This window comes from Type-D symbiont of Plautia stali (genome assembly GCF_001485335.1).
In the GTDB taxonomy this organism is placed as follows: domain Bacteria; phylum Pseudomonadota; class Gammaproteobacteria; order Enterobacterales; family Enterobacteriaceae; genus Pantoea; species Pantoea vagans_C.
This window is the reverse complement of sequence record NZ_BBOC01000002.1, coordinates 115,151-156,233: the sequence shown is the minus strand read 5'-3', so window position 1 is coordinate 156,233 and position 41,083 is coordinate 115,151. Positions and strand designations below refer to the sequence as shown.

Sequence of the window (41,083 nt, the reverse complement as noted above, 5' to 3'; positions counted from 1 at the left end):
AACACCTTCCGCGAAGTTGCTGTGGAACAGGAACGCGGTCAACAAGGTGAAGCCAGCGGTGAACAGCGCAGTGAAACGGGTCAGGAAACCGAAAAGAATCGCCAGACCGCCGCCGAACTCCAGCAGGATAACTAGTGGCAGCAGGAAGCCAGGGACGCCCATTGACTGCATATATTGTGCGGTACCCGCATAACCGGTGATTTTGCCCCAGCCTGCAGTGATGAACAGAATGGTCATTAATACACGTGCCAGCAACAGGCCTGAGTCTTCGAATTTTTTCATCATTTACTCCAACAAGAATTATGAAGCAGGTTGTTGGCCTGCAAGGTTTTAATCCCGCTGAACCGGATGTAAAAGTTCGTTGGGCTGATGGAGGGAGATGATAGTCGCAGGATGGAACAGTTGTAAGCGAGATAAACTGTCAATGTTGTTCAGGAATTCTGATGAAGAAAAACCGAATCAATTAGATCCGGTTTGAAATGAAGAGATTAGCGAGGTTCGAGCGTGGATTTGATCATGCGCCAGGTGCTCCACAAGCCAAAACCGCGTTTTGCCCAGCGCAAAATACGGTTTGGGCTGCGGATAGACCAGATTGCTAACGCGCTGCTGCCAATCGCCAGATAGCGGCGCATGCTGATCAGCGTTAACCAACCGCGATCGTACTGCGCAGTGCTATCCAGCCAGTCACGGCGGCCCGCACTGAGATCGAGGCGCTGCTGCTGCACCTGGTTGAGCAGTTCATGGATGCGCGCTTCACGTTCGCGGCGGCTCATGAGCGATGCTCCTCCAGCAACTTGCGATCGGTTTCCAGCTCTTTACGCGTGTGGCGCAGCAGCGTGGACTGACGAGACTTTTGCAGCGTCCACAAACCAAATATCAACGCCAAGGCAAACAGCACTGCGGTGGTAATGCCTATCGCCATCAGCCGATATTGCGCATCCACCGCCCAGATGATCAGCACCATCAGGCTCATTAAACCGAAAGCGGTAAACAGCATGGTCAAACCAATCATCAGCAGCATCTGAATCAGATTGGCTTTTTCCTCTTCCAGCTCCGCAATCGCAAGCCGGACACGCGTTTCCACCATGCCTACCAGCGTGGTGACAATGCGCTGACCAATGTTGAAGACCCCTTTGCCTGGGCCGTGGCTCTGACTATCGCTCATATCAACGACGTGAGATCAGGATGCCGATCAGCACACCGACAGCAGCACCGATGCCCACGCCGTGCCACGGGTTATCGCGCACATACTCATCGGCTTTCTCCGCAGCTTCACGGGTGGTCTGCGCGATACGCTCGCCAGAATCCCCCAGACGCTCACGAGAACTCTCAATCGCACCACGCGCTTTGCTACGCAGCTTATCCAGCTCAGTTTTGGATTTATCTGCTGAACTGCTCAGGACTTCTTCCAGGGTGTCAGCAAGGTTTTTCAATTCCGCACGCAGATGTTCAGATGTAGTGTCTTTAGACATGAAGTTCTCCATTGTACCCTTCATACTTCAAGCTGCAGGTGCGTTGGCTACGTGCATTCACCTCAGTCACTTACATCAGTAAGCTCCTGAGGATTCAGGCACTTGCCGCCTTCCTGAAGCTCGAATTATTTTGGGTATACATCATTTATTTAAGTCCGATTAGTAGGGCTCAGCTTCTAGCTTTTTCAACTCGTGCTGTGCCTCTTCTAGCTTACGTTCGCGCTTTTCAATCTTGTCTTTGTCGCCATCCTGACGTTCTTCCTTCAACTCTCGCTCACGTTCAGCAATTTTATGCTTCTGCGCTTCGATGCGTTCGCTGTGGGCAGATTTCAGTTTCTCATCGGTGCAGCTGGCACGGACTTCAGTCAGCGCGCGCTCCAGCCCGGTGACCCGGCGCTGATTATCATGCTGTTTAGCCATGTCGATCTCGCGCTGAATGTCATGCTCTTTTTGCAGACACAGTGATTCAGCCGCCAGCAGCGAACCGGAGAGAGAGAACAGAATAGCACCCAGCAGTAATTGTTGTTTCATCAGGCTTTTACCTTCCATTGTTGATGACCTGCCGCAAACCGGGCAGGAATGGCATCCCAGCTTGTCATAACACACGCTTCCTTAAGGATAGACATCGGACGAAAAAATTCAAAGAAGACGCGGGGATAGCGAGGATTGATTCACCGTCTGGCTTATCGCCAGACGGTGGAATATTAGCTGTAAGTAGGACGATTGGCGTCGGGAACCTGCTGTGAAGCTTGTGGCCCACTGGCCACCACGAACCCTTGTGGTAGCAGGCGTCGCAGCACTTTCTGCGCCGCTAAACTCTGCTCTTCATTCTCAAAATGAATCACCAGCGCATCGCCAGAAGGCGTAATACTTTTGATACGCACGCCTTGCGCGGTGAGTTGCTGATAAAGATAAAAACCATCGGGCAAATTGGTGCCGCTATGAGCAACACGGATTTGCACCACGGCTTCATGTTGCAGTAACGAAGGCGCAAAAATCACGGCCAGCACGGCCAACGCACCGGCAAATACCCAAGGCAGTATGCGCTTGGGGAATCCACGCAACTTGATCATGACTGTGAATTCCCATTACGTGATGCCTGGCGTTTACGCCACAGAACAACCAGAGAACCCACCAACCCAATCACCAGCAACACCAGCGGCAAGAGCATCAGGCAGAACATCAGTTCATCTTCGTAGCGGCGGAAAATCGGGGTTTTACCCAGCGCAAAGCCGAGCACGGTCAGGATTAGCACCCACAAGAAGCCGCTCACCCAGTTGAAGAACTGGAAACGCGCATTGCTCAAGCCAGAGAGCCCAGCAATGGTAGGTAACAGCGTACGCACAAAGGCAATAAATCGGCCGATCAACAGCGCTGACAAGCCGTGACGGTGGAATAACTTATGTGCACGCTGATGATATTGCGCGGGTAAATGTGAGAGCCATTTTTGTACGGTGGGGGTGTTGCCGAGCCATCGGCCCTGTATATAACTCACCCAACAACCGAGGCTGGCGCCGGTGGTGAGCACCAGCAACGTCAACGGGAAACCCATGGTGCCTTTGGCGATCAACACGCCAACAAGAATTAACAGGCTATCACCGGGAAGAAATGCGGCAGGGAGTAGGCCGTTCTCCAGAAACAGGATCATGAACAGCAAACCGTATATGGCCCACACCAGCGTGGGGTCGGAGAGCATTTCGTAATCCTGCTGCCACAGGGCATGCAGCAATGCTTTCAAAATATCCATCAATCGTTCCTGAACATCATTGTTAAACGTGCCCGTGAGGGGCTGAGGCGCAGGCTGGTTTGGTTATACATTTTAGGTATGCAGCCCATGCGGAGTTTCCGGATCCATCCAGAATAGATTGTTAAATCAGCGACTTTTTAAAGCCCTGTCGCAAAGGGTAAGAAAAGGGCGATAACTGTAACAAAAATCACGCTAGTCAGACAGTGTAAAGTGGCTGCCGTACAGGAGTTTTACCTTTTGACGCAGATGGTCAAAAGGAGCTTTACATGAGCTGACATTATTGCAGATTAACTGACTAATTCGCCTGGAAATGCAGCAGAATCAATGTGAATTGTCACTACCTTCCGGCAGGATGACGGGATTTTCCGCAAACATGTAACGGTCAACATTGAATTCAAAATCATCGGCTGTGGCGTTAAACAGCATCTGTTTAGTATTTTCCAGGTGCTGCCACATTGCCAGCTTGCTGGCGGCGGGATCTTTGCGCATCAGTGCTTTCAAAATCTGGTCATGATCGTCGCACCAGCTGGTGATATTGCGCGCATCGATATGTTCGTGCAGTTTTAGCCAATAGGGGTTGTGCAGGCGGTGCAGCCACATCTTTTCAACAATCGCAGCTAATGCGCTGTTTTGCGTGGATTGCGCAATACGCACATGGAAATGCATATCCCATTCGGAATCACGTGAGTGATCTTCCTGACGCGCTTTTTCCTGAATCGCCATCAACGCCATAATATCCTGACGCGTGACTTGCGTGGCGGCGAATTCGGCCACGTTGCTCTCAATCAGCTGGCGGGCTTGCAGCAGCTCGAAGGGTCCAAAGCTGGCAAATTCCAACTGGCTCGGGGTGGTTTCACGATTCTGCTGCTGATTGCTGATGACGTGAATACCTGAGCCTTTGCGCACTTCAACGTAACCTTCCACTTCCAGCATAATGATCGCTTCACGCACCACCGTACGGCTGACTTCCATCTCTTCAGCGATCAAACGTTCAGCAGGTAGTTTATCGCCCACGCGATAATCGTCTGCTTCAATCCGGCGTTTGAGTTCACTGGCGAGTTGTTGGTAAAGACGACGGGATTCGTTCAGATCCATTGCGCGGTTCGTTGTAGTGGTGGAGGTTGAGTTGTTATACCACTTTGGCGGAACGGAGGAAATGGGCTGGCAGACACCAGCCCGAGGAGATTAACTGCGCGCGGTGGCCGGTTGCGCCATGTGCGCATCATCCAGTTCAGACACCGGTTGATTTTTCAGTACTGTCCAGATAACGCAGGCACCCAGCAAATCAAAGACGGCCAGTGCGGCGAACAACGGGCTAAAGCCTAAGGTATCGGCCAGTGCGCCGACCACCAGAGCAAACATTGTGCTGGCGGTCCAGGCTGCCATGCCGGTCAAACCGTTGGCAGTTGCCACTTCATTACGCCCAAACACATCGGAAGAGAGGGTGATCAGCGCGCCAGACAGGGCCTGATGAGCAAAACCACCGACGCACAATAATCCAATCGCGACATAAGGGCTGGTAAACAAGCCGATGGTGCCCGGCGCGATCATCAGCACTGCGCCCATGGTGACCACCAGTTTACGTGACACGATGAGGTTGACGCCAAACCAGCGCTGGAACAGCGGTGGCAAATATCCGCCGACAATACAGCCCAGGTCCGCGAACAGCATCGGCATCCAGGCAAACATGGCGATCTCTTTCAAATTGAAGCCATAAACTTTGAACATAAACAGCGGGATCCACGCGTTAAATGTTCCCCAGGCTGGTTCTGCAAGGAAGCGCGGCAGAGCGATACCCCAAAACTGGCGGTTGCGCAGAATCTGGCGGGCGGACATTTTGCTGTTGTTGCCAGTCTGATGCTGCACTTCCTGACCTGAAATAATGTAGTGCCGCTCTTCTTCGCTGAGTTTGGTTTGCTGTTTAGGGTGCTTATAGAACACCAACCAACACAGCGCCCAAGCCATACTCAATGCGCCTGTGATGATAAACGCCAGCTGCCAGCTGTGTGCCAGAATCGCCCACACCACCAGCGGCGGTGCAAGCATGGCTCCTATCGACGAACCCACGTTAAAGTAGCCCACCGCGACGGAACGCTCTTTCGCCGGGAACCATTCGCTGCTGGCTTTCAGGCCCGCAGGAATCATTGCGGCTTCCGCTGCACCGACCGCACCGCGCGCCAGCGCAAAACCGCCCCAGCTGCCCGCCATCGCCGTGGCCGCGCAGAAGATGGCCCAGAGCACGGCGAATACCGCATAGCCGATTTTGGTACCCAGTAAATCCAGCACATAACCGGCCACGGGCTGCATCACTGTGTAGCACGCCGAATAGGCGGCAACGATATACGAGTATTGCTGTGTGGTAATGCCAAGCTGGGTTTCCAGCGTGGGTGCGGCAACCGCGATGGTATTGCGCGTCAGGTAGCCGAGTATGGTGCCCAGCGTCACCAGCCCAATCATGTACCAGCGTAGCCCTTTGATCTTACGCATCCTTAACCTCTTCCAGTCTGTCGTAATGCTTGCCATTAAAGAGTCAGGCGCACTGCTGTGCGCACTCGGGCGGCCTTGACGAGCAGACCCGCCGCCTTGTTGTTATGCGCTGTGCCATGACGATCGGCATCAACGAGGCGAGAGGTTAACTTGTTATACAACTTTAAAAGTTGAATGCCATCACAAAAACCCTGCATGCCGTGTGAGTTCATTTAAAAAGCCGCTACAACAGCAGGTTAGTGCATTAATGCTGGCTATTTCGTCCATATACCCACAGTGAAACTGTCATTATTGTGAGATGCATCGCAAACAATTTTGCCGATCTGTAAAATTGGTATGATAACTTTGAGTCAAAAGCCAACAGGCACCAAACATGAGGAAGCAGGTATGTCGCGTTTTATGAGTGAAGATTTTCTCCTCGATAGCGAGTTCGCCCGTCGTCTGTACCATGACTACGCCAAAGACCAGCCGATTTTCGACTATCACTGTCATTTACCCCCGCAGCAGATTGCCGAAAATTATCGCTTCACCAACCTCTATGACATCTGGCTGAAGGGCGATCACTACAAGTGGCGGGCGATGCGTGCCAACGGCGTGCCAGAAGCGCTGTGCACGGGCGCAGCCAGCGACCAGGATAAGTTCAACGCCTGGGCCCGCACGGTGCCGCATACTATTGGGAATCCGCTGTATCACTGGACGCACCTCGAACTTCGCCGTCCGTTTGGTATTACTGATGTGCTGTTGAATGAGCAAAGCGCCGATCGCATCTGGCAGCAGTGCAACGAATTGCTGGCTCAGGATGCCTTTAGCGCACGCGGCATCATGCAGCAGATGAAGGTGAAAATGGTCGGTACCACCGACGATCCACTGGACGATCTCCAGCATCACCGCACGCTGGCGAACGATGCCAGTTTTAGCGTGAAAGTGCTGCCGAGCTGGCGTCCAGATAAAGCCTTCAATATCGAACTCGATACCTTCCTGCCGTGGATCCAGCGTCTGGAGCAGGTCACGGATATCAACGTGCTGCGCTTTGACGATCTGCTGCGCGGCCTCAGCCAGCGTCTCGATCATTTTGCCGCACATGGCTGCAAAATCTCCGACCACGCGTTGGATGTGGTGCTGTTTGCCGAAGCGGATGAAAGCACGCTGGATGGCATTCTGGCGCGCCGACTGCAAGGGACCGCACCTACACCACAGGAAGTCGCGCAATTCAAAACCGCGGTGCTGGTATGGCTGGGCAGCGAATATGCCCGCCGCGGCTGGGCGCAGCAATATCACATCGGTGCGCTGCGTAATGCCAACCAACGCCAGTTCGATATCCTTGGCCCGGACGTCGGTTTCGATTCCATTAACGATGCGCCGCTGGCGATCCCGCTGGCTCGCTTGCTGGATGCGCAGAACCGCAATAACGCGCTGCCAAAAACCATTCTGTATTGCGTCAACCCCCGTGATAACGAGGTGCTGGCGACTATGGCGGGCAATTTCCAGGGCGAAGGTGAGCCGGGCAAGATGCAGTTTGGCTCAGCGTGGTGGTTCAACGATCAACTGGATGGTATGCAGCGACAAATGACGCAGCTGGCGCAAATCGGTTTACTGAGCCGCTTCGTCGGCATGCTCACCGACAGCCGCAGCTTCCTCTCCTACACGCGCCATGAGTATTTCCGTCGTCTGCTGTGCCAGATGATTGGCAATTGGGTGGCACGAGGTGAAGCCCCTGCCGACGAAGCGCTGCTGGGTCAGATGGTGCAGAACATCAGCTTTAACAATGCCCGTGATTACTTCGGCATTGAGTTAGGAGCCTGATGATGCAGCGGCTAAACCGTCACGACTTCCCCGGCGCGCATTACAGCGAACGCGTTATTCAGTTCGGTGAAGGCAATTTCCTGCGTGCCTTCATTGACTGGCAACTTGACTGGCTCAATCAACATCAGGATACCGATGCGGGCGTGGTGGTGGTGCGGCCGCGCAATCGCGTGGTTGAGGATTCACTAAATCAGCAGGATGGGTTGTACACCACGCTGATCCGTGGCCTGAATGCGGCGGGTGAGCAGGTCAGTGAAACCCGCTTGATCCGCAGCGTGAATCGCGAGATCCAGCCTTATCAGCATTATGACGATTTCCTCGCACTGGCCCGCGCACCGCAGATGCGCTATGTGTTTTCCAATACCACCGAAGCGGGTATTGCCTTTGCTGAGCAGGATCGTCTGGAGGATGCGCCCGCCTCCTCCTTTCCCGGCAAGCTGACGCAATTGCTGTGGGAACGCTTTAACCACTTTGCTGGTGCCGCAGACAAGGGCTGGCTGATCGTGCCCTGCGAGTTAATCGATTATAACGGCGATGCGCTGCGCGATTTGGTGTTGCGCTACATCAAGCACTGGCAGCTTCCCTCCGGGTTTGCACGCTGGGTGCTGGATCACTGCACGTTTTATAACACGCTGGTGGATCGCATCGTCACCGGTTATCCCGCCGACAGCGCGTCGATATCTGCGCAGTTGGGCTATGAAGATCGCTATCTGGTGGCGGGTGAAGTCTATTACCAGTTTGTGATTCAGGGGCCAGATGCGCTGGCGCAGGAGTTGAAGTTGGATCATCTGGCGCCAGAGGTGAAGTTTGTCGATGATATCACGCCCTACAAAGCGCAGAAGGTGGCGATCCTCAATGGCGCGCATACCGCCATGGTACCGGTGGCGTTTCAGGCGGGGCTGGAGAGTGTCGGCGAAGCGATGGATGACGCTGCCATTGCTGGCTATGTCGACGCGCTGTTGCGCGATGAGGTGATCCCGACTCTGCATCTGCCACGCGATGAACTTCACACCTTTGCCGATGCCGTGCAGCGCCGTTTCCGCAATCCGTTTATCCGCCATGCGCTGCTCTCGATTGCGCTCAATGGCATGACCAAGTTCCGCACCCGTTTACTGCCGCCGCTGTTGCTGTCACAGCAGCAAACCGGCCAATGGCCAACTCACCTGACCTTCGCGTTTGCCGCGCTGCTGGCGTTTTATCGTGGCGAACAGGGTGAGCAGCACTGGCCTTTACAGGATGACGATCACTGGTTGCAGCAGTTCGCTGAGCTGTGGCCCGCCGTAAAGCAAAACAAAATGACCCCAGAGCAGCTGGTGCAGACCGTGCTAAGCAACAGCCAACACTGGGGCGAAGATCTGACTCAGCGGCCCGGATTCGTGGCCGCCATCAGCCAACACCTGCAAAACATCATCGTCCACGGGATGCGGACGGCGTTGAACCCACTGAGATAACGCTATGCAAGATGCGATAAAAATACATTCACGCGATAACGTGGCGGTGGCGCTGCGGGATTTAGCAGCTGACACCCAGGTTGAAATCGATCATCAGGTCATCACGCTGCAGCAGGAAGTGGGGCGCGGCCATAAGTTCGCGCTGACACCGCTGGCAACCGATGCGCTGGTGATCAAATACGGTTTGCCGATTGCCCATGCCACGCGCCCAATTGCTGCGGGGGAAATCATTCACTCCAGCAACGCACGCACCAATTTGAGCGATCTGGATGAATACGCGTATCAGCCAGAATTCCTCACGATTCCGCCCCAGGCGGCTGACCGTGAGGTGCAGATTTACCGACGCGCCAGTGGCGAGGTGGGGATCCGCAATGAGCTATGGATTCTGCCCACCGTTGGCTGCGTGAATGGTATCGCCCGGCAAATCCTGTCGCGCTTTATGAAAGAAACCAATGAAGCGCAAGGGATTGATGGCGTACATCTGTTCAGCCACCCGTTTGGCTGTTCACAGCTCGGACAGGACCATGAGAACACGCGCACCATGCTGCAAAACATGGTGCGTCATCCAAATGCTGGCGCAGTGCTGGTGATTGGCCTGGGCTGCGAGAACAATCAGGTGGATGTGTTCCGCGATACCCTCGGTGGCTTTGACAGCGACCGCGTGCAGTTTATGGAATGTCAGAAGCAGGACGATGAGGTGGAAGCCGGACTTGAGCGGCTGCATGCGCTGTATAACGTGATGCGCGAAGATCAGCGCCAGCCGGGCAAACTCAGCGAACTGAAGTTTGGTCTGGAGTGTGGTGGTTCCGACGGTTTCTCCGGCATCACCGCTAACCCGATGTTGGGCTGTTTCTCCGATCAAATGATTGCTAACGGCGGCACCACGGTGTTGACCGAAGTACCGGAGATGTTTGGCGCAGAGCGCATTCTGATGAGCCGTTGCCGGGATGAAGCCACCTTCGATAAAACTGTGGCGATGATTAACGACTTCAAGCGCTACTTTATCGATCACCAGCAGCCGATTTATGAGAACCCGTCGCCAGGGAACAAAGCGGGCGGCATCACCACGCTGGAAGAGAAATCTCTTGGCTGTACGCAGAAAGCGGGGCAGAGCCAGGTGGTGGACGTGCTGAAATATGGCGAACGTCTCAACACGCCGGGCCTGAATCTGTTGAGTGCGCCGGGAAATGATGCGGTAGCCACCAGTGCCTTGGCCGGTGCGGGCTGTCATATGGTGCTGTTTACCACCGGTCGCGGCACGCCTTACGGTGGCTTTGTGCCCACGGTGAAGATCGCGACCAACACCCAGTTGGCTGAGAAGAAGCCGCACTGGATTGATTTTAACGCTGGACGGTTGATTGATGGCATGAGCATGCCGGAGATGCTGGCCGAGTTCGTCGATATGATCGTAGCGATAGCTAATGGGAAACCAGCGCGTAACGAAGCCAATGATTTCCGTGAGTTAGCGATATTTAAGAGTGGGGTGACGCTGTAAATTCCCCGGCGCATGAATGCGCAAACCGGGCACACAGGTAACACTTTTTGCTGGTCTGGCTAACGTTGCTGTGGGTATCGTGCACGGCCCCATAAAAGCCAGCCCGATCGCAAAGGAATCACGCATCCATGCAGATCGGCCGCCGCTCCCGGCGGCGGACGCTTTGCTCTTCGGGCTGGCCTTCACGGGGCTTTTAGCATGGTCATTGCTGTGGCCAGTGATGGCATCAATATTCTCACCAACCTATAACTGTTTACCCATGTGCCAGTTTGTACCTGAATGCGCACCCCACGAAATCGTATCTGTCCATTGTAGGGTCGCCATTCATGGCGACCAAAATACGTTCAGGAGGCAGGAAGCGATTTTACAAATTATGCAGTGCTCGGTTCCCGCTCTGCCTCAGCCTGACACACCGCCGCAGTAAACAGAATATCGGTCGATGAGTTCAGCGCGGTCTCAGCCGAATCCTGCAACACGCTGATAATAAAGCCGATGGCCACAACCTGCATCGCCAGATCATTAGGGATGCCAAACATGTTGCAGGCCACCGGGATCAGCAGCAGAGAACCGCCCGCCACACCGGACGCGCCGCAGGCGCAAATTGATGCCACAAAACTCAGCAGAATCGCGGTGGGAACATCCACAGCAATCCCTAAGGTGTGCACCGCCGCCAGGGTCAACACTGTAATGGTGGTAGACGCGCCCGCCATACTGATGGTCGCGCCGAGAGGAATCGAGACGGAATAGGTGTCTTCGTCGAGGTTCAGACGTTTGGCGATGGCCATGTTAACCGGAATGTTAGCGGCAGAGCTGCGGGTGAAGAAGGCGGTCACGCCACTTTCACGGATGCAGGTAAACACCAGCGGATACGGGTTACGGCGCAGCTTTTGAAACACCAGCATCGGGTTGACGATCAGCGCCATGATGGCCATGCATCCCAGCAACAGCGCCAGCAGTGTGGCGTACTCCTGCAGGGCCTCGAAGCCGGTTGAGGCCAGAATCGAGGCCACCAAACCGAAAATCCCCAATGGCGCACAGCGAATTACACAGCGCACCACCCATGTCGCCGCATGAGAGGCATCATTGAGAAACGCCTTGCTGCTGGGGCTGGCATGACGAAATGCCAAACCGAGCCCGATGGCCCACACCAGAATACCGATGTAGTTAGCGTTCATTAACGCTTCAATCGGGTTGGCCACCATGCTCATCAACAAACCATGCAGCACTTCAGTAATACCAGACGGTGGGGAAATCTCGGTCGCTCCCACTTTCATGGAGAGGTTTTGCGGGAACAGGTGGCTCATGCTCACGGCGACTACCGCTGCAAAGAAGGTGCTGAGCAGATAGAGCATCATGATCGGTCGGATATTGGTTTTCTGCCCCTGTTGGTGATTGGCAATCGAAGAGATGACCAGCACCAGTACCAGCAGCGGTGCTACAGCTTTCAACGCGCGAACAAAGAGTTCACCCAGCAGGCCCACCGCCAATGCGGCATCATGCGAGAACCACGCCAGCGCCACACCGGCAACCAGGCCAATCATGATTTGTTTTACCAGGCTTCCTGCGAACAGCGCGCCCAGACGTCCAATAAAGTTGTTTTGCATAGTTCGGTCTTTTTATAGCGGTATGAATGTTGTGCGCGGTTGCTCCGCACCTAACGGTTTGCCCGGCGGAGTATAAGGAAAAGTCTTGGTGATAAAAGAGATAATTCTGTTTGTATGGGCTGGATCGGTTATTTGATCTGCTAATGATGGGAAGTGTGACAGAGCGATAAAAGGTGAAGGTTTAATCTGGCAAAATAATGCAGGGGCGACTATCGCCCCTGCAGCAGATTATTGTGAGATGCCCTTCTGGTCGTTTCTGTGGTTAACCCAGGCGTTAATCAGCAGTGTGCCGCCCAGAATCACCCCCACCACCGTCAGTGAGACACCAACCGGGATATGATAGAACTCGACGATTAGCATCTTGATACCGATAAACACCAGCACTATCGCCAGGCCATATTTCAGCATTGAGAAACGTTCCGCCACGTTCGCTAACAGGAAATACATCGCACGCAGGCCGAGGATCGCGAACAGGTTTGAGGTCAGCACGATAAAGGGATCGGTGGTGACCGCGAAGATAGCCGGGATGCTATCAACCGCGAAAATCACATCGCTCAATTCCACCATGATCAGCACCAGCAGCAACGGGGTGGCAAACAGCACGCCGTTTTTGCGGGTAAAGAACTTCTCTCCTTCGAGGTTATCGGTCATGCGCAGATGTTTACGCAGCCAGCGCACCACCGGTTTATCGCCTACCGCCTCATCATCGCCTTCTTTTGCAAAGGCCATTTTGAGGCCGGTGAACAGCAGGAAAGCGCCGAAGATGTACAGTATCCAGCTAAACTGCGTGACCAGATAACTGCCCGCGAAGATCATGATGGTACGCAGCACAATTGCGCCCAGTACGCCGTAGATCAAGACACGACGCTGTAGCTGCGCCGGGATCGCAAAGTAGCTAAACAGCATCAGCCACACAAAGACGTTATCCACCGCCAGCGCTTTTTCCAGCACGTAACCGGTCAGGAAAGCCAGGGTTTGTGCGGTTGCCACTTCACGCCCCGCGGTGCCTTCGAGGTACCACCAGAACGCCGCACTGAAGAGTAGGGAGATGGAGATCCAAACCAGAGACCAGATAGCCGCCTGTTTGAATGACATGGTTTGAGCGCCGCGACGTCCCTGTAAGAAGAGATCAATCGCCAGCATGATGAGCACAACAACAGCGAAGCTGCCCCAGAGTAGTGGTGTGCCTACAGAGTGCATAGTCGTATCCTGTCGGAAAATAAAAAACGGCTAAGTCAGAAGACGTTAGCCGCTTTTATTAAGCTGCAAGCAAACCTCGCCTTCCGGCAAGGTCTCACTTACAACTCAGAATTCGATTCCGGGTTGCCTGACGACCGGATGCGTTACGCATCGTAATGACGATCAATCAGCTAATACCTTTCATAATTCAAATTGCAGGTGCGTTGGCTACGTGCATTCACCTCAGTCACTTACTTCAGTAAGCTCCTGCGGATTCATGTACTTGCCGCCTTCCTGAAAATCGAATTATTTCGGGTATACAAGTTACTCCCCTTTGCAGCGCTCAACATACGTCCAACCGCAAGCAGATACAATGGGGGAGTGGAAATATTTTGCAATATTTACTGATTAACCTGATCCGCCGGGAACACCACGCCGGTCTGACGACGAATTTCCGTCAGCAGTTTAGCCGTGATACGTGAGGTTTCCAGGGCCGGATGTTCAACCTGATGCTGTTCAACCAGACGGGCAAAGGTCTCGGCTTCATACAGCATAGTATTAGTATGCTGGGGCTGCGTCAGCGTCTGGCTCTCACCGCCGCGCGGGATAAAGCGCAGTTGCTGGCACTCAGAGATTTTCTCAATCACCAGCGAACCGGCCTCACCCTGAATTTCGCTGGGGATCAGGGAGTCGCTGACTTTAGAGTGCAGCAAAGTGATGTCAAAATCCCCATAGCCCAGCACCACTACGCCGTGTGCATCCACGCCGCTTTCCAGCAGTGAAGCCTGCGCCTGTACCTTTTGTGGCTCGCCAAATAGGGTCACTGCTGCGGCCAGACAGTAGAATCCGATATCCATGATCGAACCATTCGACCAGCGTGGATTAAAGGTGTTGGGGTTTTCACCGTCGAGGTAACGCTGATAACGTGATGAATATTGGCAATAATTGATCAATGCTTTGCGTAGCTTGCCGAGTTGCGGCAGGGTTTGCTGCAGTTGCAGGAAAGTAGGCAGGCTGGCGGTTTTGAACGCTTCAAACAGCACCACCTGATGCTGACGCGCGCAGGCGATCATCGCTTCGGCTTCACGCAGGTTTGAGGCCATCGGCTTTTCACAAATCACGTGTTTGCCGTGCGACATAAACAGCATCGCCTGTTCAGCATGCAGCGCATTCGGGCTGGCGATGTAGACCGCGTCAATCTCCGGGCTGGCTGCCAGCGCATCAAGCGATGTGAAAGTGAGTTTGCAGGAATACTCGGCGATAAAGGCATCAGCCTGGGATTGCTGACGCGAATAGACGCCACTTAACTTCATTTTGCCGGTCTCGTGCGCGGCGTCGATAAACTGGCGGGTTATCCAGTTGGTTCCCACAATGGCAAAACGAATCACGGTTAGCTCTCCTGCAACAGTAAAGCGGCAGAGTAGCATGTTCAGCGGGAAGGTCGTCAGACGAAATTTGATCATGCGATCCGCATTCCAATATGATGATGCGGCACATTTTTCTTAACCAGCAAACGGGGACGCGTGGGTGAGTGGAAGTAAACATGCATTGAACTGGACCACGCTGTTAATCGCTATCCCCGTGGGATTTGTCGCCTCGCTGGTGACGCTCGCCTTTCGCGGCGTGATTGATCTCATCAACCGTTTGCTGTTTAACAGCGACAGCGAAATCACCGTGGCGATGCACGTCTGGCCGTGGATCTTTTGGCCACTGCTGGTGGGTGCAGGCGGGGTGCTGGCGGGCTATTTCCTGCGTTTTGCCGTGGCGATCGAGAAACAGGAAACGGTCAAAACCGATTACCTCGAAGTGATCAACGCCCGTCTGGATGCGGTGCCGACCAAAACCTCACTGTTCCGTGCGCTGTCATCGATTGCCAGTATCGGCAGCGGCGCCTCGATCGGTAAAGAGGGGCCGATGGTGCAGCTGTCGGCGCTGAGCGGCAGTCTTATCGGACGCTGGTTTCCGCAGATGCGTAACAGCGATATCGTAGCAATGGCCGCGGCGGCTGGGCTCTCTTCGGTGTATCACGCTCCCTTAGCGTCCGCGATCTTCGTGGCTGAAATTGCCTTCGGTATTTCGGCCTTACAACGCTTGATCCCGTTGATTGTCGCGTCGGCGGTGGCGGTAATGACCATGTGGTCATTGGGTTTCCGCAGCGCGCTTTATCCGCTCTCCGAAGCGCTATTCCAGATGGATATCAGCAGCTTGCTGATGACCATTCTGATTGGTTTGGTGGCGGGCGGTGCGGGCTGGCTGCTGATTAAGTTGATTGCACGCAGTAAAGCGCAGTTTGCTCGTATCTCATCTCTGCCCGCCCGCCTGGGGTTAGGCGGTTTAGCGGTGGGTTTTTTGGCGCTGATCTCCACGGATATTCTGGGCAATGGCTACGAAGTGATCGTGAAAATCATCGATGGTCACTATGTGCTGGCGGGATTGGTGGGCCTCTTGGTGCTGAAAACCCTGGCGACCACACTGTCGGTGGGATCGAACGCGGTGGGCGGGCTGTTTACCCCTTCTTTACTGATAGGCGCGTTGCTGGGCGTGGCACTGGCGCAGATTGGCGTAGTGCTGCATATACCGGTGGGTAACACCTTGCTGTATGCGGCGATTGGCATGGCGGCGGTGCTGGCAGCAGTCAGTCAGGCGCCGTTAATGGCGATGTTGATGGTACTGGAGATGACGCTCAACAGCAGCCTGCTGTTCCCAATCATGATTGCCTCGGTGTTGGCCTCGATGGTGGTGTACCGGCTGCAATCCGCCAGCACCTATCCGGTGGTGAGCAATCACTTTAGCCGTTCAGAAGCCAAATTCGACTTCGATAATATGCGCGTGGATCAGCTGATCATCCCCGGTGCGGCGCTGCAACCGGAAGAGTCAGTGGGACAGGCGCTGGCGGTGAGTTCGCTCAAACGTGAACGCTATGTCTACGTGATCAACAGCGTTGGGCAGTTCCTTGGCGTGGTGTCGATTCACGATATCTCACGCAAAGTGCTGACGCAGGAGATCACCCTGGATTCGCCAGTTAGCAGTGTGATGGACGATAACTTCCCGTGTATTTATCAGAATCAGAGTATGCGAGAAGGCTGGGAGGCGTTTGCGCGGGTGACACTGGAGCGCTTGCCGGTGCTGAACAACCCGCAGGAGCGCCGTTTTATGGGCGCCCTGACCAAAACCAGCTTGATACAGAAGGCGCAGGAGTTTCTTTAAGCCGCGTTGCCGCGCATCGCCTGGTCTGTCATCCACAGGCGCGCATCAAACTCCAGCTGGTGATAATCCGGTTCCATGTGGCAGCAGAGTTGGTAAAACGCTTTATCGTGCTCTTTCTCTTTCAGGTGCGCGAGTTCGTGCACCACGATCATGCGCAGAAAAGGCTCCGGCGCCAGGCGGAAGAAGGTCGAGATGCGAATCTCGGCTTTGGCTTTCAGATTGCCACCCTGTACGCGTGAAATGGCCGTGTGCTGGGCAAGCGCATGTTTCATCACCTTGATTTTGTTATCCCAAATCACTTTGCTCACTGGCGGCGCGCTGCGCATATAGCGGCTTTTCATCGCTTGGGTGTAATCGTAAAGTGCCCGATCGCTGACTACATCGTGGGTATCGGGATAACGTTCCTGCAAAAAGCTGCCTAATCGCTGATTATCAATCAGCAACTGCACCTGTTCGAGGATGTTTTCAGGGTAACCCTGCAGATAGATTAATGACATTGGGATTCCCGACGAAAGACAGTATACTGCGCCCCCTTTTTAGGGCGAAAATCGCGCAAAGTGTACCACGCCGGAGATTCCATGAGCCAATTTGAACTGACCGATCGCACGCTGACGTTGCAGCGCTTCCCGCCAATGCGTGAAGAAAGCCCGTTACAGGCGTGGGATTCCGCCGATGAATACCTGTTGCAGCAAGCCCTGCCAGATGGACCGGTGTTGGTGTTCAACGACAATTTTGGCGCCTTGACCTGTGGATTGGGCAACCGTGAAGTCTGGCACGTGAGCGATTCCTGGCTCAGCCAGATGGCGGCAAAACAGAACCTGCGTCTGAATGAAATGGATGAAGATCAGGTGCACTTTATCGATAGCCTGGCGCCACTGCCGGCCGCGCCTGCCGCCGTACTGATCAAAATCCCGAAAGCGCTGGCGCTGTTAGAGCATCAACTGCGTGCGCTGCGCAAAGTGGTCACGCCTGATACGCTGATCATCGGCGCGGCAAAAGCCAAAGACATTCATAATTCCACGCAACAGCTGTTTGACCGTATCCTCGGTGAGAGCAAAACGTCACTGGCGTGGAAGAAAGCCCGTCTGATTTATTGCACCTTCACGGAACCGAAATTGCCGGAGGTATCAGACACAACGGTTTGGCCACTGGATGATTCGTCTTACCAGATCCATAACCACGCCAACGTCTTCTCACGCGGTTCGCTGGATGTCGGCGCACGCTTCTTTATGCAGCATCTGCCATCAGATATTGAAGGTGAAATTCTCGATCTGGGCTGCGGTAACGGCGTGATTGGTTTACTGGCGCTGGAGCAGAACCCGAACGCTGAGGTGCTGTTCTATGACGAATCCTACATGGCGGTGGCGTCCAGCCAGCTCAATGTGGAAGTGAACCGTCCGCAGGATCTGGCGCGCTGCCAGTTCCGCGTTAACAACGTGCTGAGTGGCTTCCCGTCGGATCGTCTGCACGCCGTGCTGTGTAATCCACCGTTCCACCAGCAGCACGCGGTGACCGATCATCTGGCCTGGCAAATGCTGCGCGATGCCAAACGTTGCCTGCAATATGGCGGCGAATTGCGCATTGTTGGCAACCGTCACCTCGGTTATCACGTCAAAATGAAAAAGCTGTTTGGCAACTGTGAGCTGGTGGCGTCCAATGCCAAATTTGTGGTGCTGCGCTCGGTTAAACTGCGTTAATCACACACTGAGCGCCAGTTCAGTCGCCTGAGCGATGGCGCGGCGAGCATCCAGCTCCTGCGCCACATCCGCGCCACCAATCAGCCGCACTGCTTTACCGCGTGCGGCCAGTTCATCCGCCAACTGGCGCATCGGTTCCTGACCGGCACAAATCACCACGTTATCCACCGCCAGCGTGATCGCCTCGCCCTGATGGCGCAGATGCAGTCCTTCATCATCAATCTTCAGATATTCAACATCGCCCCACAGCTGCACACCGTGTGCCTGCAAACTGGCGCGGTGGATCCAGCCGGTGGTTTTTGCCAGTCCGGCACCGGGTTTACCCGACTTACGCTGTAACAGCCAGATTTGCCGATCGGCTGCCAGCGGCTGCGGGCGAACTAATCCGCCGCGCGCCTGCATGCTGCGATCGATGCCCCAGCTTTGGTAGAAGTCCTCATGTTCATTTCGATGCAGCAAAAACTCGGCGGTATCGAAACCAATACCGCCGGCACCAATAATCGCCACGCGTTGTCCCACCGTTTTTTTATCGCGGATCACCTCGAGATAGCTGAGCACGCTGGGGTGATCGATGCCCGGAATGCTCAACTGGCGCGGCGTAATACCGGTGGCAATCACCACCTCATCTGCGCTTTCCAGTTCATCTGCACAGACACGATGCTGCGTATGGATCGCCACGCCTGCGGCTTCCAACTGATGGCGGAAATAGCGCAGCGTTTCGCTGAACTCCTGTTTGCCGGGGATCTGCCGGGCGATATTAAACTGCCCACCAATCTGCGCATCGGCTTCATACAGCGTAACCTGATGCCCGCGCTGCGCCGCCTGCAGTGCAAACGCCATGCCTGCGGGGCCAGCACCCACCACCGCGATCTGTTTGCGGTGCTGTGTAGGCTCAATCGGCATCAGCGTTTCATGGCAGGCGCGAGGGTTGACCAGGCAAGAGGTGACCTTGCCGACAAAAATCTGGTCGAGACAGGCCTGATTACAGGCAATGCAGGTATTAATGGCATCGGGCTGCCCGGCTTGTGCTTTGCGCACAAAAGCCGCATCGGCGAGGAAGGGGCGGGCCATCGACACCATATCGGCGACGCCATCGCGCAGTAGCGTTTCCGCCACCTGCGGATGGTTAATACGGTTGGTGGCGATAACCGGTACCGACACAGCTTCGCGTAAGTGTTGTGTCACCCAGGCGAATCCAGCGCGCGGCACGCAGGTGGCGATGGTAGGAATGCGCGCTTCATGCCAGCCAATGCCGCTGTTGAACAGCGTCACGCCGCACTGTTCCAGCATTTTTGCCAGCGTCAGCGTCTCTTCCAGCGAGCTGCCGTTATTCACCAGGTCGAGCATCGACAGGCGGAAGATAATAATAAACTCGTTACCCACTGCTTCACGTACCGCCTGGGTCACCGCCAGCGCAAAGTGACGACGGCGCACGACATCGCCACCCCAGTGATCATCGCGATGGTTGGTGTGCGCGACCAAAAACTGATTAATCAGATAGCCTTCCGAGCCCATGATCTCCACGCCGTCATAACCGGCCTGCTGAGCTAAGCGGGCGCAGTGCGCGAAGTCCGCAATGGTTTGCCGAATCTCCGCATCGCTGAGTTCACGCGGGGTAAAGGGGTTAATCGGGGCTTGTAACGCCGAAGGCGCCACGAGATCGCGTTGATAGCTGTAGCGTCCGGTATGAAGAATTTGCAGGGCAATTTTACCGCCTTCCGCATGCACCGCATCGGTGAGCGTGCGGTGCCAGTCGCACTGGCTTTCCAGGTTAAGGACGGCACCCCCTTGCGCACCCACCCCTTGCGGATTCGGCGCGATACCGCCCGTCACGATCAGTGCCACCCCTTCACGCGCCCGTTCGGCATAAAACGCCGCCAGGCGCTCAGCACCATCGGCATGCTCTTCCAGCCCGGTGTGCATTGAGCCCATCAAAAAACGGTTTTTCAGTTGGGTAAATCCCAGATCAAGCGGGGTAAACAAGTGGGCGTAATGCTCAGTCATGATCACAGTCTCAGAAAGTGGTCGGATGAGTGAACTGTAGCGGGAAAAGGGCGGGATGGAAATTCGCGGCGTTCAGGCTGTGAGAAACCTCAAAAAAAGCAGGGCGGCAAGTCGCAAGCGAAAGGTTCGGACTCCTTCGCCAGGCACGGGAAGAAACCTGCGCGCCCTGTAATAACATGAAGATGCGGGCTAATGAATTAGCTCTTTGGTTATGACTCCTGTCAGATTCAATCTAAACAACATTCCCAGGTGAGGGTGGAGCGATAATGGCACAACCGCTCCCGCTTAATCCCCCAGACCGTTCTTGGTTTTCGCCAGAAAAAAGTGATCCAGCTTCCATCTTCAGCACGAGTAGTTCACGTTCCAGGTAACACCTTTTTCGTAACATGATTTTGAGTGATCTGGTTCACAGTTTTGTCGTGCGGATCCCGTTGTTATGGCGCCATTGCTACAGCACCAAATGGGGAAATCATGAATATCGAAACGCAATCCTGCGTGATCACCGGTAAAAAACAGGTCAGCGTCGCGCAGCAGCAGGTGAAGTGGGAGGGTAAAGGCACGCTGGTGCGGATTACGCGCGGCGGGATCTGCGGTTCAGATCTGCACTACTACCAGGAAGGTAAAGTCGGCAATTTTGAAGTCAAAATGCCGATGATCCTCGGTCATGAAGTTATCGGTCAGGTGGTCGAGAGTGATGATCCTAACCTCAAGCCGGATCAGAAAGTGGCGGTCAACCCGTCCAAACCCTGTGGCGAGTGCAAATACTGCCGGCGCGATCAGGAAAATCAGTGCACCTCCATGCGCTTCTTCGGCAGCGCCATGTATGTACCTCACGTGGATGGCGGTTTCACCCAATACAAAGTGGTGGACAGCAAGCAGTGCGTTCCCTTCCCACAGGACGCAGATGAAACGGTGATGGTGTTTGCCGAGCCGCTGGCGGTGTGCATCCATGCCACGCATCAGGCGGGCGATCTCACCGGCAAACACGTGTTTATCTCTGGCGTGGGGCCGATCGGCTGCTTGATTGCCGCCGCCGCCAAAGCGCGCGGTGCCGCTTCAGTGGTGTGCAGCGATATCAGTGAGCGTTCACTGAACATGGCGTTGCAGATGGGCGCGAGCGAGGTGATCCACGCCGCCGACGGCGATTTCACGCCGTATCTGGCGGACAAAGGCTATTTCGATGTGGCGTTTGAAGCGTCTGGCCACCCGTCTTCACTGCAGCGCTGTCTGGATGTGGTGTGCGCCAAAGGCACGCTGGTGCAGGTCGGCATGGGCGGCACCATCCCGAACTTCCCGATTATGGCGCTGATTGCTAAAGAGATTCAGCTGGTCGGCTCTTTCCGCTTCACGCACGAGTTCAACACCGCCGTGGAGTGGCTGGCGACCGGCGTAGTGCAACCGCTGCCGTTGTTCAGCGGTGAATACGATTTGCAGGACATCGATGCAGCATTGCAGTTTGCTGGGGACAAAACCCGTGCAGCGAAAGTTCAGTTAACCTTTTAAGGAGCAGTGATGAGTCAGTTATTTTCCCTCGAAGGCAAACGTGTATTGCTCACCGGTTCTGCGCGCGGCATCGGCTTTCTGCTGGCACGGGGTTTAGGTGAAGCCGGCGCGGAAGTGATTATTAACGCCACCACCGCTGAGGGCGCAGAGAAGGGCGCAGAGAAATTACGCGAGTTGGGCCTGCGCGCGCACGCCAAAGCCTTTGATGTGACGCAGTCTGCCCAGGTGCAACAAGCGGTGGATGAGATTGAAGCGGAGTGGGGGCCGATCGATATTCTGGTCAACAATGCCGGTATTCAGCGTCGTCGTCCATTCCTGGAATTCCCGGAGCAGGACTGGAATGACGTGATTGCCGTTAACCAGACCGCGGTATTTTTGGTGTCACAAACCGTGGCGAAGAAAATGGTCGATCGTCAACGCGGCAAGATCATCAATATTGGTTCGATGCAGAGCGAATTGGGCCGCGACACTATCACGCCTTATGCTGCCTCAAAAGGGGCGGTGACCATGTTGACGCGCGGCATGTGCGTCGAGCTGGCACGCCATAATATCCAGGTGAACGCCATCGCACCGGGCTACTTTGTCACTGAAATGACGCAGGCGCTGGCCGACGATCCGGCCTTCACCGGCTGGCTCACCAAACGCACTCCAGCTGCTCGTTGGGGTAAACCGGAAGAGCTGATTGGTGCGGCTGTGTTCCTCGCTTCTGGTGCCTCTGATTTTGTGAATGGTCATCTGCTGTTTGTTGATGGCGGTATGCGCGTCGCCGTGTAATGCCATGGCGCGGCTGGCATTATTGCCGGGCCGCGCCTAAACCTTAATCACCCCTCTGTATTTCTAAGGATAATAAAAAATGCCAATAACCATTATTGTGCTGGGTGTGATACTGCTGCTGGTGTTAATGATTGTATTTAAGGTCAACGGCTTCATTGCGTTGGTGTTTGTCTCCGCGGTGGTCGGGATTGCCGAAGGCATGACGCCGCTTAACGTGATGGCCTCGATCCAGAAAGGTATCGGTTCGACGCTCGGCGGATTAGCGATGATCCTCGGCTTCGGTGCCATGCTCGGGCGGCTGGTATCGGATACCGGTGCGGCACAGCGTGTTGCCACCACCTTGATTGCGGCCTTTGGTAAGGAACGGCTGCAGTGGGCGCTGGTGGTCACCGGCTTGATCGTCGGCCTGGCGATGTTCTACGAAGTGGGCTTCGTGTTGCTGCTGCCGCTGGTGTTCACCATCGTCGCCGCGGCCGGTTTGCCCCTGCTGTACGTCGGCGTACCGATGGTGGCTGCGCTCTCCGTGACGCACTGCTTCCTGCCGCCGCATCCCGGCCCAACCGCCATCGCCACCATCTTTGGAGCGAATCTCGGTACTACCTTGCTGTACGGCATGATCATCACCATTCCTACGGTGATCGTGGCTGGGCCGATCTTCTCGAAATTCCTCAAGAGCTTTGAGAAGTCGCCGCCGGAAGGGTTGTACAACCCTAAAATCTTCAGTGAAGAGGAGATGCCAGGCTTCGGCATCAGTATCTTTGCGGCGGTGATCCCCGTGGTGCTGATGGCGATTGCCGCAGTCTTTGAGCTGACCACGCCGAAAGAGAACCCGCTGCGCCAGTTCTTTGAGTTCATCGGCAACCCAGCGGTGGCGCTGTTTATCGCGGTGGTGATTGCGGTGCTGACGTTGGGCCTGCGCAATGGACGCAAGATGGAAGAGGTGATGGATATGTGCGGCGAGTCGATTGCCGCCATCGCCATGATCGTGTTCATCATTGCTGGCGGCGGTGCCTTTAAGCAGGTGCTGGTGGACAGCGGCGTCGGTAACTACATTGCCGACATGATGAAAGGATCGTCGCTCTCTCCGCTGTTGATGTGCTGGACCGTGGCCGCCATGCTGCGTATCGCACTGGGATCGGCAACCGTGGCGGCGATCACTACGGCGGGGATCGTCACGCCGATCATTGCTGCGACCCATGCCGATCCGGCATTGATGGTGCTGGCGGTGGGATCGGGCAGTGTGATCGCCTCACACGTTAACGATCCTGGTTTCTGGCTGTTCAAGGGTTACTTCAACCTCAGCGTGGTGGAAACCCTGAAAACCTGGACAGTGATGGAGACGCTGATCTCTATCCTCGGCCTGGCGGGAGTACTGGCGCTCAACGCCATCATCCACTGAGGTCACGGCTTCACAGGGACGTGAAGCCATCAGTCCCGGCGGCGAATCCACGAAAAACGTGACTGGAAGCCGCTGTCAAAATGGGTGTTGAAGCGATAGCTCGATCCCGACTCTGCCATGCAATAGGTGCACACATTCAGCAGCTCAATGTGTTGCGCCGCCATACCGCGCTGTAACAACAATCCCCGTGCCAGATGCGGCAAATCAAACCAGACACCCTGATGATGCGCGCGGGCCTGCGGACGGATCGCCGCGCTATTTTGCGGTTGCTGGTTGGCCCATTTTAATTCAGGCAAATCATCACGCTGCTGCATCTCTGCCACTAAATCCTTACCCAACTCATAGCAGCATGGCCCAATCGCCGGGCCGATGGCGACACGCAGCGTGTCAGGGCGAGCGCCGCGCGCCAGCAGGCCATCAATCGCGCTGTTCAGCACGCCTGCCAGCGTCCCTTTTAATCCGGCGTGCACCGCCGCAACCAGATGGTGCTGGGTATCGGCAAACAGCACCGGCAGGCAGTCTGCGGTATAGACCGCCACGGGCAGGTGATCTTCACCGATTACGCCATCAGATTCACAGCTTTTTGGCGGCTGATTCTGCGTCGCCAGCACCACGGTGGCGGTATGGCGCTGCTGGCCGTAAGCGGCATCGGTGGGCACCGGTTGGCCCGCAGGCTGAAAGGCATAATCAAGCCATGGCAGAGCATCAAGCAGGGTTGAGCGCGGTCCGGCATGTGACATAAGTGTCTCCTTTGACTGGGCGGCAGCTTTCTTCTGCCCACAGCTTACGTTAACTGCTACATTTTTAAAGCTTTACACAAACTGACCATAATCACTTAAGGATGAAATGATGAAAAACACCACATTGCTGGCGGCGTCCGGCATGCTTGCGCTGCTGCTGACAGGATGCGCACAACCCGCCAAACAGCAGGCTCAGCAGCAACTCAGCCAGCAATCGGTATTGGCGGTGAACTGGTTCCAGCAGTCTGGGGAATATCAGGCGTTAAGCTGGCAGGCATTCAACAGCGCCCGTATGGCATTTGATGCCGCCCCTTCGCTGGCGGGCAAGCCTAAAGCGGTGATTGTCGATCTGGATGAAACCATGATCGATAACAGCGCCTACAGCGCATGGCAGGCGAAAAACGGTCAGCCGTTCTCCGGTAAAACTTGGTCCGCCTGGACTCAGGCGCGTCAGGCCACTGCGGTGCCGGGCGCAGTAGAGTTTGCCAACTACGTGAACAGTCATGGCGGCACCATGTTCTACGTTTCTAACCGCGACCAAAAGGATTACGCGGCGACAGTGGATAACCTCAACAAGCTGGGCTTCAGCGGTGTCAGCGACCAAACCGTGCGCCTCAGCACCGGAAACTCCAACAAACAGGATCGTTTTGATGCCATCAAAAATGCGGGCTACAACGTGGTGCTGTATGTGGGCGATAATCTGAATGACTTCGGCGGTGGAATCTGGCATCAGGGCAATGCGCAACGCCAGCAGTTTGTCAGCCTTAATCACCAGCGTTTTGGCACCCAGTTTATCGTGCTGCCTAATCCGCTGTACGGTGACTGGGAGAGCGGCATGGCGGAAAACTACAACAAGCTGACGCCGGAACAGCAGCTGCAGGTCCGTGAAGCTCGCCTGAAAGCGTGGAACGGTAAATAATTCGTCAAGCGAAATAGCGCCTGTCTGGCAGGCGCTATTAATCCTTTATTCAGGGCCAGTCATATTTACTTTTCTTCGTCATTATTACTCCCCTCATTATTTTCCTGATATCTTGCTTTGTTGTTGGTGGTATTTTAGCGAAAAATTCCGCTAACTTAATATTAATCCAGTGAATCACGCTAATCATAAATTTTATAATTAAGATTTTTCTCACCCCAAATTGTTTATATCACCATACCAGTACATAGGCATAAAGAGAGTGCGTGTATATTTTTGTCATTTCATTTGAAATGAATGATTTAAATCTCGTCTTAATTGATTGATATTTATTTAATATGCTGATTTTAAATTCAACTCTCTCGCTTGCACTAAATTACGTTCAAATGACATTTTTTGACGTTAATTTTACAGAACGTGTTGTTTTATGGCGCATGGAAATATTCAGCATGCAACACCAAGCATTAGCAGCTATAAACAATTTCTGTGAAGGAGCGCGGATTTTGCCTTCCATCGCCTGTCCTTGCGGCTTTTAAACTCCTGTGGCTCAGCCTGAAAATCCTATTTCTGGCAGTAGAGAAAAGATAATTATGACGACACTAAAACCCTTATTAGCGAAAAATCGCAGCGTGGCATTACAACGCCTTGAGCACAATCCAGATTATTTTGCGCAATATCTGTATCAGCAGAAACCACATTCGTTGTGGATCGGTCAGCTGAAACAGCTGGCCCAGCCATTTACCGAGGGACCTGTGCCATGAATCTAAATACACTGCGTCAGGATGTACCCGCCGGGCTGGTAGTGTTTTTGGTGGCCTTGCCACTCTGTTTAGGCATTGCGCAGGCCAGCGGTTTACCGCCTTTTGCCGGGCTGCTTACCGGTGTGATCGGTGGTCTGCTGGTCACCTCGCTGAGTCCATCACGCTTTGCGGTCAGTGGCCCGGCAGCGGGTCTGGTCACCATTGTGGTCGCGTCGATCGAGACACTCGGCAGCTTTTCTGCTTTTCTCACCGCATTGATTCTGGCGGGCGTGTTGCAGTGCCTGTTCGGTGTGCTGCGCGCCGGTCGCTTTATTTCCCTGGTGCCGAGCAGCGTGATTAAAGGCATGTTGGCGGCCATCGGTATTTTGTTGATTATGCAGCAGGTCCCCGTCGCACTCGGTGCGGCGGGGGATGCTGAGCTGGTCTCGCTGGTGCAGGGCGATTTCCAGTTTTCTCTCAGTGCGATGTTGGTAGCAGGCATCGGCCTGGCGATTTTATGGCTGTGGACCACTCCCGTAGTGAAGTCGGTTAAGGCGCTGGGCTGGATCCCGGGGCCGTTAGTCGCGGTACTGTTCGGTTGTATGGCGACGCTGTTTGGCGATCGCCTGTTCCCAAGCCTGGCGGACGGGCTGCCCCGCATCGTCTTGCCGGCCTTTGACAGCCTGTCGGCACTGGCGGCTGAACTGGAAACGCCGGACTGGCTGGCATGGCAAAATCCGTCGGTTTGGGTGGTCGCCGTGACGCTGGCGCTGGTGGCAAGCCTGGAAACTTTGCTGAGCCAGGAGGCACTGAAAAAGTTGCGTTCTCAGCATCCGGCGCCGTCTCCGAATAAAGAGATGTTCGCCCAAGGCGTCGGCAACCTGACGGCTGGCTTGCTGGGTGCGATGCCGATCACCGCCGTGATTGTACGCAGCTCGGTGAACGTCAGCGTCGGGGCGCAAAGCAAGCTCTCCATCTTGATCCACGGCGCGCTGTTGTTGATTTGCGGGCTGTGGTTCAGCGATCTGCTAAATACCATTCCGTTAGCCAGCCTCGCGGCCGTGCTGTTGTACACCGGCTACAAGCTGGCGACGCCGCGTCTGTTCGTTGAGCAATTCCGCATGGGGGCACAGCAGTACGTTCCTTTCCTCGCCACCATTGGCGGCATTATCGTGTTTGGCATGTTGGCGGGCATTGGCATCGGGATCGCCACGCAGATCCTCTACAGCATTTATAAGAGCCATCGTAATGCTTTGCAGTTAACCCGCCATGACGATCACTACGTCCTGCGCTTCCAGCAGAATCTGACCTTTATGCACAACCCGAAATTGCAGGGATTGCTGGCGGAGATCCCGGAAAACAGCACGGTGATTGTCGACCACGATAACGCCGAGTACATGGACCCGGACGTCAAAGCGGTCCTGCAGGATTTCGGTGAAAACGCCCCTCAACGTGGTATTCGTCTGAGTCAGTGGCCGGTTGCGGTGAAATAGCAATATCACTTTGCTTAAAAGCTGGTTTTTAAGGTAAAAATCGGATATCTCGGATATCCGATTTTTTTATTTGCAGGGCATAATTGCAGCGATTGAGCACCGCCAGCCGCAGAGTAGGTTGACGAACACCCGCTTAATTGCCGAATCATCACACGGGTATTTCAGGTTTAATGCTTGCTGATACCCGTGGGCAGAGAGCAGCGATTTCCAGGTCACAGGGTTCAGACGTATGCGCGTTAAGCTGTTTGCTGAGAATAATTTAAAAAAGAATGCACTCTCGCTGTTCCTCATTACGCTTTTCTTCTGCTTTATTGGCAGCCATTTGCGTGTTCCTGAGGAATTTTCACTGTTTTGGCCGGTGAACGCACTGATTGCCGGTTTGATGGTGCGTAATCCTTTCCTGCACACTACCTCCAGTTATCTGGTGTGTTTTGCTGCGATGATTTTTAACGACACGGTGTTTTCAGGATGGGCGCTGCCCGCCGTGACGGTCAACTTCGCCAATATCCTGTTTATCCTCGTTTCAGTCAGTATGCTGATCAAGCATCTGCAACCGCCTTCCGCTAACAGCCAGGTGTTCAATGCGATGCGCATCTTCCCGGCCTGTTTTCTTGGGGCCGCCGCCTGTGCGACCTGGGGCGCGTGGGCGCAGGATATCGATTTCAATGCACGCTTTGTGGTGGCCTGGGGTGACTGGTTTAGCGAGCAGTTCTCCACCTCATTAATGCTGTTACCGGTGATGCTGGCGCGTTCGCTACGCAGCGTTTCCCCGCGTGCCTTGCTGCATCCTGGCAAGCTGTTGCCGCTGGCGGCGGTGATATTGTCCTTGACCATGGGCGCGCTGATTGGCGGCGCAGGTAGCCTGACTTTCCCTGTGCCGGCGTTGATCTGGTGCGCCATCGTGTTACCGATTCCTGTTACAAGCCTGGTGATCCTGATTACCGGCATCACTGAGATCGTTCTCGTCTCTCATGGCGTGATGAATATTCAGGGCGATGACGCACTGCTGCCTATCAGCCACCTCACGTCGGCGCGCCTTGGCGTTGCCACCGTGGCCTTAAGCCCACTGCTGGTGGCGGTAAGCATGGATGCAGTCCGCCAGCTTAATCATCGCCTGGCGCTGCGTGCTAATTTTGATTTCCTTACCCAGCTACTGTCACGTTCAGGCTTATATGAAAGCCTTAAGCAAGAGCCTTTCTCCCTGCAGCGTGAAGCGGGCGTCTTAATGCTGGATGTCGACTATTTCAAAGCGATCAACGACAACTTCGGCCATGATGCCGGTGATGGCGTACTGGAAGAAATTGCGCGGCGCATCCAGAAAGTGGTGGGGAATCGCGGCATGGTGTGTCGCTTTGGTGGCGAGGAGTTTGTGGTGGTGGTGTTCGACTACAGCCACCTGCAACTGTATCAACTGGCGGAAGCCATCCGTCAGGCGATGGTCAAAGAGAAGTTCTGGATTCAGGGCAACACCGTGACCGTGACTGCCAGTTTAGGTCTGGCGCGCGGTAGTGGCATCAACGAACGCGAATGGCCAGGCGTGATCAATCGCCTGGTGTCAGCGGCGGATAAGAATCTCTATCTCTCGAAACGCAATGGCCGTAATCAAACCTCTCCGGCGATGGAACCCCGCAGCATGGTGAATGACGTAGCCTGAGATGCGCAAATGCGCAATAAATTGCGCCACGAGAGTTGGTGAGAATATTGATGCCAACACCGGCCACAGCAATGACCATGCTAAAAGCCCCGTAAAGGCCAGCCCGAAGAGCAAAGCGTCCGCCGCCTGGAGCGGCGGTCGATCTGCATGGATGCGTGATTCCTTTGCGATCGGGCTGGCCTTTATGGGGCCGTGCACGATACCCACAGCCAGACCAGCAAAAAGTGCCCGGTCTGATCTGTTACCCACATGCTCGGTTGTACCTTCATGCGCACCAGTAAACGGCTCTGATCTTACTGATTAAACGCTGCTTTTTAACTGGCTGCTTTGCTGATGACGCTGCTGCGCCAACTCAATCAAGCGCGTAATCAAATCGCTGTAACTCAATCCTGCCGCCTGCCATAACTTCGGATACATGCTGATATTGGTGAAGCCCGGCAAAGTATTCACCTCGTTCACCACAATCTCGCCACGCTCCGTCAGGAACACATCCACGCGCGCCATGCCGAAGCACTCCAGCGCCTGGAAAGCGCGGATCGCCACCTCACGAATCGCTGTGCTTTCTTGCTCGGTGATGGCGGCAGGCACCACGATTTGCGCACCGTCGGCACTGATATATTTGGTGTCGTAGGAATAAAAGGCATCATGCACCACCACTTCACCGCACGGGCTGGCTTCCGGTTCATCATTACCCAGCACCGCACACTCAATCTCGCGACCTTTAATACCTTGTTCGATCAGCACTTTGCGATCGAAGGTAAAGGCCAGGTCAAGGGCTGCCGCCAAATCTTCAACGCGATCCACTTTACTCACGCCGACGGACGATCCCTGATTGGCGGGCTTGATAAACAGCGGTAATCCAAACTGCTCGACCACGGCTTGCGCATCCAGACGAGCACGCTGCGCCTGAGTGACGCTGATCCAGGGTGCCACTTTCAATCCCGCATCACGCAGCAAGCGCTTAGTGAAGTCTTTATCCATGCTCACCGCCGATCCCAGCACATCCGAACCGACAAATGGCAGGTTCGCCATACGCAACAAGCCCTGCAGCGATCCATCTTCACCCAGGGTGCCGTGAACGATCGGGAAGATCACATCCAGCTGTGACAGCGGTTGCGCCTGCTGGCGGCTAATCAGCTGCTGCGAAGCACTGCCCGGCACCAGCGCCACGTTTTCGCCTGAGCGGTTCAAGGTAATTAACGCTGGGTTATCGGCATTCAGCAGAAAGCCTGATGCCTCATTCAGATGCCACTCGCCCTGTTTATCAATCCCCAGCAACATCACCTCATATTTGCTCTTATCAATCGCTTCGAGGATGTTTTTTGCTGATTGTAACGACACTTCATGCTCAGCAGACTTGCCGCCAAACACGATTCCTACACGTTGTTTTGCCATTGCTGTTGATCCGGTTGCGGTAGAGCGAGTGGGTAAGATAGCACGGTGATAAAAGGCATCAACAGTGCGGGTAGGGCCACTCCCGGTCTTCAGCTACTTTTCCTGAGCGATAGCCTGTGGAGCGGCGTTGATCTTTTTGCAGCTGTCCAGCCAGCCTGCGGTATCAATCTTGCCGTTCTCCAGATACTTCTGCTGGTTCTGCCAGTGGGCTGCGAGGAAAGGCTTCAGCCCTGAAAGACGTTTGTTCAACGTGAGCATTTGATCAAACACCGTGACTTCGTGTTGCAACCCCTCTTTCCCATACAGGGTGGCCGCATCGACAAGGCTGCTGGCGTAATACCCTGTCAGCTGTTGCAGCCTGTCCGATTGCTCGCCCAGTTTAGTTTTACGGATGGCGCAACTGGTATCGCTGGCGTCTTTGTTCTTACACAGCAGTTCGTAGTTATGGTTCAGGAAATCAAGGAAACGGCCATCATCCTGCAGCTTGGTGCAGAGGAAAGAGCCTAAATTCAGGCTGGCGCGGATAGACTGGTCGCGCTCTTCCTGTTGTTTCTGATTACTGGCACGCAGCTGATTTTCCAGGTCTTTCAGCTTCTGCTTCAGGGCGGCATCGTCGACATTCGACGCAAGACTGCCCAGTGCTTTAGCCGTGTCTTTTGCCGCCTCGCCTTTTGTAGTGTCAGCCTGATTTTCAGCCCCAAGGTTTTCCCAGCTTTTTTCCAGCAGTTTCACTTTGTCCGGTGAGGTAATGGTCGGTGCCACCAGAACCAAGCGCATGCCGGTCGTTTTACTGATGGAAGGCGTGGCCTGATCGTAGTAATTCACTTCTTTGCGGGTCGCGCTGCGAATTTCTGTCGGGCCAGAGAGGAAATTGCCACCCCGCACTACGAAGCCTCCGGCTTGTCCATGCAGGCGATTAAGCTTATTGAGATAAAATGGATTGAACATCATCTCTGACACGTTGCCCAGCATGTCATACAAACCCAAAGGATTAGGCTGCAATAGCCCAATGAGTTGTACGCGGCCATTTGAAGACTGCGCGCCGGAATACCACTCATAGTTCTTCATATCGTCCATCGGGTAATGCTGATCGCGGAATTCGGCGCTATTAACTTTCAGGCCACCGCGCGCGGCGAATTCCCATTCGACTTCTGTCGGCAAGCGCAAGAATCCTGCATCACCATCTTCTTGTGGCAACTTATCCATGGCATGGGTGCGTAGCCACTGGTTGTATTTATCGGCGGCGCTGACGGCATCAAACCAACTGATCCCCGTGATGGGTAAACTGAGCTTGCGCGAAGGCGTCGGGCAAGTGCCTTCTGTTAATGCCTGATACTGCAAAGTCGTCAGTTCATATTTCGCCATCAGGTAATAGCGCCCCTTGGCTTTTTTATCCGTGAAGCTGCCGGCGATGAATGCGGGGTAAGTGTGTTCTATCACGCCCCAATCCCCACTGTCCTGGCCCAGCGTAATCGGCAGATCATCCAGTGGACCTGCCATTGGGATCTCGACTCGACGGAACACCATTGAGCCTTCGCAGGGCATTGGCAAGACGATATCTTCGCTATCCGGTTTGGGATTCCAGCTATTTTCCGTCCACGGCTCTGCCAGAGCAGAAGAGACGTTGGCAAGTAGGCCAAAAACTAACCAGTACGGCAGTGAAGCAGGCGTTAAGGTCACGAAAAGTCTCCGCTAATCATCAATGAGTAAAAAATCACACTTCACGCAGGCTTTGCGCAGGTTCAATGTTAATGGCCCGGTAAGCCCCAATGCTGGCAACAATCAGTGCGACCACCACGGTCATGACCATGGCCATCAGGCTGTGGGTCAGGGTTATTTTGCACAACATTTGGTCGGTCGCCTGGCTCCCGGCTAGTGCTCGGTTAATTATCTGGCTGGCGATAAGATAGATGCCGTAGCCGCCCACATAAGCCAACAGGCTCAGTAAGCAACCCTGCATAATGACGTACCCGCCTACCGCCGGGCCGGTAAAGCCCAGCAGCCGCAGTACGGCAATGTGTTTGCGCTTGCGATCGACGTTAGCGATAAACGATCCAACCAGAGAGGCAATGCAGCCAATCAGCGCAGTGCCGGCAATAATGTTAAAAATCAGCCCCAACACCCGGTTGATACTTTTCACATTCTCGATATCGGCAAGTCGGCTGGAGGTTTCGATGCGTTGCACACGCAGGTCGCGTTCCAGGCTAGCCACATGATCAATGCTTTTGGCATATAATCTGGTGCGTGCATAACGGGGTGGTTGAGGGCTTAATGGCTGCCCGGTACTCACCCCGAGCGCCGGGATGGCGTAACCGTCTCTGAAGTGCTCCAGCATCAACAGCAAGGAAGAGGACGTAAACATCGCTGACCGGTTGAAATAGGTGGCAGGTAATATGCCAACGACCAACAGGCTTTTTCGTCCCCACTCCTGACGTCCATCCAGCTGGCGACTGACGCGTAGCGTCACGGTATCACCCGCTTTCACCGCCAATTTACGCGCGGCTTCTTGCGTTAATACCACCTCATTTTCCTGCTGAACCTTGAGCTTGCCCAACAGCGGATCACCCACATCGGTGGGGATCACCTCGGCATTTTCGATGAAATGGGTACTGTCCACCTGCAGGTCAGCAAGGGTGTTGAGTGAACGTGTCTGACCAATAGCAAAACCCACGTCGGGACGCTGGCGCAGCTTGGCTATCCACTCGGGATCATAATTGCCGCTGCTTAACATCCTGATTTCCAGGTTACGAGGATCGTTGGCGAGCTCATCTTGTAACTGGCTGACGATGCCAAAACGCAGGCCGAATAGCAGCAGAAGTGGGGCAATCACCGCAACCAAGGATGAAGCAATACAAAAAGAGATCATGCGGTCGTGCCAGAGATCTTGCAGTGCCAGACGCCCTAACAGCAGGGTACGGTTACAGGACAAAGTGAGTTCCCCTTTGGGGTAGTACCCCTGACCGATCTGAGGCTCCTGAGCCAGGGCGTGCAACGAGGCAGGATAAATTGAAACGTTGCACCAGTGGCCAATCGTGGCACACAACCAGCGCCATCATATTTTCCTGAGCAACCAGATCAATAAACAGGCTAAACAGTTGCTGCGCATTGTGTGGGTCGAGAGCCGCGGTGGGTTCATCGGCCAGCACCAATGCGGGGCGATGTAGAATGGCGCGGGCAAATGCGGTTCGCTGTCTTTCACCAAAGGACAATTGCGCCGGGTACTTGCTCAACAGAGGGGCCAGTTTCAGCGCATCAATCACTCTGCTCAGCATGGCCTTATCCGGCGTCATACCAAGCAGTTGGCACGGCAGTGTGATGTTGTCCTGCACGCTCAGAAAAGGGAGCAGGCCGCCATTTTGCAGCACAAATCCGAGATGGCGTGCGCGGATCTCGGCCAGTTCCGCTTGCTGATTGTGAGTAAGCAGCGAGGCAATATCGAGCGATGTCTTACCCTGAAGTGTGAAACGGCCAATGCTCGCAGGGCTGAGTAGTAAGCCAATAGCCTCAAGCAGGGTGCTTTTGCCACAACCACTTTCTCCGGTTACCGCCATCACCTGGCCTGGCCGCAGGCTTAGCTGCGGCAGGTAAACAGGGTGAGCGTGATCCCCCTCGCCACGGATAACGCACAAGTCGTCGATATGTAGCATCAGGGCATCATTTCCAGCGGTACTGGATAGACACGGTCGCGCGGGTCACTCCCTTTGGCGAGTTCTACCCAGCGATCAACATCGGCATTGTATTTCTGGTAATAGCGTAGTTTCGTCGACAGCGTACGAATGAATTTCTCTTGCGACAAACCATCCCAGCTTTTCCATGTCTCTTCATCGAGGTTAAGCACGTCGCTTTTATAGGGGAGGTCAGCAAGATACTCCCCTAAAACGCCGAGATCGTTGATTTTGGCGTTGTCCTGCTGTTTCAACTGGTTAGGATCCGCCCCCATGGTGGCCGCTACGGTGCGCAAGCGTTCAAACATCTTGTTGGGTGAGATCATGCCTTCGTTGGCCGCTTGCAGGATCTGGCTTACAACATCGCTTAAATCGCTCAATTGCCCTTTGGTCAACAGCACACGCACGTCGGTCGTGGGGATATTTTGTTTGATCAGATCGCGATCGCTGATCCAGGCCTTAAACACCAGGGGGGCCTGAGTGTCATTCTTTTTACCCAGCCAGGCCAATTGCATGGCGTGTCCAATCAGCGCCGTGTCTTCCAGCAATTTATTTTCTGGCGTTGGCTTCTTGCCATCATCTTTAGAATAGAGTGCACTGCCGATAGCCGGATCGCCCATGTAGGCAGCTTTCACCTGTTCTGTTATCGCGCCTGCAAGTGTATCGACCTGTTGCCCAAAGGTTTTTAAGTCACCGGCATCAACGGACTGGTAAAGGTTGGACTGAGTACTGTCGAAATTGGAGAGATCCCGGTACTGGCCTTCTGCCTTCGCATGGTCCTCTTTACCCGACGGCGTTTTGAGATGCAGGGTATAAATCGCAATCCCTTTATTCCCCGCCTCCAGACGCAGCTGTTTGGCATCAAGCCCCGTGGCAGAAAGTTTGTTGCTACCATCGATGGCACCGGCGTCGGTAATTAAGACGATGTAACGCGCACCAAATGGGCTCCAGTCGATGTTATCTATCGCTGACATGACACCGGAGTATGCATCTTCATCGTATAACGAGCTGGATACTTTGGCCTCTTTGAGTCCGGCAACTTTCTTTAGGAAATCCTCTCCATCCTTCACCTGGTTAGGATCGGCGAAGATTTTTGATGTGAACTCCAGACCCGGCACCGCTTTGGTGTTGGAGCGGAAGGAAACCAGACCAAATTTCACCTGGTCTTGCAGATGTTCCTGCTTAATCTTGTCATAGATTTTGTTAACCGCTTCTTTGGTGCGATCGATATACGGGCCCATTGAGAGGGTCGAGTCGATAACAAAAACCACCGATGCATTAAAACCTTTCAACTGCTTAACATCATCGGCTTGTTGCTCTTTGGGATCCGCCTTACTCACTGACGCGACGTTTAGCAAGCGAGTATAAAAGCCACTCTCCGTCATCACCTCTTCACCGCTGAGGATGGGCAACAAGTAGAACTGCTTTTGCAGATCGACAAAGTATTCCGGCTCCTGCGCCAGCACACCCTCAGCCTGGCCATCGCGTTTCAGATGGGCGCGCAGCGGCGCAACGATCGAGACGGGATCGGGCGCGTTGAGGATATCCTCCAGGTTTTTTTTGTCTTTGAAGAACACTAAACGGTCACGGTTCGCCGGGTTGGTAAACGCCAGTGTCAGCTGCATTTTCCAGTCAACGGTGCAGGACTGCGGCAGCCAGCCAATGGTTTTGCCATAGCTGTCTGGCCCCACTTTGACCCAACTCTGACCGTTGACTTCTGCTTTTTGATAAACATAAAAGCTACTAAACGCGGGTTGAAATTCGCCCTTCTCATCACCTGCAGCGCTACCCAGTTTGCAACCGGGTGTCGTCAGTACGCGTTGGAATAAGGTTTTTTTCCCTTCTTGAAGAAGAGGTTTGTCTCCCTCTGCGGCAAAGCTATGGCTGGTGAGTAACAGGCCGCAAATTGGCAATAAGAGCCGAAGAAGATGCTTTGTTATCATTTTCTCAACTCCGCAAGACGTTGCTTCGCTCTCTGGTTTTCGGGATCGGCTTGCAGCACGGTGTCGTACCAGTAAGCGGCGGTATCGGCGTCTGGTGTTTTAAAACATTCGCTGGATTGGTGATCCTGCGGATCATATTCACCGGCATAAGCGAGGGCGATTTTGGCATCCCCCGCCTGGGCACTGTGCGCATACAGGCGCTGAGCCACACCGCATTTCTTAGCGTCTTTGGCCGCCTGAATGATGGTCAGCAACTTGTCACTGTCGAGTTTCTGTTGCACGCAGTTTTGCACAAAATCGAGCTCACTTTGGCTCTTCAGGTTTGCAGGAGAACACTCACTGGCATTCGCTGGGGCATTCGCCGTAGCTGCCTGTGGCTCTGGCTGTTTCTCGGTGGCTGGCGCGGTGTCGTTGCCGCGGCCCATAAACCACCAGAGCGCACCGGCGGCGATCAACAGCAACAAAAGGATGGCAACGATGATCGGTACCAATGAGGTCTTGCGTTTGGGGCGTGCTATTTTCGGCGCGGGTTCGGGTTCGGGTTCGGGTTTGGGTTCAGTGACCACAGGAGGTTCTGTGGAGGGGCCCTCGGTGTTCAGCACACTTCTTCCGCCGTAATGGGCCGTCTGGCCGCGGGCATCAGAGGATAATAGCGTATCGCGCGCCAGTTGCAGGGTAGTGCTACGGGATTCACCGGATGCTAACTGCCCCTGAATTTGCACCTGACTAGGGCTAGCCAGCAGAGGGTCAAGTAAGTCCGGGCCAATACGGAACGCGCTACCCTTATCTAATGGATAACCGCCCGTGACGGTAAACACATGCGGCGCAGGGCTCCAGGTGCCGCTGGGCTGCAGATAGTTCTGCTCGTTGTTGCACAACGTAAAGTTGAGAGTTGGCAGTAGGTCGTCCTGGCCACGCAGGCGAACCATCAGTTGCGCATAACCCGGTTCCGCCGGATCGCAGGGGAAAATTTTAGCTAGCATGGCAGATTCTCTTGTTTCATTTGACCGATGATCTGGCCAAGTTGCTGGTTTTGTTCAATGGAGATATCGCGCGTGGCACTGTGGCCCGCATTATCCAAAGTGATACTCATCAGTGCTGATAGCCAGTCCCCCATATAGGCAACGCCTGGCTGAGGGGCGACTGCTGGCAATTGCGGCAGTTCATCGCTGGCAAGAGAAACCTGGCGGGCAAACACCTTTTTCTTCTCGCCGACATAGCTATTAGGGATTTGCGATTCAGGGAGTGTGAGGTAGCCAAACCAGGCAATAAAGTCACGTATCGCCAGCTGGGCACGCTGTGTCTGGCGTGCCAGTAGCTGCTGGCGCAGCGTGCCCGCCTGCTCCTGACCAGCCAGTGCACGTTTGAGTGTGCCTTCCAGATCCAGACGCGTGGCAGCGGTCACCAACTCTTCACACAACTGATTGACTGTTTCAGGGTTGATCGCCAGCTGTTGCCAGTAGGCAGTTTGCTGCGACAACTCTCGCAGATGAGCTACCCAGGCTTTAAATGCCTGATGAGCGAATTCGTCGTCCCGACCAATGCGTTCCACTACGGGCGCAACAGCGGCGAGCGGCTCTTCCGTGGGGGTATCCCCAAAAGGATTACTGGCAAAAGGATTGCTGCCAAAGGGGTGGGTTGCAAAAGCATTCTGCGGGCGTGACTCAACCCCTGTTTGCGGCTCTTGCTCCTGATCGCGAATGCTCAGATAGATGTTGTGTAATTCATGAGAGGGCAGGTCTAAACGGCTAATCAGCGCCCCTAAATTCTGTGGGCTGGCGGACAGGCCCTGCCACAGATCTTTGGCAATAGCTTGCTTTTTACTGAGCTGGCCATCGCCATCATGCTGGTACCAGCGACCGAGACGTTTTTCCGCGGTTTCGATGCGGCACTGCTTTAACTGCTCACGCAGACGTTCCAGTTTGAAGTCGAGATGGGCAACGCCATGTAGCGCTTTGGTCAGCCGGGAGATCCCACCATCATTCAGCTTAAGCATCTCCTGCCATGCTTCGTTAGGAGCGGCAACGTGACGATGCACATTATTACGGGTGACGAAGGCACGACCCATGGTATCGATCACATCACGATAACGTTCAGTGATCGCCACCTCTTTAAGGGTTTCCTGTCCAGGCACAGTGTCGAGCGTCAGGAACGGCGTATCCATGCCGGGTTTGCGCACCAGAAAACAGTTATCAAACGGCTTGCCAGGCGACCACTCTTTTAACCAGTCATATTGAGCAAAACGCTCCAGTAGCGTCATGTGCATCATGCCTTCCCAGGCTTCATTTAACTGACTCTCTGTTTTCTTCAGATTGTCATTGATGCGCATATCACACATGGTAATTGCCCAGAACAGGCCGGCTTTGCTGTTGCCACGTTCTTCGGCGGTTTTGCCCTGCGTCTTCTCGACCCAACGCGTCAGTACCGGACCGACATCGGACACATCACTCTGTTTAAACGAGCTGGCGCACACCACCAGGGCGTTCATCTCCTGGTTGTCGGTATAGCGTTCAAAAAGATAGGCGACCTTACCGCGTAGCAGAAGTTGCGATACTGGATTTTGACCAGCCTGAGCCGCATCTTTTAAAGCGAGGAGTTTGAGACGGCCGCGATAGCCAGGGAAGTCGAGTAAATCGACCTGCTCCATCACACTGTTTGGGGTGACTTCCGCCAGTGGGAAGATGAGTTCAGAGGTCAGTGCCGCGAGCTCGGCTTGTGACAAATGCGCGCTGCCGGTTTGTTTATCCTCGTTCCAGAAGCGTATTTCAACGGGACGATCCTGGCTTGAACCGAGACGATTCAAACTATCAACATTCATAATGCTGCCGTTGCTATGATCAATAAGCGTGTCTAGCGGGGCAAACACCATTTTTGCGTGGTTGAGTTTTGTCAGCACATGGGCCAATGAACGATATGTCTCAGTCAGCTCTGGCTGCTCCCCCCATAGTAGAGAGAACAGATCTGCACGCTCGTGCGGGTTGAGCGCGGGTGCGATTTTCAGCACTTGCGGCCACCAGGCATGCTCAAGCTTTTCTACCGATTTTTTGAATGACGCATTGAGATAATCCCACAGCGCAACAACGTCCTCACGGCTGACACCATTTTTGGCATCAGACTGGACAGCACGCTGCAAGAAAGGGCGCAGGGATGCTTCAATGCGTTTTTCATCAAGCTGGTCATTGAGATGCTCATGGTTAAAGTCATTGAACCAGGTATTCGCGAGAATCTTGGCCAGATCTATTTCACTGAACAGGCGTAAAGGAATCGGGTAACCCTGCGGCGCTTCAGGTGCATGGCGGGTAAAGCGCGTCACCAGACCGGTGGCCTCTTTTCCGCCGCCAACCGGGTTAACTTCTTTAATAAAGTCCACCACCCGGGTGCCATATCGCGCTTCCAGCTCGCCATTGCTACCGGCCGCAAGCGCCGAGATAAGGTAGGACTTACCCGCTTGCGAGATGCCAAAGAAGCCCACGGTCATTGGCGTGGTAGAGACCTGTGAAAGGCTGTTTGCCAGATTACGGGTACGTAACAGACTGAGGTTAAGCTGGTCGGCTTCGTTATCCAGGCGGCGAGAACCGGTGCGCACTGCTTCCACCCAACTCAATGCATCCTGACTGCCCTGAGCGATAGCAGCCCAACCATATTGCAGTGCTTTTTGTTCGTTATTCATTATTTTTTCACGCTCCCGCTATCGAGCCAGTGACGGCTATCAATCAGTCCTGTGTCGGGCAGGGTATTCAGCTCCAGCTCAACATCATTCTTTCCAAAGGATTTATCGGTGTTGCTGCTCACCTCAGCGATGGTGAGACGATCGCTAATGAGCCCCAATTTGCGAGCAGCTTTACCTTTATCAATTGTCAGCCGGACCTTGAGATAGGGGGAACCACTGTCTGTGGAGGCCGCTTTCGAGAATTTTTCACGTCCTGACTCACTGAAACGCAGTGTGTATAAAGGTGAAGCAGACCAGCGCTCCGCGTCGAGTTGCCGATAACCCAAGCGCAGGTCGCCACGCATCACGATGCTTGCCGTTGTTGCTTCTCCTTCCTCGTTCATGAACTCCGGCAAGATGATTTGCCCATCTTCAGATTTGATATGACGATAGATAATGTCGGCATCGTGGATCAGGCTATCCATATCAATGGTGCCGATATGGCGAATGGTGGAGTAAGGTTTCAGCGCCGAAATATGGAAGTGGAAGTTTGGAATGCTATGGTTCGCACACAGCTGCGACAGCATTGCGCCAACCGATGCGGTGCTTTTAGGATCGTGGATATGGCCGTTTTTATGGAAGGGATACCAGGTGCCGGTCTGATAGCCGTGCAGGGCCAGAATGCGTCCCGGCGGTAGCGGCAGATTGCGGCGGATAATGGCCTGGATACCCGGTAATTGCGACGGACGCCCTGTTAGCAGCAGCAGATCACAGTGGTAGCAGGATAAAACTTCGCACAGTGCAGTAAGCACTTTATCGATGTTGAATTTACCTGAGCACACATCGTTGTGCATTTTCGCCAGCGTAATATTGAGAGTGATGTCAGCCAGCGTGAAGCCCTCTGGGCCTCCTGCCTTTTTCACTTCTCGCATGACAAAATTCTCAACTTCGCTACTGATACTGCCTTTAGGCAGTAGTTCACTGACACGCTGATTGATCACCAGATGGGTGTGTTCATCTTGTGGATCATACTGCTCATAGCAGGCCAGGATATGCAGTGCCAAAG

General features: G+C 54.4%; 34 protein-coding genes and 1 pseudogene (1 of these 35 only partly in view). 12 read left to right on the top strand and 23 right to left on the bottom strand.

Going from position 1 to position 41,083, the window contains the following annotated elements; all coding sequences use genetic code 11:
* From PSSD_RS01430 to PSSD_RS01390, 9 genes are all read right to left on the bottom strand, one after another.
* Positions 1-282: DoxX family protein (locus tag PSSD_RS01430; protein ID WP_058968939.1), on the bottom strand; the 282-nt coding region annotated here is incomplete at its 3' end.
* A 206-nt stretch (positions 283-488) separates the two neighbouring features.
* The gene (locus PSSD_RS01425) at positions 489-773 is read right to left on the bottom strand and encodes a YqjK-like family protein (RefSeq protein ID WP_039331354.1); all 285 of its coding nucleotides are present in this window, start codon (positions 771-773) and stop codon (positions 489-491) included.
* Positions 770-1,165, bottom strand: a complete 396-nt coding sequence (locus tag PSSD_RS01420) for a phage holin family protein (RefSeq protein WP_058968936.1) — start codon at positions 1,163-1,165, stop codon at positions 770-772. Before PSSD_RS01420 ends, PSSD_RS01425 begins: the two co-directional genes overlap by 4 nt.
* Before the next feature lies 1 nt (position 1,166).
* On the bottom strand, positions 1,167-1,472 hold the full coding sequence (locus PSSD_RS01415) for an ElaB/YgaM/YqjD family protein (RefSeq protein ID WP_039331587.1): 306 nt from the start codon (positions 1,470-1,472) through the stop codon (positions 1,167-1,169).
* A gap of 159 nt (positions 1,473-1,631) precedes the next feature.
* Positions 1,632-2,003 carry a DUF1090 domain-containing protein gene (locus tag PSSD_RS01410; RefSeq protein ID WP_153011386.1) on the bottom strand — a complete coding sequence of 124 codons (372 nt, stop codon included), beginning with the start codon at positions 2,001-2,003 and terminating at the stop codon, positions 1,632-1,634.
* Between the two features lie 173 nt (positions 2,004-2,176).
* Positions 2,177-2,545: an EnvZ/OmpR regulon moderator MzrA gene (gene mzrA, locus PSSD_RS01405; RefSeq protein WP_058968932.1), complete on the bottom strand. Its 369-nt coding sequence runs from the start codon at positions 2,543-2,545 to the stop codon at positions 2,177-2,179.
* The gene (locus PSSD_RS01400; protein ID WP_039336772.1) at positions 2,542-3,219 is read right to left on the bottom strand and encodes a DedA family protein; all 678 of its coding nucleotides are present in this window, start codon (positions 3,217-3,219) and stop codon (positions 2,542-2,544) included. The genes mzrA and PSSD_RS01400 overlap by 4 nt, the downstream gene beginning before the upstream one ends.
* Before the next feature lie 321 nt (positions 3,220-3,540).
* Complete coding sequence (gene exuR / locus PSSD_RS01395) at positions 3,541-4,314, bottom strand: transcriptional regulator ExuR (protein ID WP_058968930.1); 774 nt, start codon at positions 4,312-4,314, stop codon at positions 3,541-3,543.
* A 90-nt stretch (positions 4,315-4,404) separates the two neighbouring features.
* Positions 4,405-5,706 carry an MFS transporter gene (locus PSSD_RS01390; protein ID WP_058968927.1) on the bottom strand — a complete coding sequence of 434 codons (1,302 nt, stop codon included), beginning with the start codon at positions 5,704-5,706 and terminating at the stop codon, positions 4,405-4,407.
* 387 nt (positions 5,707-6,093) lie between these two features.
* On the opposite strand from PSSD_RS01390, the gene uxaC reads away from it, so the two are divergent.
* The 3 genes from uxaC to PSSD_RS01375 are packed head-to-tail and all read left to right on the top strand — an operon-like array spanning position 6,094 to position 10,455.
* Positions 6,094-7,509, top strand: a complete 1,416-nt coding sequence (uxaC, locus tag PSSD_RS01385) for a glucuronate isomerase (RefSeq protein WP_058968924.1) — start codon at positions 6,094-6,096, stop codon at positions 7,507-7,509.
* A gap of 2 nt (positions 7,510-7,511) precedes the next feature.
* Positions 7,512-8,960 (top strand): tagaturonate reductase, encoded by a 1,449-nt coding sequence (locus tag PSSD_RS01380; RefSeq protein ID WP_058968921.1) that lies wholly within the window; start codon positions 7,512-7,514, stop codon positions 8,958-8,960.
* Positions 8,961-8,964: 4 nt separating this feature from the next.
* The gene (locus tag PSSD_RS01375) at positions 8,965-10,455 is read left to right on the top strand and encodes a UxaA family hydrolase (RefSeq protein ID WP_058968919.1); all 1,491 of its coding nucleotides are present in this window, start codon (positions 8,965-8,967) and stop codon (positions 10,453-10,455) included.
* Positions 10,456-10,826: 371 nt separating this feature from the next.
* On the opposite strand, the gene sstT is transcribed toward PSSD_RS01375, so the two are convergent.
* The 3 genes from sstT to PSSD_RS01360 all read right to left on the bottom strand — a co-directional run bounded on the left by sstT (position 10,827) and on the right by PSSD_RS01360 (position 14,626).
* Positions 10,827-12,059, bottom strand: coding sequence for a serine/threonine transporter SstT (sstT, locus tag PSSD_RS01370; protein ID WP_058968917.1), 1,233 nt, complete (start codon positions 12,057-12,059; stop codon positions 10,827-10,829).
* A 228-nt stretch (positions 12,060-12,287) separates the two neighbouring features.
* Positions 12,288-13,259, bottom strand: coding sequence for a TerC family protein (locus PSSD_RS01365; protein ID WP_058968915.1), 972 nt, complete (start codon positions 13,257-13,259; stop codon positions 12,288-12,290).
* A 380-nt stretch (positions 13,260-13,639) separates the two neighbouring features.
* Complete coding sequence (locus tag PSSD_RS01360) at positions 13,640-14,626, bottom strand: Gfo/Idh/MocA family protein (RefSeq protein WP_058968950.1); 987 nt, start codon at positions 14,624-14,626, stop codon at positions 13,640-13,642.
* 139 nt (positions 14,627-14,765) lie between these two features.
* On the opposite strand from PSSD_RS01360, the gene PSSD_RS01355 reads away from it, so the two are divergent.
* Positions 14,766-16,445, top strand: a complete 1,680-nt coding sequence (locus PSSD_RS01355; protein ID WP_039328487.1) for a chloride channel protein — start codon at positions 14,766-14,768, stop codon at positions 16,443-16,445.
* Here PSSD_RS01355 and PSSD_RS01350 read toward each other — a convergent pair.
* A complete protein-coding gene (locus PSSD_RS01350; protein WP_058968912.1) occupies positions 16,442-16,942 on the bottom strand; it encodes a M48 family metallopeptidase in 501 nt (166 codons plus the stop codon). The two genes, PSSD_RS01355 and PSSD_RS01350, sit on opposite strands and share 4 nt — an antisense overlap.
* An 81-nt stretch (positions 16,943-17,023) precedes the next feature.
* Between PSSD_RS01350 and rlmG the strand changes: the two genes are divergently transcribed.
* The gene (gene rlmG / locus PSSD_RS01345) at positions 17,024-18,142 is read left to right on the top strand and encodes a 23S rRNA (guanine(1835)-N(2))-methyltransferase RlmG (RefSeq protein WP_058968908.1); all 1,119 of its coding nucleotides are present in this window, start codon (positions 17,024-17,026) and stop codon (positions 18,140-18,142) included.
* Here rlmG and PSSD_RS01340 read toward each other — a convergent pair whose 3' ends face one another.
* Positions 18,143-20,146, bottom strand: coding sequence for an NADPH-dependent 2,4-dienoyl-CoA reductase (locus tag PSSD_RS01340; protein WP_058968906.1), 2,004 nt, complete (start codon positions 20,144-20,146; stop codon positions 18,143-18,145).
* Positions 20,147-20,617: 471 nt separating this feature from the next.
* On the opposite strand from PSSD_RS01340, the gene idnD reads away from it, so the two are divergent.
* The 3 genes from idnD to PSSD_RS01325 all read left to right on the top strand — a co-directional run bounded on the left by idnD (position 20,618) and on the right by PSSD_RS01325 (position 23,822).
* Positions 20,618-21,649 carry an L-idonate 5-dehydrogenase gene (gene idnD / locus PSSD_RS01335; protein WP_058968903.1) on the top strand — a complete coding sequence of 344 codons (1,032 nt, stop codon included), beginning with the start codon at positions 20,618-20,620 and terminating at the stop codon, positions 21,647-21,649.
* Between the two features lie 9 nt (positions 21,650-21,658).
* A complete protein-coding gene (idnO, locus tag PSSD_RS01330) occupies positions 21,659-22,423 on the top strand; it encodes a gluconate 5-dehydrogenase (protein WP_058968900.1) in 765 nt (254 codons plus the stop codon).
* Between the two features lie 79 nt (positions 22,424-22,502).
* Positions 22,503-23,822 carry a gluconate:H+ symporter gene (locus PSSD_RS01325; protein ID WP_039328493.1) on the top strand — a complete coding sequence of 440 codons (1,320 nt, stop codon included), beginning with the start codon at positions 22,503-22,505 and terminating at the stop codon, positions 23,820-23,822.
* Between the two features lie 29 nt (positions 23,823-23,851).
* Here the strand turns inward: PSSD_RS01325 and PSSD_RS01320 are convergent, their stop codons facing one another.
* Entirely contained in the window at positions 23,852-24,562 is a 711-nt protein-coding gene (locus PSSD_RS01320) for a purine nucleoside phosphorylase YfiH/LACC1 family protein (protein WP_039328495.1), read from the bottom strand.
* 109 nt (positions 24,563-24,671) lie between these two features.
* Here PSSD_RS01320 and PSSD_RS01315 point away from each other — a divergent pair, with 109 nt between their 5' ends.
* The 4 genes and pseudogenes from PSSD_RS01315 (at position 24,672) to PSSD_RS01305 (ending at position 29,365) form a co-directional block, all read left to right on the top strand.
* Complete coding sequence (locus tag PSSD_RS01315; protein ID WP_058968897.1) at positions 24,672-25,481, top strand: 5'-nucleotidase, lipoprotein e(P4) family; 810 nt, start codon at positions 24,672-24,674, stop codon at positions 25,479-25,481.
* A 587-nt stretch (positions 25,482-26,068) separates the two neighbouring features.
* Positions 26,069-26,191, top strand: a pseudogene (locus PSSD_RS26310) (carbonic anhydrase); the annotation flags it as partial.
* Between the two features lie 44 nt (positions 26,192-26,235).
* Positions 26,236-27,711: a SulP family inorganic anion transporter gene (locus tag PSSD_RS01310; RefSeq protein ID WP_058968894.1), complete on the top strand. Its 1,476-nt coding sequence runs from the start codon at positions 26,236-26,238 to the stop codon at positions 27,709-27,711.
* 229 nt (positions 27,712-27,940) lie between these two features.
* The gene (locus PSSD_RS01305; protein ID WP_058968890.1) at positions 27,941-29,365 is read left to right on the top strand and encodes a GGDEF domain-containing protein; all 1,425 of its coding nucleotides are present in this window, start codon (positions 27,941-27,943) and stop codon (positions 29,363-29,365) included.
* A gap of 300 nt (positions 29,366-29,665) precedes the next feature.
* On the opposite strand, the gene ddlA is transcribed toward PSSD_RS01305, so the two are convergent.
* The 8 genes from ddlA to PSSD_RS01265 form a co-directional block, all read right to left on the bottom strand.
* On the bottom strand, positions 29,666-30,760 hold the full coding sequence (gene ddlA / locus PSSD_RS01300) for a D-alanine--D-alanine ligase (protein WP_058968887.1): 1,095 nt from the start codon (positions 30,758-30,760) through the stop codon (positions 29,666-29,668).
* A gap of 93 nt (positions 30,761-30,853) precedes the next feature.
* Positions 30,854-32,440: an SUMF1/EgtB/PvdO family nonheme iron enzyme gene (locus PSSD_RS01295; protein WP_082672276.1), complete on the bottom strand. Its 1,587-nt coding sequence runs from the start codon at positions 32,438-32,440 to the stop codon at positions 30,854-30,856.
* 34 nt (positions 32,441-32,474) lie between these two features.
* Positions 32,475-33,689 (bottom strand): ABC transporter permease, encoded by a 1,215-nt coding sequence (locus PSSD_RS01290; protein WP_058968884.1) that lies wholly within the window; start codon positions 33,687-33,689, stop codon positions 32,475-32,477.
* Entirely contained in the window at positions 33,679-34,407 is a 729-nt protein-coding gene (locus PSSD_RS01285; protein ID WP_058968881.1) for an ABC transporter ATP-binding protein, read from the bottom strand. The genes PSSD_RS01290 and PSSD_RS01285 overlap by 11 nt, the downstream gene beginning before the upstream one ends.
* On the bottom strand, positions 34,407-36,368 hold the full coding sequence (locus PSSD_RS01280; RefSeq protein WP_058968879.1) for a vWA domain-containing protein: 1,962 nt from the start codon (positions 36,366-36,368) through the stop codon (positions 34,407-34,409). The genes PSSD_RS01285 and PSSD_RS01280 overlap by 1 nt, the downstream gene beginning before the upstream one ends.
* The gene (locus PSSD_RS01275; protein ID WP_058968875.1) at positions 36,365-37,351 is read right to left on the bottom strand and encodes a hypothetical protein; all 987 of its coding nucleotides are present in this window, start codon (positions 37,349-37,351) and stop codon (positions 36,365-36,367) included. Before PSSD_RS01275 ends, PSSD_RS01280 begins: the two co-directional genes overlap by 4 nt.
* On the bottom strand, positions 37,345-40,038 hold the full coding sequence (locus PSSD_RS01270) for a putative virulence factor (RefSeq protein WP_058968872.1): 2,694 nt from the start codon (positions 40,036-40,038) through the stop codon (positions 37,345-37,347). The genes PSSD_RS01275 and PSSD_RS01270 overlap by 7 nt, the downstream gene beginning before the upstream one ends.
* A protein-coding gene (locus PSSD_RS01265; RefSeq protein WP_058968869.1) for a virulence factor SrfB crosses the window boundary here: on the bottom strand, positions 40,038-41,083 show its 3' end. Its footprint extends 2,023 nt past the window's final position; 1,046 of the gene's 3,069 nt are visible here — the last part of the coding sequence; its start codon lies off the right edge, out of view; its stop codon occupies positions 40,038-40,040. The genes PSSD_RS01270 and PSSD_RS01265 overlap by 1 nt, the downstream gene beginning before the upstream one ends.

Coding starts and splice junctions, on each gene's coding strand:
- PSSD_RS01425 (WP_039331354.1), bottom strand. CDS start 773: ATGAGCCGCCGCGAACGTGAAGCGCGCATCCATGAACTGCTCAACCAG.
- PSSD_RS01420 (WP_058968936.1), bottom strand. CDS start 1,165: ATGAGCGATAGTCAGAGCCACGGCCCAGGCAAAGGGGTCTTCAACATT.
- PSSD_RS01415 (WP_039331587.1), bottom strand. CDS start 1,472: ATGTCTAAAGACACTACATCTGAACATCTGCGTGCGGAATTGAAAAAC.
- PSSD_RS01410 (WP_153011386.1), bottom strand. CDS start 2,003: ATGAAACAACAATTACTGCTGGGTGCTATTCTGTTCTCTCTCTCCGGT.
- mzrA (WP_058968932.1), bottom strand. CDS start 2,545: ATGATCAAGTTGCGTGGATTCCCCAAGCGCATACTGCCTTGGGTATTT.
- PSSD_RS01400 (WP_039336772.1), bottom strand. CDS start 3,219: ATGGATATTTTGAAAGCATTGCTGCATGCCCTGTGGCAGCAGGATTAC.
- exuR (WP_058968930.1), bottom strand. CDS start 4,314: ATGGATCTGAACGAATCCCGTCGTCTTTACCAACAACTCGCCAGTGAA.
- PSSD_RS01390 (WP_058968927.1), bottom strand. CDS start 5,706: ATGCGTAAGATCAAAGGGCTACGCTGGTACATGATTGGGCTGGTGACG.
- uxaC (WP_058968924.1), top strand. CDS start 6,094: ATGTCGCGTTTTATGAGTGAAGATTTTCTCCTCGATAGCGAGTTCGCC.
- PSSD_RS01380 (WP_058968921.1), top strand. CDS start 7,512: ATGCAGCGGCTAAACCGTCACGACTTCCCCGGCGCGCATTACAGCGAA.
- PSSD_RS01375 (WP_058968919.1), top strand. CDS start 8,965: ATGCAAGATGCGATAAAAATACATTCACGCGATAACGTGGCGGTGGCG.
- sstT (WP_058968917.1), bottom strand. CDS start 12,059: ATGCAAAACAACTTTATTGGACGTCTGGGCGCGCTGTTCGCAGGAAGC.
- PSSD_RS01365 (WP_058968915.1), bottom strand. CDS start 13,259: ATGCACTCTGTAGGCACACCACTACTCTGGGGCAGCTTCGCTGTTGTT.
- PSSD_RS01350 (WP_058968912.1), bottom strand. CDS start 16,942: ATGTCATTAATCTATCTGCAGGGTTACCCTGAAAACATCCTCGAACAG.
- rlmG (WP_058968908.1), top strand. CDS start 17,024: ATGAGCCAATTTGAACTGACCGATCGCACGCTGACGTTGCAGCGCTTC.
- PSSD_RS01340 (WP_058968906.1), bottom strand. CDS start 20,146: ATGACTGAGCATTACGCCCACTTGTTTACCCCGCTTGATCTGGGATTT.
- idnD (WP_058968903.1), top strand. CDS start 20,618: ATGAATATCGAAACGCAATCCTGCGTGATCACCGGTAAAAAACAGGTC.
- idnO (WP_058968900.1), top strand. CDS start 21,659: ATGAGTCAGTTATTTTCCCTCGAAGGCAAACGTGTATTGCTCACCGGT.
- PSSD_RS01325 (WP_039328493.1), top strand. CDS start 22,503: ATGCCAATAACCATTATTGTGCTGGGTGTGATACTGCTGCTGGTGTTA.
- PSSD_RS01320 (WP_039328495.1), bottom strand. CDS start 24,562: ATGTCACATGCCGGACCGCGCTCAACCCTGCTTGATGCTCTGCCATGG.
- PSSD_RS01315 (WP_058968897.1), top strand. CDS start 24,672: ATGAAAAACACCACATTGCTGGCGGCGTCCGGCATGCTTGCGCTGCTG.
- PSSD_RS01310 (WP_058968894.1), top strand. CDS start 26,236: ATGAATCTAAATACACTGCGTCAGGATGTACCCGCCGGGCTGGTAGTG.
- PSSD_RS01305 (WP_058968890.1), top strand. CDS start 27,941: ATGCGCGTTAAGCTGTTTGCTGAGAATAATTTAAAAAAGAATGCACTC.
- ddlA (WP_058968887.1), bottom strand. CDS start 30,760: ATGGCAAAACAACGTGTAGGAATCGTGTTTGGCGGCAAGTCTGCTGAG.
- PSSD_RS01285 (WP_058968881.1), bottom strand. CDS start 34,407: ATGCTACATATCGACGACTTGTGCGTTATCCGTGGCGAGGGGGATCAC.
- PSSD_RS01280 (WP_058968879.1), bottom strand. CDS start 36,368: ATGATAACAAAGCATCTTCTTCGGCTCTTATTGCCAATTTGCGGCCTG.
- PSSD_RS01275 (WP_058968875.1), bottom strand. CDS start 37,351: ATGCTAGCTAAAATTTTCCCCTGCGATCCGGCGGAACCGGGTTATGCG.
- PSSD_RS01270 (WP_058968872.1), bottom strand. CDS start 40,038: ATGAATAACGAACAAAAAGCACTGCAATATGGTTGGGCTGCTATCGCT.